The organism is Ruegeria sp. BG6, assembly GCF_056538465.1.
On sequence record NZ_JBQFTB010000001.1, the window covers coordinates 561,546 to 619,216 of the forward strand.

The window sequence follows — 57,671 nt, forward strand, 5'->3', positions numbered from 1 at the left end:
AGCGAAGTCATCCCCAGCGTGGTACGAAGACCGCGTCAGCGGAGTGGCCGAAACCATCAGGAACCCTTTGCCATAAGCCGCCTTTTCGTATGAAGCGAACTCTTCGGGCGTGACAAACCGATCCACACCGTGGTGCTTGGGCGTGGGTTGCAGGTATTGACCGATGGTCAGAAAGTCGATGTCGGCAGCACGCATGTCATCCATGACCTGCCGTACCTGCTGCTCGTCTTCTCCCAACCCGACCATGATGCCCGATTTGGTGAAGATCGAGGGATCCAGTTCCTTGACCCGTTGCAGCAGACGCAATGAATGGAAGTACCGGGCACCAGGACGCACTTCGGGATAAAGACCCGGGACCGTTTCCAGATTGTGGTTGAATACATCTGGCTTGGCCTCGACAACAACTTCCAGAACTCCCGGATCACACTTCAGAAAATCCGGTGTCAGAATCTCGATCGTCGTTTTGGGCGAACGATGGCGCACGGCTCGAATGGTCTGGGCGAAGTGATCCGCCCCGCCATCTTCAAGATCATCACGATCGACCGAGGTGATGACAACGTGGTTCAGTCCCAACTTCTCGACTGCATGTGCAACGCGCCCCGGTTCGAACACATCCAGAGTGTCCGGCCGTCCGGTTGCGATGTTGCAGAAGGTGCATCCGCGCGTGCAGATGTCACCCATGATCATCATGGTGGCGTGGCCCTGGCTCCAGCATTCGCCGACATTGGGACAACCGGCTTCTTCACACACCGTAACAAGGTTGTTGTCCCGCATGATCCGCCTGGTGTCGGCGTATCCTTTGCCACCCGGCGCCTTCACCCGAATCCAGCTTGGCTTTTTCGGCTGAGCGTTGTCGGGGCGATGCGCTTTTTCAGGGTGGCGTTGTTCGGGAATCTTCAGATCACGCACGGCTCGGTATCCTGACTTTGGGTCAATTTTCTTTCCCTAACATAGTCCGCATGGCCGATCTACACCACAGGTGCATAGCCGCCATGCTGCCGATTGATGCAGGCGCAGCATCCTCTAATCGGATTTATGTTAAAACTTTCAATTCCAGTGGCTTCCGATGGCATCCGCCAACCGTGCAAATGCAGAATAACGGTCATTGATTGCGATTTAGAACTGTTTTAGATCACCCCTCAATCAGACTTGAATCACAGGAATACGACTATGAAAACCGGTGCAAAACTCCCTGACGTGACCTTCCACACCCGCATTCGCGACGAAGCCGTCGAGGGGCCAAACCCGTTCCGCTGGGAAGACAAAACCACGGCTGACTATTTTGCCGGCAAGCGCGTCATCCTGTTTTCGCTTCCGGGCGCATTTACGCCCACATGCTCGACCTACCAATTGCCTGGATTCGAAAACGGCCATGCCGACTTCGCCGCCCAAGGTATCGACGAGATTTACTGCATGTCTGTCAATGACAGCTTTGTCATGAATAAATGGGCACAGGATCAGGGCCTGAAAAACGTCAAGGTCATCCCAGACGGTTCGGGTGAGTTCACCCGCAAAATGGGAATGCTGGTCGACAAGGACAATCTGGGCTTTGGCATGCGTTCGTGGCGCTATGCAGCCATTGTCAATAACGGTGTGGTCGAAGCGTGGTTCGAAGAGCCCGGCCTGATGGATAACTGCCCCGAGGACCCCTATGGCGTTTCGTCGCCCGAGACCCTGATGGCGCATCTGAGCGAAGCGAAAGAGCCAGCACTGGCCTAAGTCCGAAAGTTGAGAAGGCCCGCCCAAGTCGGGCCTTTTTCTTATTCGCGGGTCGCGGTCACGATCTCTTCGCCGACCTGTCTGATTACACCGGCCAGTTTGTCGAACCAGTCCTCTCCGGTTGTGGACTTTCGACGAACCAGTCCCACGGTCCGGGCCGGTTGCGGTGCCCCGAACCGCATGAGTTGTAGCCCCGGCACGGCCTCGGTTTCAGAACGGGCGGCCAGTTCGGGCATCAAAGTCAGGCCAAATCCCTCGGCCACCAGTCGCGACAGGGTCGCCAGAGAAGACGCGCCCATATTGATCAAACCGCTGCTTCTGTCCTGCCCACACACGTCCAGCGCCTGATCCGTCAGACAATGGCCGTCTTCCAAAAGCATCAGTTGCGCAGTCTGCAGATCGACAGGTCGCAGGGTTTCCGGATTATCCGCCAGTCTCTGTACGCGGGCCGCGCTGCCTGCCAGCAGAAACCTGTCCTCGAACAAGGGCAGTTCAAACAATTCGCTACCGCCCGACGGAAGCGCCATCAGCCCAGCGTCAATTTCACCGCCCCGCAACATGTTCAGCAAGCGTTCGGTTCGGGCTTCGCGAATCTGAACGCGCAACGACACGTCTGCTGATCTCAGACCAGCCAGAACTCCGGGCAACAGATACGGTGCAATAGTCGGAATGATGCCGATCGACAGGGACCGGTGCCCGCCCGAGTGATCCCTTGCAAACTGATCCAGCCTGTCCGCAGCGCCAAGCACCTGGCGGGCGTGTTCAAGAACGTCCCGACCCAGCGGGGTCAGCAGGATGTCCCGGGCCTGACGTTCGAACAATGTACCGCCCAGTGTTTCCTCGAGCGTTTTGATCTGCACGGACAAAGCCGGCTGCGACACATGACAAATTTGTGCCGCACGCCCAAAGTTCCGCTGTTCTGCAACAGCCCTGAAATACTGCAACTGCCGGAGGGTGAAGTTCATAATCATTGACTATCACTTACCCCAACCAACGCAAGACTCTCATATCGCCAAGGGGGCCGCTCATCCGATCATGCGATTGAACCCGGTCTGCGTTTCATAGTGGCGTTTGAGACGTTGCAGCGCGATGCGCAGAACGATCTTTCCTGACCGGGCAGACCATCCCATACGTTTTTCGGCCAATTCCAACCCTTCAAGGTAACAACAGCACCGCAACGCCACATCGCTCAAGCCCGGCCCTAGGTCCGACAGCGCCCGCGCGACGCGATCTCGTGCATCCGACGATCCGTTTCCAACATGGGGGCTGTTGCCGAAAGAACCACGTCCACCGCCTGTCAGATACAGGTCCCAGTTCTGCGCCACTTTTGGTCCGATCTGGGCAAGTTCGAAGTCCTCGCGCAGACGCTCACCTGCGGCGACCAGTGTTTCGTCCAGGAAAAGCTTGCCGTCCCGATCGCGCCTGCGAGCCAGCGCGATTAACGGGCTTTCAGTGGCGCTATACCGGATTCGCCGGGCGCGCTCGGGCTGGGATGCAGTCGTGTTGCCCGAAGCCGAGTGCGCCTGAAACGACGCCTGCGCTTCGGCCATGCCAAGATCATTCCCGGCGCGGGCCTTGTTTTCCGCTTGGGCAATCAGACGGGTCAGAGCCGCCCGTCCCTGTGCCGTAATTCGGTACCGTAAAATCCGACCCGGGTTGTCGCAGTTGATCCAGTCCTTCAGCGCAAGCGCCTGGGCGATCCGGCAATCAACTACTGCGGTCCGGGTGGCAGCGCTGTTGCCGGTATCGCGGACAACGACGGCCTTGTCCATTTCTTCGGCGACCGCCAGTACCGCTCCGGTTTCGCAAAGCCTGCGCAAAACCCTGAGAGCTTCGCGGGTGAACTCCTCATCCCGGGCGGCGGCCAACCCCTCGGGCGTCCCGTCTGAAACATCGGAACTGAAACTGCCGCTGACTTTGGATTCAGAGAAATGTGTCTCGGCCAGAGACTGGAGCGCTGCGTCCACAAGGGGGTCATCCCGGCGCGTCTCGATCCGTCTGATCTGCCTTAGAATCGTCGAAGCATGGCACCCTGCTGTTCGCGCAATTTCTCGGATCGACCGGCCGGTTTCCGTGTGATCCAGACAACGTTGAGCGCCTTCCGGCACCCATGCCGGAACAGTGAAAGCCATGTTGTTTTCCATAGTCATTTGTCCTCGCCGACAAGAAATTCTGTCTAAAATCGCCCTCGGAATATGAGTTAACCAATTCTAACTAGGGTTTCTTTCGTTACTCGTTCGTTAACCCCTGAAGGCGAAAACCAGATTTGATTCAAATTGATTAACACTCATGAAAGCAGCGTTTAGCGCGAATATCAACAAGGCAACACGCCCTTAGGTTGTGCAACAACTGGCCTCGCAAAATCAAAAGTTACGGAGCCCGAGAATGCAGGACCTGATGACAATGATCACGACGCTACGCCGCCCGCGCCTGTTGACTCGCGCGGCCAAGTTCGGGGCGCAGGAGTACAACCGGGACCGGCATTTGCAACGTATTCTGGGATACGGATCACTACCCGGAACCGGTTCGGCCCTTGTGCGATTGATGGAAATGGAGAAGGAAGTAGAGGCGCAACGACAGAGCGAAGACGCCGCCTATTCACTGGTGCGGCATCTGGATCTGCTGATTGCGATTTCAGGCGAGGCGCAGCTGTATCAGGCCAGCCGCGCCGCTCAGTTTCAGTGATCTATCAGGTGAAGGCGTCCGACATCGAGGCTTTCTTTTCCGCCACATACGCATTCAGCGCTTCGTTGATTGCGGGATCGAGTTGCGGCTGCTGGTAATTGGCCAGCAGGTGTTCGACCCGAGCCGAGGCCAGTTGCCTCGTGTCGCGGCCGCCTTCGTCTTCCCAGGTCTCGTAGGGCTTGTAATCCAGCAGGTCTGACTTCCAGAACGCTTCTTTGAAGTTCGCCTGTGTGTGGGCACAGCCCAGATAGTGACCGCCGGGTCCAACCTCGCGGATGGCTTCCATGGCTTGCGCGTTTTCGTCATAGGCCACGCCTTTGGCCAGGTGGTGAAGAACACCCAGCTGGTCAGCGTCCATGACGAATTTTTCAAAGTCGGCAACCAGACCCCCTTCGAGCCAGCCACAGGAATGCAGCATGAAGTTTACGCCGGCCATCAGTCCCATGTTCAGCGAATTCGACGTCTCATAAGCCGCCTGCGCATCCGGCAGTTTCGAGCCGCAGAATGAGCCGGCCGAGCGGTAGGGCAAGTTAAGCCGCCGCGCCAGCTGACCGGCACCATAGGTGATATGTGCGGCCTCCGGCGTACCAAAGGTTGGTGCACCCGAGTTCATGTCGATTGAAGTAACGAACGCGCCGAAGATCGCAGGTGCACCCGGGCGGATGATCTGGCTGTAGGCAACACCCGCCAGAACCTCGGCCAGAACCTGAGTCAGTGTACCGGCTACCGAAACCGGCGCCATCGCGCCGCCTACGATGAAGGGCGAGATGATGCAGGCCTGGTTGTTCTTCGCATAAACCTCAAGCGACCCCATCATCACATCGTCAAAGGTCATCGGCGAGTTGATGTTGGTCAGCGAGGTCATGACCGTGTTTTCCTGAACGAACTCTTTGCCGAACAGGATTTCACACATTTCTACCGAATCCTGCGCGCGGCTGGGATCAGTGACCGATCCCATGAACGGCTTGTCCGACAGGGTCATGTGCGCCATCAGCATATCCAGATGGCGTTTGTTGACCGGAATGTCGGTCGGCTCGCACACGGTGCCGCCCGAATGGTGCAGCCACTTGGACATATACGCCAGCTTCACGAACTTGTTGAAGTCATCCATGGTCGCGTAGCGGCGGCCGCCCTGTGCGTCACGCACAAACGGCGGGCCATAGACCGGGGCAAGAACCATATTTCGGCCGCCGATGACAACCGATTTTCCCGGATCGCGCGCGTGTTGCGTGAACTGGCTGGGCGCTGTCTTGATCAGTTGGCGGGCCAGTCCGCGCGGGATGCGCACACGCTCTCCATCGACATCCGCACCGGCCTCTTTCCAGCGTTCCAGAGCGGCGGGATTGTCGACGAAGTTAACGCCGACCTCTTCCAGAATGGTCTCGGCGTTGGTCTCGATGATTTCCAACGCTTCTTCGTTGAGAATCTCGAAGTTGGGAATATTGCGCTCAATGTACTTGGCGGTTTCGATCCGAACCGCAGTGCGCTCTGCCCGGCGGGCGGCTCCGCCCCCACCGCGACTCCGGCGACGTGCTGATGCTTCAGCCATTTGCTTTCCCCATACTCAGGTAATTTCAGATTGTGTTCCTATTTATCGTGACAACTGTTCGGAACATTGGAAGATAACGGCCATTGGAACATAAAAGCGACATAGTTTGTGCCCCGGATCAACGTCAGCTTTCGGTAAATCGAACCGCTCGAAAGGAATTATGAGATAGAGATGAAGAGGCCAAAGTGCGCGTTTCACCCCCGCGATTTTAGAATCCCTGCCTCGCACGCCTGCCAAAGCTGATAGACCAGCAGCGTCAGCCCAAGGTGGCAAGCATCCCCCGTCATCATCGCAACCTGCACTTCCGACCTGATCTGCACGACGACGATGACCTTACACTTGCGAAATTCCCGTGCTTGGCCTATGGCGCGGACATGAGTGATACATCCCATGACCGCCTTCTGATCATCGACTTTGGCAGCCAGGTTACGCAGCTGATCGCTCGTCGCCTGCGCGAACTGAATGTCTATTGCGAAATTCACCCCTATCAGAATGTCACGATGGAGTTTGTTCGGGAAATGGCCCCCCGGGCCGTGATCTTCTCGGGCGGTCCTGACAGTGTGACGCGGGAAGGTTCTCCGCGCGCGCCGCAAGAGATCTTTGACTACGGTGTTCCGATCCTCGGCATTTGTTACGGCCAGCAGGTGATGATGCACCAACTGGGCGGCAAAGTCGAAAGCGGGCACGGCACAGCGGAATTCGGACGCGCCTTTGTCACCCCCAAAGGGCAGTTGGATATCCTGAATGGATGGTTTGCCGACGGTGACGAGCAGGTCTGGATGAGCCATGGAGACCATGTCAGCGAAATTGCCCCTGGCTTTGAGGTGTTCGGCACCTCGCCCAACGCGCCATTTGCGATTACTGCCGACACCGATCGCCATTTCTATGCTGTGCAGTTCCACCCCGAGGTGCACCACACACCCAAGGGCGCGAAGCTGTACGAGAATTTCGTGAAACTGGCAGGTTTCAGTGGTGACTGGACCATGGGCGCCTACCGCGAGCAAATGATCGAAAAGATTCGCGAGCAGGTCGGCGACAAAAAAGTCATCTGCGGCCTGTCCGGCGGTGTAGACAGCTCTGTAGCCGCAATCCTGATTCACGAAGCGATCGGCGATCAGCTGACCTGCGTCTTTGTCGATCACGGTCTGCTGCGCAAGAACGAGGCTGAAGAAGTCGTCGGCATGTTCCGAGACAACTACAACATCCAGCTGATTCATGCAGATGAGAGCGAGTTGTTCTTGGGCGAGCTCGAAGGCCAGAGCGATCCGGAAACCAAACGCAAGATCATCGGTAAGCTGTTCATCGATGTGTTCCAGAAACACGCCGACACCATTGATGGGGCCGAGTTTCTGGCTCAGGGGACGCTGTATCCCGACGTAATTGAATCGGTGTCTTTCTCGGGCGGCCCATCGGTGACCATCAAATCGCACCACAATGTCGGCGGGTTGCCAGAAAAGATGGGCCTGAAGCTGGTCGAACCCCTGCGCGAACTGTTCAAGGACGAGGTCCGCGCGCTGGGCCGGGAACTGGGCCTGCCGCAGAGTTTCATCGGTCGCCACCCCTTCCCCGGCCCCGGTCTTGCGATTCGGTGCCCCGGCGAAATCACCCGCGAAAAGCTGGCGATTCTGCGCGAAGCCGACGCAGTTTATATCGACCAGATTCGCAAACACGGGCTGTATGACGACATCTGGCAGGCATTTGTCGCGATTCTTCCCGTTCGCACGGTCGGTGTGATGGGCGACGGGCGCACCTACGACTATGCCTGTGCGCTTCGTGCCGTAACGTCAGTGGATGGAATGACAGCGGATTATTATCCGTTCAGCCATGAATTCCTTGGCGAAACGGCCACTCGGATCATAAACGAAGTCAAAGGCATCAACCGCTGCACTTATGACATTACATCCAAACCGCCGGGTACAATCGAATGGGAATGACAAAAAGCCGGGTCCACCCCGGCTTTTCTGTTTATTTCCCTTGGAATTTATTGTTCATTTTCAAGCGCATGATCCACTAACATCATGGACTTGACGTGAACGGGACCAAAACTCAGACGGGCAAAGCTGCCCTATGGATGACGGGTGCGATTGCATCCTTTTCGTCAATGGCCGTCGCCGGGCGCGAACTGAGCCTGTTTCACGACACCTTCGAAATCATGATGTATCGCAGCATCGTGGGCTTTGCGATCGTTGCAACCGTACTGACCCTGACAGCCAATTGGCATCAGGTTACAGCCCAACGACTTGGGCTTCACGCCCTGCGAAATACGCTGCATTTCACGGGTCAGAATCTGTGGTTCTACGCGGTTGGTGTTATTCCGCTGGCGCAGGTCTTTGCACTGGAATTCACCCAGCCGATCTGGGTTATCCTGCTTTCCCCACTGCTGCTGCGCGAGCGTCTGACCGCGTTGAAAATGCTGTCCGCTTTGATAGGATTTGCCGGAATCCTGCTTGTCACGCGTCCCGGTGCCGCCCCGCTTAGCCCGGGTCTTATTATGGCCGCCGCGTCTGCTGTTTTCTTCGCGTTTACAACGATTACCACCAAGAAACTCACACAGACCGCGCAGATTGGCTGCATCGTTTTCTGGCTCACCGCGATGCAGGCCGTGCTGGGCTTTGCCGCCGCTGGTCTTGATGGCGAGATCGGGCTGCCAAGCGTACAGACCGCGCCATATTTGGTACTGGTCGGCATAGCCGGATTGCTGGCGCATTTTTGTATCACCAATGCGCTGGCGATTGCACCTGCCACCGTGGTCATCCCGTTTGACTTTGCCAGGCTTCCAACAATCGCCATCGTCGGCATGGTGCTCTACTCCGAACCGTTGGATCATTGGACGCTTGTGGGGGCGGCTGTGATTTTTTCTGGGATATTTCTGAATGTCTGGTCCGAGAATCGTAACAGTTTGGCAACAGTCAGTCAGGATAGTCGCAGCCAGTAACGCTCCGTCACCGATTGACGTTAAAACAAACGAAAAGCGAGTATCCGCAAATCTTACTACCGGGGCTCGCTCTGCCATTCACTCAACCCAAGCAGAGCGACCGTTATGAGGCAAACAGGGAGGAATACATGAAGAGAGCGCTACTACAGGCGTGCATGATATGTGCCGGTGCATCAGCCGCGCAGGCTGGGGGGCTGGACCGAAGCGGACAGGGTATCAACCTTATTTTCGAAAAAGGTACGGTTGCCCAGTTCCGTTTGGGGTATACCGACCCAAGCGTCAGCGGCACCATGCCCAGTTTGAATCCTGCCAACCTGGGCCAGCCCGTTGATTCAGGCGATGTGGCCAACAGTTTCTTCACACCCCACCTCGGCTTCAAAACGTCACTGACCGACAAGCTTGATTTTGCGGTCATGTACGATCAGCCGTTCGGGGCGGACATTTCATACGCAAACAATTACCCGTTGTCATTGAACCCAATTCCGGGCGGTCGTTCCGGTGTTCTGGAAGCAACGGCTGATACCGACGCAATCACGGCACTGCTGCGCTACAAGTTCGACGGTGGCTTCAGCGCCATCGGTGGTTTTCGCGCTCAACGTGTTGAGGCATCCGTTACCGTTCCGCTCGCCGCCGGATATGAAGTCGACACCGATGCCGATATCGCGTTTGGCTACGTGGTTGGTGTCGCCTGGGAGAAACCCGAGATCGCGGCACGCGTAGCACTGACCTACAACTCGAAGATCAGCCACGACTGGTCACAGACGGAATCGCTGAACCCGCCGCCAGTTCCGCCGATCACATCAGGAACTGTGGCAACATTCGACACGTCGAGCGAGATTGAAACGCCGCAGTCGGTTAACCTGGACTTCCAGACCGGTGTGGCGCCAAAGACCCTTCTGTTTGGCTCGATTCGCTGGGTCGACTGGCCTCAACTGGTATATAATCCACCAAACTATCCGCCGACCTCGAACTTGGTTGATTACGACGAAGCCACGTTCACCTACTCCCTTGGTCTGGGATATCAGTTCTCGGAAGAATTCTCGGGAGCTGTGACACTGGGCTACGAATCCTCGTCGGGCAATCCGGTTTCTAACTTGGGGCCGACCGACGGCTTCTGGAGCATTGGCCTGGGCGGAACGTACTCGCTTGAAAAGGCAAAAATCTCAGGTGGCGTTCGCTACACCGATATCGGCGATGCGACGGCAGACGGCGCGGGACCAACGGCACGAGCAGACTTCTCGGGCAACAGCGCGTGGAGTGTGGGCTTCCAGATCACATACGCTCTGGACTGATCACCAAGACACGGAATTGACCCCGCATGACGTGCGGGGTCTTTTTTTCGCAGGATCCGGGTCGTCGTGCACGTCCGAACGTGCGAACACAAACCATGACTTCTCAAAAACACTTCTCCGCCCGCGCCTGGTCCGAACTTTGTCTGTTGGGCCTGATTTGGGGCGCATCCTTCGTTGCCATTCGTGTCGCGCTGGACTCGGTGCCTTTCGTGACTTCGGTTCTGCATCGGGTGTTCTGGGCAATGCTGGTGCTTTGGGCTGTGGTTTGGTTTCAACGGCTTCCTGTTCCCCGTAACCCACGCGTCTGGGGGGCGTTTCTGATCATGGGTTTGCTGAACAATGCCATTCCGTTTTCGCTGATGGCATGGGGGCAGCTTTATGTGACTTCCGGTTTGACGTCGATATTGAATGCCGCAACCGCCATTTTCGGCGTTATCGTGGCGGCACTGTGCTTCAACGACGAACGTTTGACGCCAGCTCGTATCGTTGGTGTTGCGCTTGGCTTTGCAGGCGTCACTATCGCCATTGGACTACAAAATTTCACAAGCTTCTCACTGCAAAGCACGGCCCAGATCGCAATTGTCGCGGGAACAGTTTCCTACGCTCTGGCCGGTGCATGGGCCAGGGCAACCCTGTCCGACCTGCCGCCACAAGTCGCCGCGGCTGGAATGCTGACGGCATCGACGATTTTGATACTGCCGTTCGCTCTGTATCTGGATGGTGTCCCGACGCTTGCCCTGCCCGTTTCCGCATGGGTGGCAATCGGGTATTACGCATTGATTGCTACTGCCGGGGCCTACCTGCTGTATTACCGGATCCTGGCGATGGCAGGCAGTGGAAACCTGATGCTGGTGACATTGATAATTCCACCCGTCGCCATCGTGCTGGGGGCAGTTATTCGCGGCGAAACGCTACAGCCCAATGCGTTTGTGGGATTTGCTGTGCTGGCACTGGGCCTGCTGATCCTCAACCGCTCGGGTCCGCGAGATTGACGCCGCTCGCTGCCCGATTTAGCTAGGTTCCAAAAGGAACGGCGGGTCATGATCTACAAATCAGCGAAAGACTGGCGCGAGGCTGCGCGGAAAAAGGTTTTGTTCTTCGGCATGTCGGGCTTGGGCAAGACTTACGTATCGAACGTTCTGCGTGACTCGGGTGATTGGTTTCACTACTCGATCGATTACCGGATCGGGACCCGTTACATGGGTGAGTACATTACCGACAACGCCAAGGCGCAGGCAATGAAGGTGCCTTTTCTGCGCGACCTGCTGCTGTCGGACTCGATCTATATCGGTTCGAACATCTCATTCGAGAACCTCAAGCCCGTCGCGACATACCTGGGCAAACCGGGCGACCCGGAATTGGGTGGAATGGAACTGCAGGAATATCGCCGCAGGCAGGAACAGTTCCGGCTGGCAGAAATCCACGCCTTGCTGGATACCGAGTATTTTGTCGACCGGGCTCAGCGGCTTTACAAATACCCGCACTTCATCTGTGACACGGGCGGATCGATCTGCGAGTGGGTCGACCCAAGCGATCCCAGAGATCAGGTCCTGTCAGAACTGTCCGGCCAGACACTGATGATCTGGATCAAGGGCGACGAAAACCACACCTCCGAACTGATCCGCCGCTTTGACAAAGCCCCAAAGCCAATGTCCTATCAGCCGGAGTTTCTGACCCGCGTATGGGACGAATACCTGACCCTGAATGACTGCGCCCCGACCGAGGTCGACCCCGATGCCTTCATCAGGTGGACCTATGCGCAGGCTCTGGCGCACCGCCAGCCGCGTTACCAGGCAATGGCCGACAATTGGGGCGTCACTATTCCCGCGCGTGAGATTGCGTCGGTCCGGGACGCCGGAGATTTTGACGAGTTGATCGAACGCACTCTTGAGACCCACCGCAACCGAACATAGTTTTCAAACTTACCTTGTTCCCGCAAAGGCTTGACCAGTATGCCAATCAAGATCCCATCTGACCTTCCCGCATTTGACGTCCTCAGCAACGAGGGCGTCATGGTCATGGCCGAGGATCAGGCAATGCGGCAGGACATCCGGCCATTACGCATCGGGTTGCTGAACCTGATGCCGAAGAAGATTCAGACCGAAAACCAGTTCGCCCGCCTGATCGGCGCAACGCCTTTGCAGATCGATCTGTCGCTGATTCGCATGACCGAGCACCAGACCAAGAACACCGCCGCCGAGCATATGCAGGAGTTCTATCGCCCTTTTCAGGAGGTGAAGGACGAGAAATTCGACGGTCTGATCATAACCGGCGCGCCGATTGAACATCTGGATTTCAACGACGTCACCTATTGGGACGAGATCAGTGAAGTCTTCCATTGGACACAAAACAACGTGCATTCCACTTTCGGAGTGTGCTGGGGCGGAATGGCCATGATCAACCATTTTCATGGCGTCAGGAAACACATGCTGGGCGCGAAGGCATTTGGCTGCTTCCGTCATCGCAATCTGCAACCATCCTCGCCCTTTCTGCGCGGGTTTTCAGACGATTGCGTGATCCCTGTCAGCCGTTGGACCGAGATGAAACAGGCTGAGATAGACGCAGCACCCGGATTGATCACCTTGCTGGGCAGCGATGAAGTCGGGCCTTGTCTGGTCGAGGACAAGGCCCACCGCGCAATCTATATCTTCAACCATTTCGAATATGACAGCGACACGTTGAAACAGGAATACGATCGCGACGTCGCCAACGGCACGCCGATCAATGTCCCGCTGAACTACTATCCCGATGACGATCCAACAAGGACACCGCAGAACCGTTGGCGAAGCCATGCGCATCTGCTTTATGGTAACTGGATCAGCGAAATCTACGAAACCACCCCCTATGATATCACTCGGATCGGTATGGAAATGACCGACCTGAGGGCCTGACGCGGGTCGATGCGTGTTGCCGTCATCCTCCTGACTGCCCTCGCCCTGTTCTGGGCCTTCACCCTGTGGCGAGCCGCGCGATATCAGGAAAGCGCAGAGGCCGCTTTTCCGCCCGAAGGGGAAATCCTGACCGTTGACGGCATTGCGGTTCACGCGGTGGTCATGGGCCAAGGACCGGATGTGGTGTTGATCCACGGCTCCAGCGGAAACACGCGGGACATGACGGTTGCGCTGGCTCCGATCCTGGCACAAAGCTTTCGTGTCATCGTGTTTGACCGGCCCGGCCTCGGATACAGCCAAAGCTTTAACCCGAACGGCGAAACCATCACGGAGCAAGCCGAAATCCTGCAACGTGCGGCCGCCCAGCTTGGGGCCGAGAAACCCATTGTCGCCGGGCAAAGCTATGGTGGTTCCGTTGCATTGGCATGGGCAGTGACCCGGCCCGAGAACATTTCGGCGCTGGTTTTGATCGCGCCGGCAGCCATCCCTTGGGAAACGCCACTGGATGGTTTCAATCGGCTCGCCTCGACCACGACGGGGCGCCTTGCGGCATTACCGTTCGTGTCCGCATACACACCGGACTGGTTTGTCGAACGCGCATTGGATGAAGTTTTCGCGCCGCAGAAAGCCCCGGAAGGCTACGCCGCGCATTTCGGCCCAGGGCTGACGATGCGACCCGATTCGATGCATGCCAATGCACGGCAACGTGCCAACCTTCTGGACGAGATCACTGAGCTGCAACCACGGTACGGAGAGATTTCCGTGCCAACCGAGATCGTACATGGCACGGCGGATACCACGGTTGAAACCGACTGGCACGCGGAACCGCTGACCCAACAGATCCCTGGTGCGGAATTGATCCTGCTTGATGGGATCGGCCACATGCCGCAAGTGGTCGCCGCGCCCGAGGTTGCCTCGGCCATCGACCGGGCCGCACAACGCGCCGGTTTGCGTTAGGCTTCCGGCTAATCCATAGTCAGGTATGGATTTTATCGCGAGGTAAGGCATGGCCCGTTCGGACAAAGGCTTGATCGAACACTACTACCGGAATGAAGCGCCCAAAGACGTTCGCTCCGCGATCAAGGATGCCGGGAAACGCGAAATTCTGAACCCCTCTTTTCCCTACTCGGAAAAGATGAAGGGCAAGGAATATGATCGGCAGATGGAGGCTTTGCAGATCGAGTTGGTCAAGATGCAAGCCTGGCTGAAAGACTCGGATCATCGCGTGGCGCTGATCTTTGAAGGCCGCGATGCGGCGGGAAAAGGCGGCACGATCAAACGCTTTCGCGAAAACCTGAACCCGCGTGGCGCGCGGGTTGTCGCGCTCAGCAAACCATCGGATACCGAGCGCAGCCAGTGGTATTTCCAACGTTATATCCAGCATCTGCCCTCGGCAGGTGAAATCGTGTTCTTTGATCGCAGCTGGTACAACCGGGGTGTGGTGGAAAACGTTTTTGGCTTTTGCACCTCTGAAGAACGGGAACGCTTTTTCCGTCAGGTCGCTCCGTTGGAAACCGGGTTGGTGAATGACGGCATTCATTTCTTCAAGTTCTGGCTGAATGTCGGGCGCGCGGAACAGCTCAATCGCTTTCTGGATCGCGAAAATGACCCGCTCAAGCAATGGAAACTTAGCCCGATCGATGTTGCCGGTCTTGGAAAATGGGATGAGTACAGCCAATCCATCGCAGAAACGCTGAGCCGCACCCACTCGGATCACTGTCCCTGGACTATCATCCGCTCGGATGACAAGAAACGTGCGCGACTGGCCGCCATTCGTACGGTGTTGCACGCGCTGGACTATGACGAAAAGGACAAGAGCACGATCGGAGAGATCGATCCCCTGATTTGCGGCGGGCCGGACATCTGGGAGTCGTAGGCGCAAGATTGACTGGCAAACATGGTGCAGTTGTTGGACGGGCCAGCCTGCTTACTTTACAAGTTATGACAACAAAAGACGCCTGAGGCCTGGATGACAAAACGCGGGTATCACCACGGAAACCTGAAACAAGCGCTGATCGAGGCGGCATTGTCCTTGATCGAAGAAAAGGGTCCCACTGGGTTCACCCTGTCCGAGGCTGCCAAGACGGCGGGCGTGACCCCTGCCGCAGTGTACCGGCATTTTCACGGTCGCGAAGACCTGATCGCCGAAGCTGCGCGTCAGGGGTTCGAGATGTTTGCGGACCTGATGCAGTACGCATACGACAAAGGCCAGCCCTCGGCCCTGGCCGCGTTCGAGGCGACCGGGCGGGCATATCTGGCCTTTGCCCGCAAGCATCCCGGTCACTACATTTCGATGTTTGAAAGCGGTATTTCCCTGAACCGGACCCCTGAGCTGGCGATGGCCGCCAACAGGGCCAAGGCCGTTCTGGAAAAAGCCGCCAGTGAGCTGTCCAAGCACATTCCACCGGAAAAACGCCCGCCCGCATCGATGTTCAGCGCCCATATTTGGGCAATGAGTCACGGTGTCGTGGAACTGTTCGCCCGAAATACCGGCGCAAGCTCTCCCTTTCCGCCCGAAGACCTTCTGGAGACCGGCATCGGCATCTACTTGAGGGGGCTTGGTTTGGTCCCGCAGGACGACTGAACCCGATCAGAAAACCTTTCTGGGTTGCGGCACGCTCAGGCCGGACGTCACATTGATCAGGTCCATTTCGCCCATGCCCTTGATTTCCACGCGCCCAAGATCCGAGACCTGAAATTCGTCAATCAACGCATACTTCATTTCTTCGGGAGCAACGATTTTCATTGGGTTTGCAAAGACTTGCAATCGGGACGCAATGTTCACGGCCGGGCCAAAAACGTCATAGACGTATTTCTGGATACCGACGACCGACCCCACCGCGGCGCCCATGCCCAACCCGATACGGGCCTGCCATTTGTGCGGGTGTGTCTCGTTGCGCCGCTCGAGATACCTTAGGAACCTTACTGCGCAATGGGCGACGGCCGTTGCATGGTCCGGCGTCGCATCTGGCATACCGGACACAGCAAGGTAGGCATCTCCGATCGTTTTGATCCTTTCACATCCATATTGTTCCACGATGCGGTCAAATGCCGTGAAAATATCATTCAGCTCGCTCAGCGTGACTGTCGGGTCCGTTTTCGCAGCAAAATCGGTGAAGCCGACGAAGTCCAGCATAACCACCGACACTTGTTCATAAAGCTGCGGTGTCACAACGCCGAACGTCTTGAACTCCTCGTAAACCGCACGAGGCATCAGGTTCAGCAGCAACCTTTCGACCCGTTCCTTTTCCCGCTCAAGTTCGCGCGTATTGCGTTCCACCATGGTCGAATAGCTGTCGATCATGCTTTCCAATTCACGAATGCGGGTGATGTTCTGGCACTCGACAACCAGGACCTGCTCGGAAAGGCCATTGGCAAGGGAAACGGCAGTGGCAAATATCAGGGTCCTGCGTTTCGGCTTGATCTGCAACTCCACTGAATAACGCAGACCGGATTGTTTCACATCCTCCAGTTCGCGCATATCCAGGTCCGGAAGGAAGTCCATCAGGGTTTGTCCTTCGGCTGGTGTGCCGAACCATTCGCTGAAGGGTCCATTATAGAATACAAAACTTAAATCCGAGGCACGGACAACAGCCACTCCTACCCCGATTGCACGCAGCAGTTGTTCATTGATTGCAAGAATACTCATGCAGCGTCCCGCGCCACGATGATAGCGCGCTTCCCTTCGATTGCAGCCAGCGCCGTTTTCACATCACCATCCGACATTCCGTGCATCGACAATGCCTGCCCGAACAATTCGGCCATCTCGTCAAAGTCCGAGTGGCTGATGTTCAGGTTCCGATGCACCGCCTCGATCCGTTCATCACTGAACGATGCCGGTCCGCCGACCAGTGACGAAACGAACTTGGTTTGGTGATCGATCAGACGCGGCATGTCGATGTCTTCGAAGAACCCTCCGATTTCATCGGAGTCCAGCGCCATTTCGTAGAATGTCATCACGATACGGCTGATGGTTTTGAACCCGCCGTATTTTTCATAAATAGTCTGACCCACACCAATTACCTGCGCGTTAATTCTTCATAACACTGCAAGGTTATATCAAATTGACAGTTTTGTTAACGATTATGACCGGAACACTGATTTCAACGACCGGAATGGCTGGGTCGCCGAGTGTCTCAGACCTTCAAATCATCCGCAGTGGAAATGAACCCTGCATAGCCGCCCTGGCGCAGCAGACGCTTTTGTCGCCCCATTCGCCAACGCAGTTTTCGGCCCGCAGCCTGCAGTTCGCGCCGGACCCGAAACCAAAGCGGCCCCTTGTCCAGACCGCTATTCGTTGTCTTGTCCTGTGACCGTTCGCTGACTTTGACAGTTTCCACCGTCTGACCCTGTTGCTTCGACCAGATCATCTGCACCCCGACAGCAGGGAACACCTGAAACATGCGCCAGTCGGTGCGCGGAATAGATACGAAATCGTCCAAATGATCCGAGTAGGTTTCCGACCACGACAAGAGCTTTCGGCACCCGTCCTGCGACAGAATGTACGCAGCCGCACTGGGAGCCATTTCCAGCATCGGTCTCGCCATGACACCACCAATGGTCTCCTGTGGCCCGAAACGCAATGGTTTGGGTGAATAGTCAAGCTTCACAAAATCAAAGGCTTGGCCATTGGAAAGAATTGTCTCAATCACGCCTCCGGCGCTGGCAGACATTTCCACATCGTCCTCAAAAACCGCGGCGGCTTGCAGTCCCTGATCCGCGATCTGTTTCCAGACGGCCCGGTGGCTTTCAAAACAGGCAATCTCGCTTTGCTTCAGGCCCCAACGATTACCGGTTCCCGGGACGTATCCGTTCCCTTCAAGCGCCCCTTCTGCCTTCGCGTCCGTCGCACTGAATCGAATTGCGTTGCTCAACCCGGCTTTGGCGAACTCGGCCTCCATGAACTCCCGCCGCTCGGGAACGCGGTCCAGGTTGATATAAAACACACCGGTCAACTGATCCTGCCTCTGACGCTCCACTACCGTTCCTTTCGTTCAATTAGCGCAGGCCGGTCCTGCCTGATCCGGAAATCAACCCTGTACGCGGGCCACGATATGGCAGGCCGAGGATTCGCGGATCAAAATTCGCCAAAGCTGCCTGACATGCGCTTGCGTCTCCGCAAGATGGAATGCTGATACGCACGTTTGCTAAACAGCGTCAAAGGCAGAAGAACCCTTTCACCCAGCCCGTCAATCACGACCAGACGCCCGCCCCTCTGTTCAGCGCGAACAACGTTTTCCAACCCCATGTCGCCCATCAGAATGTTGCCGCGTTCCAAGTCATCCAGAAGATCCATGAATTCATCATGCAGCGCACGGATTTTGTCTTTGTCGCCGTCGTACGAGACAAATTCCTGATACACCGTCGGTGCCAGATCGCCGCCCGGGCCGGTCATCTTTTCCACGACCAGTGCCGGTCCCGCTGATGTCGACGCGTATCCCATAAACCGGGCCAGACGCTCGATTTCGGGGCATCCTCGGCTCAGGGCGGCCAGGTACTCATTGGCCTCGCGGTTCCACTGCCGCAGATTGCCATAACGCCATTCGGCGTATCGCGGTACAAAATGACTGCGAACCGGTTTATCCGTTCTGACCTTGAGCAGCGCGTTGTCTTGTTCAGGGTGCTGGAAAATCAGGTAATTGCGGCTTTTTCGCAGTGGTTCAAAAGAACTCAGATCGATCATGAAGCGTTATTCCAGTAGGTCAAATTCACCGCAACTGTCTTGCAAAGCCACAGCATGTGCCAGCCAGATATAAAAGCGCCGCTGTCTTGATACAATGCAGCATCCAGTCAATTCACCACTGATCGCCCCATCAATCCACGCGCGACCAACCGACATGACGAACAGTGATCCAGGGTGGTAGGAATGGGGCTGGCGCCATACGTTCTCTGACGAATAGTTCGGCCTGAAAAAAGCAGACGCATTGTCCTACATCACGCTGTAACCGCCATCCACCGGTATCGTCACGCCTGTCACAAATCCGGCCAGATTTGATGATGCAAGGTAAAGAACTGTCCCGGTCATTTCCTTTGGCTCACCCCAGCGCGCCAAAGGTGTTCGCTGGACGATGGAAGCACTGAACGTGTCGTTTGCCTGCGATCCTGCGGTCAGGTTGGTCCGGATCCATCCTGGCGCAATGGCGTTTACCCGTACGCCGTCACGCGCATAAGCGACCGCAAGCGATTTGGTCAGGCCAACGATCCCGGTTTTGCTTGCAGCATAGGCTGGACCCGATCCGCTTCCGAAGTAGCTGTACATCGAGGCGATATTGATGATGCATCCCGGCCGTTTGGCCAATTTCGGGTACAGCCCGTGGCTGAGGCGGTAAACCGAGTTGAGGTTGATAATCATGTTTCGATCAAACCCCTCGGGTGAGAGGCCTTCAGGAGGATCAACAAAGGTTCCCGCATTGTTGACAAGAACATCAACCTGACCAGTCGCGGCGACCAGGGAAGCTACCGAGGCTTCGTCTTCCATGTTCACCTGATGGTATCGGAAGGCGGAAAGGTCCGCCTGATACTCCCCGACCGATCCCCTTCTGCCGGTCACAGTCACCTTCGCTCCAGCGTCTACGAACGCTTCCGCGACGGCGAGCCCGATGCCGTTTGAGCCGCCTGTCACCATGACGTTCTGCTCTGAAAAATCCAGAATGCGCGCCATTACTCTCCTCCTGTCCAAAGTAAGCCGCCGTCGGGATCCTGTGGGCCAGCATTCAGGGGAAACTCGACAGCAAGTCCTTTCAATCTGCACGCGCCCATTCCAGCACGGCCGTTCCACGTTTCCCTCCAAATGTCGCGTTCTTGCCACGAAGCGTAAGCCGATCTTTTGCGACCTCAATTTCTCGCTGCAAGGTCAGGCCTACAAAATCCTGCAAAACCGAGACTAATACTTCATGATTGACCGTTTGGTCAGAGACTTGAAACGTACCGCAATAGGAGATGTGGCTGCCGAGTGCCGCTTGGGCGGCCTCGCTTGTTGCGGTCGAACTGTCCGAACCAAGAGGTTGTCTATCAGCCGCCATCATGTGCACGAATACATGCCCGTCCTCAGAATAGTGAAGCATTCCAATCGGATCGGGCCCGTATGGTTCCTCGTGCGTGCCATCGTCGTAGTCAAAGCGATAAGCGACAAGTTTCCATGTTCCGAGAACAGACTTTTCCGAGAGCCTTTCCGAGCCGTTCATCCAAAAACTCCAGCTTCAATGCGTGGATCGGCATCAAACGCCGTGCGCCTGACACAGTCGACAAAAGCGGCCTTTTCGAATGGGTAATTTGTTATTGAAAGAAAGACCGCTGGTCAGTCAGCTGCAAGGATATGACTCGACCAAAATAGGTCAAACGAAAAAAGTCTGAATCAGCGGCTCTCAGAAGACGGCTGGATCTCGGCTTCGTTCGGTTTATGGCGGAGAGACAGGGATTCGAACCCTGGAGACGGTTTCCCGCCTACACACTTTCCAGGCGTGCGCCTTCGACCACTCGGCCACCTCTCCGTGAGCGGGATATTTGGACTATCGCCGGGGGATTTGCAAGGCCCGATTAGGGTGAAAATTCACCGGAAAACAACAGCACGGTTAAGAAGGTCAAACCTCGTCCCCATCGGCATCAGGCATGTCGGCTTCGGTCATCTCGACCGGCGCGGTTGATGGTGTTGCGGAGGGGATTTCCGCTGATTTCTGGTTGGTTTGGGCTTCCCCTGCCTTCAATACTTCGGGATTGCGCAACCAGACATCGCGCTGTGCGAACGGAATCTCGATCCCCTCTTCGACAAACCGCCGGTTGATTTCATGGTTCATGTCAGACTTCACCGATAGAACCCAGTTCACATCCCGAAGAATGCCGCGGATTTCAAAATCCAGCGAATCCGCGCCGAACCCCTGAAACACGACGCTGGGCGCTGGATTTGCCAGAACCATGGGGTGCGCATTAGCAATCTCGCCCAGAATTTTTTCGACCAGCCGGGTATCGGTGCCATAAGCCACACCAACAGGCACGATCACCCGCCCGATCGTGTTGCCGCGGGTGTAGTTCGTGACCACGCCACTGATCAGGTCCGAGTTGGGAACGATCACATCCGTCCGGTCAAACGTCTCGATCCGTGTAGATCGAACCGAGATGTCGCGGACGTAGCCCATCATTCCGTTCACATCGATCCAGTCCCCCTTGGAGATGGGACGCTCGACCAGCAGGATTATGCCCGAGACGAAATTCGATACGATGGTTTGCAGACCAAAGCCAATGCCGACCGAAAGTGCACCAGCAACAATCGCCAGCGACGAAAGGTTGAAGCCTGCAATCGTGATCGCAATCAAAGCGGCTAGGAAAATACCGACGTAACCGGTGCCGGAAACAATCGCGTTTTGCCCGCCCGGATCAATACTGGTCTTGGGCAGAAGCGAGTTCCTCAACCCGCTTTGCAACATGCGCGTCAGGCCATACCCGATGGCGAAGACCACAACAAAGGTAAAAAAGTTGCTGGGGGAGATTGTCACTCCACCGATATAGAACCCTTGCAATAGCTGGGACCAGATCTCTTGCAGATCCGTCCTGCGCGCGCCCCAATAAAGCGCGAGAATAGGCATCGCCAGAATGGCCATGGCAAATCCGACGAGAACGGAAAAAAGCGAATCCTTGGCGGCCTCACCTTTGCCGCTGAACCATCCGTAGACCGAAGCCAGGAAACGCTGAAAAATCAGCAATGCGGCAATGAGGACCAGTGTTTTTACAGCCGGGAAAACAATCGCTTCAGCCGCGTTCGTGTATCCCAGAACAGCGAGTATGGGACTGCCGATCCCCAGCAGGAACAAGGCTCTGCGAATGAACTCGACCAGCTGACTGAACCCGGCAGCCCGGGCCGTCGCGGCCGGTTCATCCGGGTCAGGTGTGGTATCCACGGTTCGGACCAGGCGAACACGCAGCAACAGCAGGGCCGTCCCGAAAATTACCGGGAACGCGACCACGGCACGCGTCGCGTCAGAGATATTCTCAATCTGCTCAAACAGCTTTACCAGTTCGTGCAGGATCAGGAACCCCGCCAACAGATCTAGATGAACTCGTAACTCTCTTACCCGTTGCCTCGACAGTTTCTTGAAACCCTGCGCTTCCTGCAGAACATGGAACTGTCGGCCAATCCAGTCGTAGAAAAGTATGATCCCTGCCCAATAAGGCACGTTTTCCATCAGCAGAGCGCCGCGCAGCCCCAAAATACCCGTCAGCGACACTGCCGTTACCAGTAGCACAACGCCAAACCACGGCAGAATGATCCGCAGCAGAGAGGTCAGGAAAGCCCAGACACCACTGCCCTGCCCGCCCAGACGCCGCAGATATTCACCGGCGGATTCAGACCATCGCTTTCCATAGAAAAGCAGGACACCTGCAATCACGACAAGGGCAAGAATGCCCAACCCGCGGTCGCGAAACCGTTCATGAACCACGTCTGTTTGAAAGTTTCTGCGTACCTCATTAAACAGACTGCGCGCTGCTTCGTTAACATCGGTCCAGGCGGGACCCCAATGGGCAGGATTCAAAGGAGACGGACCGCGCTCTAGCAGTTCTTTTGCCTGACGGTCCCGCAGCAATTGATCAATTTCGAAGATAAGACCATTCGCCCGGCTGAACGCCTCTTCCGAGATTATCCTAGGGACCCGCAGACTGTTTAGCTGCTCCTCAAGGTGATTTCGAAGGTTGGCGATGTCTTCCGGTTCGGTTGCATCACCTTCCGGTTCCGGACCAAGCGCCTTCAGTTGGCCTTCCAGCGTTTTGATACGTTCTGTATTCGCGCTCCGTGCATTGTTGAAATCTTCGCGATAGTCGCTGATTTCACTCCGCAAATTTTCAAGAGCCGCGTTTGAGGCCTTGTTGGCCTCGATTACCGTTTCAGCCCGATCCGCCGTTTTGACCCAGCCCTGATAGTACTCGCTCTGTCGATCAGACAACTGGGCGAACGCAGAGCCGCCCAGTACGGCAAAACACACCGCAACAAGGGCCAGGAACAGGCGGATCTGCTGCCGCATCATACGTCCTCGAACACGCCCGGGATACTGCGTGGCGCATCGGTCATCCAATCAGGAACCGGCAGCTCTTTTTCACGCAGAAAATCGGGGTTGAACAGTTTGGACTGATAGCGAGTGCCGTAGTCGCACAGGATGGTTACGATGGTATGACCTGGTCCCATTTCTCTGGCTAACCGGACCGCACCAGCCATGTTGATCGCGGTTGATCCGCCCATTACCAAACCTTCCTCACGGAGCAGGTCGAAGATATAGGGCAACGCTTCGTTGTCTGTGATCTGGTAGGAAAAATCAGGCGTGAACCCTTCAAGGTTCTTGGTGATCCGAACCTGCCCGATACCCTCGGCAATCGATCCGCCTTCCATCGCGATCTCACCCGTTGTGTAATAGGAAAACAGCCCGGCGCCCATTGGATCGGCCAATGCCACTTTCACCCCTTTTGGCTGCAGCACTTCGGCCACACCGGCAAGCGTACCACCCGAACCTACGGCGCTGACAAATCCGTCGACTTTGCCGTCGGTCTGCTCCCAGATCTCGGGGCCGGTCGTTTCCACATGCGCCCGTCGGTTGGCGACATTATCGAACTGATTGGCCCAGATCGCGCCATTGGGCTCAGATTGCGCAAGTTCTTCGGCCAGGCGCCGTGAATAGTGCACAAAATTGTTCGGGTTGCGGTAAGGCGCCGCAGGAACCTGAACCAACTGGGCACCTGCCAGGCGCAGCATGTCCTTTTTCTCTTCCGACTGGGTTTCGGGAATCACGATGACAGTCTTGAACCCCATCGATGCGCCCACCAGCGCCAGACCGATACCGGTGTTACCTGCGGTACCCTCGACAATTGTCCCGCCTGGCTCCAGATCTCCCCGGGCAATTGCGTCACGGATGATGAACAGAGCGGCACGGTCCTTGACGGATTGCCCCGGGTTCATGAACTCGGCCTTGCCGAGGATCTCGCAACCGGTCTCTTCACTGATGCGGCGCAACCGGATCAATGGTGTTTTCCCTACTGCGTCGGCAAGATCTCGTGCAATGCGCATGGCGCCCTCATTTCAATTTGGTATCGTCAGAGATTTACAGGCGCGCCGCAGCAACCACAAGCAACGAAACTTAACCGCGCAACCGGTCGCGATGTCGTGCCAGCCAATGGGCCAAGGTCAGCAGTGGCATGTCCTTGAAGGCATGACTGTCAACCATTCCAATGAATTCGGCATACGAGAAAATCCGGCTACGGATGTTCTCGCCCTCGGAAGACAGGCCACCATTGTCGGTCGTTTCGGTCAGGTCAGCCAATCCCAAATACAGATGGACGAACTCGGTCGACGAACCGCTGGAAGAATACACCCCTCCGGCGTACTCCAGCGCACTGGGGGTCACGTGCGCTTCTTCCTGAGTTTCGCGAATTGCCGCCTGTGCGGGCGTTTCGCGAGGATCGATCATGCCCGCGACCGGCTCCCACATCCAAGGTTCCGGGTCGTCGATCAAAAAGACCGGCACGCGAAACTGTTCGACCAGCAAGACCGTGTCCCGTAACGGATCGTAGGGCAGAACAACGACGGCGCTTCCCTGCATCAACCCATTGTAGTTCAGAACCGGACCCATTGATCCGTCGTAATGGCGGTGTTGAAACCTGATTTCATCAATCCCAAAATAGTTGATGTAGGCGGACTTGCGATCATGGACGATCACGTCCTGCGCCGTGTCGCGCGCATCACCGGTCTGACGCCGGCGCGCAGCCAATCTGGCCCAGGCCCGGGTCCGGATGGCTGGAAAACTTCGAGCAATCTCAGCGGCTTCGACCTTGCCGTAATGGGCCATCACCTCATCTGCGGCAAGTAGCGTCAGTTCTCCCCAATCTCCAAACCAGTCCTTCAGGGACCAGGGTTGGTCCGGCGTCCAAAGGTTGGGTTCTGGAAAGAATACGCTTGCCGTCGCCTTCGTTCCGTCAGGCAGCTCAAGGTCACGGGGGCTGAGGTTGTAATCGAAACCACCTTCGTAGTAAGTCAGCCGTTTCAAATCCTCGGGACCGAATCCCTGCACCAGCAAACCTTCAGCCTTGCTGCCATTCTCGCTGACAATCATCGGAAAGCTTTGCCCCTTCACACCATAGACGGCGTGGTCGGGCAATCTGGCCTCAGATATTTTCAACTCAGACAGCGGGCGGCCAAGCACACGTTCCAGCAACGGCTGGCACCTGAGCGTGCCGTAAAAAAATAGATCAGACACGGGGATAGAGCTTTCTTGTTCAGTCGCTTAACGCCAGCGGCGACTCGCTTCTTCGGTCGCCAACCCGGTTATGACAGCGCCCACCGCAAGCGTCACCAGAATGTTCGGAACAATCAGCTGCTCGCCAAACTCGACACCAAGCTTGAAAATCGCAAGGACCGCCTCGAACGGGCCGTCATACCTGTGACGCATCGCCAGGCGGAACATCTCATAGGTGCCCTGCACGAAAAGTCCCCAGAACACCAAAGATGCGACACCGGTCAGTCCGTTGTTGACACCTGCCGTCCATCCGCGACCAGCCCGCTTGCCCATGATTTTCCATCCGCAAACGAACCCAAGCGTAATGTTGACCAGAGTGAAATAGCCGTAATCCTTACCCTCGTCCCCGTTTTCGATGATCATCGTGGAGACAATAAAGGCAACCACCACCAGACATACAGCGGCAACTAGACGTGAGGCACTGGGCATACGAGGGGTCCGTTCGTTAACTCGGTTTTGCTATGGTGATCTGTGTCACATCGCAATTGCCGGTGTCAAAGGCCGCGCCGCATGCAGTCAAATAATAATTCCACATGCGGCGAAAACGCTCATCAAAGCCCATTTGGGAAATCTCTTCCCACTTGGCATTGAACGTCTCGTACCAGCGTCGAAGAGTCAGGTCGTAGCTTTTACCGAATTCGCGTGACTTCATCACACTCAGCCCGGCGCGTTCAATCTCTTGCCGGAGGATGGTTGGAGACGGCAACATTCCACCGGGAAATATGTATTTCTGAATGAAATCAACACCGTTTTTGTAATAGTCCCAGCGGTGATCACCCACCGTAATGATCTGAAGCGTGGCCTGACCGCCGGGTTTCAGCCGGTCGCGTACTGTCTCGAAGTAGACAGGCCAGTACTTCTGCCCAACCGCCTCGAACATCTCGATCGAGGCGATCCCGTCGTAATGCCCCTGTTCGTCGCGGTAATCCTGAAGCTTGAACTCAACCTGATTCAATAGCCCAAGATTTTCAATACGTTGCCGCGCAAAGTTCAACTGTTCCTGACTGAGCGTAAGGCCGGTGACGCGCAGCCCACGTTCCTTTGCGGCATATTCGGCAAAACCGCCCCAACCGCAACCGATTTCCAGTATGTGATCCCCCGGCTTGGCACCCATTTCGTCCACAAGGCTTGCGTATTTTGCGATCTGCGCATTTTCCAGACTTTCCTGCCCGGTCTCGAACAATGCGCTGGAATAGGTCATCGTATCGTCCAGCCACAGGGAATAGAAATCATTACCCAAATCGTAGTGGTACGAGATATTTTTTCGGGCCTGCTTGCGGTTGTTTCGATGCAACCAAAACCGAAGCCTTTCATAGGCCTGAACCAGAAACCGACCGGTGAAATCGTCATAAACGGCCTCTGATTCCAGATGAACCAGATCCATGAACGACCGCAGGTCAGGCGTGCTCCAACCGCCCTCCAGATAGGCGTCGGAAAAACCAAGCTCACCCTCGCGAACCAGTCTGGAAAAAACATCCGGATCATGAATATCGACCTGCGCCACCGGCCCGGGCTTTGCGCCTTCGGTTCGAAACACCCGACCATCAGGCAAGACAATATCCAGCCGTCCATTTTCCATCCCGCCAAGCATTTTCAGCACTTGTGAAAAATATCTGGGCAGGTTCTTCTGCCCTTCAGTTGTGGTCAGGATCATCCGCTCTCCCCTGTGCGGTCGTAGAAATAAGCTAGGCCGAGTTTCTGTTTCTGGCAAGTTTTCAGTTCGTTACCGACTTTTCGCCTGTTCATAAGCTGTCAGAGCTCGTTTTCGACCGTCCGCCAATTCCACAATCGGCGAAGGGTAACGCGCGTCCGGCGCCAGCCCCCATGAATTGGGCGCAGCATCAAAGTATGCCAGCGCGGTCTTCGGTGGATTATCCTGGATTTCCGCGATCCATCGTTGCCTGTAAACCGCATCCGGGTCGAATTTCTGTGCCTGCGTCTGCGGATTGAATATCCGAAAGAACGGCGCCGCATCCGGCCCCGAACCTGCGACCCATTGCCAACCCATCGCGTTGCAGGCCGGATCCCAGTCGATCAGGCAATCCTCAAACCAGTTCATCCCGACTTTCCAGTGTGTCATGAGGTGTTTGGTCAGGTAGCTTACCACAACCATCCTCGCGCGGTTGTGCATCCGGCCTGTCACATACATCTGCCGAAGTCCGGCATCCACGATTGGAACGCCGGTTCTGGCCTGCTTCCACGCCATAACCGACGGGGCTTGGCCATCCTCAAGCCAAGGAAATCCATCCCATTCGGGCCGCCAGTTGTTCGTCAGTAACCGAGGCGAGTGATACATCAGATGATACGCGAATTCCCGCCAGATCAATTGCCGCAGAAAGGCGTCGGTTCCGGGAATGCCCATCATCGAGGCGTTCTGAACGGCGTGCCACACCGTTCGCGGCCCAATCTCGCCCAGTGACAGATATTCGGACAGGTTCGAGGTGCCGTCTACATCCAAACAATCGCGTCGTTCCTGATACCGTTCGATCCGATCCAGAAACTCTAGCAGGCAATCATTGGCGGACCTTTCACCAGGTTGCACATACGGCCGAACGACCCGGCTTCCTCTGTTCATCGCAGCCCCAAGGGACCAGTCGACCATATCCTCGGATTTCGGCCAATTATCAGGATTTTTCAGCCTTGATGGAGCATCCTGCGGAACAGGTATCTCCTTCTCCCGCACCGCGCGCCACATCGGTGTGAAAACCTTAAAGGGTTGTCCGGATTTGGTTGCGACCTGCCACGGTTCAAACAGCAAATGTCCGTCGAACGACCTTGCATCAATACCGCCATCTGTCAGGGTTGCCTTGATACGAGTGTCACGGGCGATGGCATCCGGATCATAAGCGCGGGTCCAAAAAACCGATGCGGCCCCGGTCTCGGCTATCAGTTCTTTCAAAACGTTCAGCGCATTGCCGCGTCGAAGGATCAGGCGGCTACCGACGTCCCGAAGCCTGCTGGCGAACGCCTCGAGCCCCAGACCCAGGCGCCATTTGGGGGCTGCACCCAGACCGCGCACAAGGTCGTCAAATACGAAAACCGGAATGACGGGGCGGCCTGTCGCTGCGGCAGCGCAAACCGCGGGATGGTCGGACAGGCGCAAATCCCTGCGAAACCATAATAGTATTGGCGCTTTGTCTTTCTGCATATCCGCCCCAAGTGTTTATTGGTATTACGAAATCAGGCGGATATTGGATCACAAAACCTTATCCAATGCGTCCAGAAGCTGATCGACTTCCTGTTTCGAAGTGTAGTGCGTGAAACTGACACGCAATACGCCGTGTTCCGGCGCGACCCCCATCGCCTGAAGCGGGCGGACAGCGTAAAAGTCACCGCCACCCGCCATAACACCATGATCGGAAAGGTCACGGGCAACGGATTCCGCTTCACGGTTCAGCGATATCGCAACCGTAGGTGCCCGCATCGAAGCGTTTGCCGGGCCAATCAGGCGAACCGTGTTGCGGTCCTTTACCGCATCCAGCAACGGCTGAAGTAGGTCCATTTCATGTGCGCGCATCAGGTCGTGAACAAATTCACCGCGCGCGCTTGCATCGGTGTCAGGCCCGCCGTGGTGATCGCACAGAAGGTCGACATAGTCGGCCATGCCCGCGCTTGCAGCGATCTGCGCATGATCCGGCCCTGCCGGGGTAAAGCGTTTGTACAAAACATCACCGTTGAAGAAATGCGCCTGGTTCGGAAGCATTTCCCCAAGCGTGCGGCGAATGACCATGCATCCCTGATGAGGACCATAAGTCTTATATGCTGAGAACAGGTAGATATCCGGCCCCAGTTCTCCAACATTCGGAAAACCATGCGGCGCGTAAGAGACGCCATCGACGCAAACAAATGCACCTGCGGCATGGGCAATAGCGGTGATTTCCGTGACAGGGTTGATCTCGCCCACAACGTTCGAGCAATGCGGGAAACAGATCAGCCGCACCTTTTCATCCAGAAGGTCTTCCAGATCCTGTGGGTTCAAGGAACCAGTATCCGGATCAATTTTCCATTCGCGGATTTCGATGCCGTCGTCGGCAAGGCGCCTCCAAGGTCCGGAGTTCGCTTCGTGGTCCTGATTGGTAACAACAATCGCCTCACCCGGCTTCATCCACTGCCGAAACGCCTGCGCCAGGACATATGTATTCTGCGTGGTGGACGGACCAAAACTCAGCTCATCTGTGTCAACGCCCAGAATGGCGGCCATGCGCGCGCGCGCCTCGTCCATTTCCTCGCCCGCCAGGCGGCTGGCCTCGAAAGGTGCATAGGGCTGAACCTTGCGCTGCCTGTAGAACCGCGTCAGCCTGTCGATGACCGGTTTGCATGTATAAGACCCGCCAGCGTTTTCAAAAAACGCCTGCCCCTGAAGGCCGGGTTCAGAAAAGGCCGGGAATTGTGCCCGAACAAAATCGATATCCAGTTTGGTCATGGCTCGCTACTTTCTCGTCATGCTGCGCATCAGGGGCAAGGTGCCCGGGCATGATCCCGGATCCCTCAGAAATCATGGCAGGTCTTCCAGCCCAGCCGCAGACCTCATCATGAAAACAAGGAAGTGCAGGCAAATCTTCAGTCGGGACGTTCCCAAACGAAGATCCCGGATAATTAGCCAGCCGCTTTCGCGTTGGTCAACCGGAACGTGAGGGGAAAAGACACCCGTCTAACTTCGCTGCCTCGGTCAGGACTTCATCGGATCTCAAGCTCATCAGAGATTTGCTTTCGATATTCTTGATTATGCAAGCAAGGCGAGCGTTCAGCAAAAGCAGCGATTTCATTTCAATGAACAGAACCGCAAATCGGACACAAAAGGCAAACAGGCCGGGGATTTGAACCGGCCCGCTTTTTGACATACAGCAGATTGTTAGCCCTGAACCTTGGTATAGGTCCCCTCACCCGCAAGAATGCCGCGGAAACCGCCGGGTTCGTCCAATCCAAACACGATCAAAGGAAGGTTGTTGTCGCGCGCCAGTGCAATGGCCGAGGCATCCATGACCCGCAGGCGTTTTGCCAGAACATCGTCATAGCTGACGGTGTCATAGCGCTGTGCGTCGGCGTGAACCTTGGGATCCTTGTCATAAACACCGTCGACACCGTTTTTGCCCATGAAGATGGCTTCGCACGCCATTTCGTTGGCCCGCAGCGTGGCCGCCGTATCCGTTGTAAAATAAGGGTTTCCGGTTCCGGCCGCAAAAATGCAGACCCGTTTCTTTTCGAGATGTCGCACAGCGCGGCGGCGAATATAGGGTTCACATACCTCGTCCATCCGGATGGCGGAAATAACCCGCGTAAATACACCCACCTCCTCAAGCGCGGATTGCATGCCCAATGCGTTCATGACGGTGGCAAGCATTCCCATGTAATCCGCCGTCGTACGCTCCATCCCTTGCGCCGAACCGCTGAGGCCCCGAAAAATGTTGCCGCCACCGATGACCATACAGATCTCGACGCCCAGATCGTGCACAGATTTCACCTCCTGTGCGATACGCTGAACGGTGGGCGGATGCAGGCCGAACCCCTGATCCCCCATCAGCGCTTCGCCCGATATTTTCAGCATCACGCGCTTGTATTTTGTCTTGGGGGTTTCGGTTGTCTCGGTCGAAGGGGATTGGCTCATGTTGCGCTCCGGGCTGGCACAGGTTTAATTCCGGCGCAAAATGAAGCAAAAGCACCGCAGGTTCAATGCGGAACGTTAGGAATAAGGCAGTCCAGATGGCCAACGCAATCTCATCGCGGTTTTGGGACATGTTGCCCCCCGTTCCGGATGACAAGCCTGTTCTGATCGCCGGGCCCACTGCGTCAGGAAAATCGGCGCTTGCGCTGCAGATTGCCGAAAAGTTCGGTGGTGTCATCGTCAATGCCGATGCAAGCCAGGTTTACGATTGCTGGCGGGTGATTTCAGCGCGCCCGTCGGTCGAGGAAGAAGCCCGTGCGCCACACCGTCTCTATGGACACATTCCATTTGACCAGATCTATTCGGCAGGACACTGGCTGCGCGAGGTCAAACCCCTTTTGAACTCAGCTGAGCGTCCCATAATTGTGGGCGGCACCGGGCTGTACTTTTCAGCACTGACTGAAGGAATGGCAGAAATTCCCGCGACGCCACCTGAAGTGCGGGCGCAAGCGGATAAGTTGGAACTGCCCGCTCTGATCGCAGGTGTCGATCCCGACACTTTAGACAAGCTGGACATCAACAACCGCGCCCGCGTTCAGCGCGCATGGGAAGTAAAGACCGCGACCGGACGCAGTTTGTCGGACTGGCAGGTAGATACCCCACCCCCGGTTCTTGCCTTGTCTGATACCGTTCCCATTGTTCTTGACGTCGACAAAAACTGGCTGCTGGACCGTATCATTCGTCGCTTTGATCTCATGCTGGAAACAGGGGCCTTGGACGAGGTTGAAGCGATGCTGGATCGGTATGATCCGACCCTGCCGGCCTGCAAGGCCATCGGCGTCCCGGAACTGGTTGCTTACCTCGATGGCCGAATGACTATGGATCAGGCCCAGGAACGCGCCACGATCTCCACTCGGCAGTTTGCCAAGCGTCAGCGCACGTGGTTCAGGGCCAGGATGGGAAAGTGGAATCCCGTAGACTTCTCAAAATGATACTAAACATTCCTAACTGAGTGCCGGATACTCTGGCGCATCTTGAATATGTTGCTTCACGGCCTGCCAAACCTCGCCAGTCGCGAACGACTTTGTGTACGAATGTATTCATTTCCAAAAGCTCCATCACGCCGCGACTCGCCAGGATGAACGGGGCGCATATGTCGTTTTTGTACTCTGTATGCCGATTTCGAACATTGACGTAATCCGAATTCTGGTGCGGAATACGTTCATGGGGAATGTGAGAATCCAAAAAAGAAGACCCAAATGCTCGTTGAATGCGACCGGCCGGTCTGCCTGATTCCGAGCACACTAAATCGACAAATGTACCACAGGGAGACATCTTGATGAAAAATCGTACCATGACCGGGGCACCAGTTCACTGGGCGGCAGAGATGCACGCGCAGGAATACCGTGACGGCAAGCTAAGCCGCCGCGAGTTCCTGACCCGCGCCACGGGGCTGGGTGTTACGGCTGCTGCGGCATACGGCATGATCGGCCTAGCAGCTCCGGCGCGCGCCGCTGGTGAAGATGCCAAACAGGAAGGCGGAACTATTCGTGTTCAGACCGAGGTTCGCGCACTGAAAGACCCGCGCACCTATGACTGGTCGCAAATCGGCAACTACAGCCGCGGTACTCTTGAATATCTGGTCGAGTACAACTCGGACGGTACATTCCGGGGCATGCTGCTGGAAGGCTGGGAAATCAACGACGACGCGACAGAATATACCCTCAAGGTTCGTCCGGGTGTGAAGTGGAACAATGGCGACGACTTCACGGCCGACGATGTGGCGTTCAACATTGCGCGTTGGTGCGACAAGTCCTCGGAAACCAACTCGATGGCGGGTCGCTTTGCAACGCTGGTCGATGAAGGGACGGGTCAGGCGATCGAAGGTGGCATCGAGGTCGTGGACCCGACGACCGTAAAGCTAAACCTGCCCAAATCCGACATTTCGCTGATTGCGGGCATGTCTGACTATCCGGCAGCGATCGTTCACCAGTCCTTCAGCGAAAATGACCTGCTGAACAACGTGGGCACCGGTCCGTATCTGATGAGCGAACTGGAAGTCGGCGTCAAAGGTGTTCTTGTCCGCAACGAGGAACATACCTGGTGGGGCGAGGAAGTTTTCGGCCGTCCGGCGCTCGACCGTATCGAATACATTGACTACGGCACCGACCCGTCTGCGTGGCTGGCGGCTCTGGAATCTGATGAAGTCGACATGCTGTACGAGTCGGTTGGTGAATTCATCGACGTCATGGACGGCCTCGGCTACGTGAAATCCGAAGTTATCACCATGGCTTCGATTGTAATCCGTCCGAACCAGCTGGCCGAAGTTGACGGCAAGCAACCCTATGCGGACAAGCGTGTGCGCCAGGCTCTTCAGATGGCCGTGGATAACTCGGTCTGTCTGGAACTGGGCTATGGCGGCCGTGGCACAACTGCCGAAAACCATCACGTCGGTCCGATCCACCCGGAATACCCTGAACTGCCGCCGCAGAAGGTCGACCCGGAAGGTGCGCGCAAGCTGATGGAAGAGGCCGGTATGGCCGATTTCGAGCACGAGCTGATCTCGATCGACGACGATTGGCGCCGCAACACGACAGACGCCGTGGCGGCGCAGCTTCGCGATGCGGGCATCAACGTCAAACGGACCGTTCTGCCGGGCAACACGTTCTGGAACGACTGGGTGAAGTATCCCTACAGCTCGACCAACTGGAACCACCGTCCACTGGGTGTTCAGATCTGGGCGCTGGCCTACAAATCGGGCGAAGCCTGGAACGAATTCGGCTGGTCCAATCCTGACTTCGACGCGATCCTCGACGAAGCGCTTGCCATCGCGGATGCGGACAAACGCCGCGAGGTCGCTGCACGTGGCGCCGCGCTGATCCAGGAAGAAGGTGTGACGATCCAGCCATACTGGCGCGCACTCTACCGTCACATGAAGGACGGGTTGGTGGGCACCGACATGCACGTGTCGTTCGAACACCACCACTACAAGTGGGGTTGGGCAGCCTAAACACTGCCGACTGCAAACCGGGGGCGCCTGATCGGGGCGCCCCTTTCCAGCCGCAGACTAGCCGACACGGGGTCGGATGTCCGAGGCCAGATAATGGTCCAATGATCTGCGGAACACCTGAACAAAGGGGCCATCATGGGACTTTTCATCCTCCGTCGGTCAGGCGTGATGCTGCTTACAGCTTTGTGTCTGACATTCGTGGTCTTCTTTCTGACCAATCTTTACCCGAATCTTGAAAAACTGGCCAAGACACAGGGCAACCAGCGGATGTCGGACGAGCAGGTGGAAGCCTGGCTTGAAAACCGCGGCTACAGAGAGCCGATGCTGATCAAATACGGCCAATGGCTGGGTGTGGCCCCCGGGTTCACCAACACGCTGGCAGACGGCCAGTTTGTCGGCACCTGTGTGCGCCCTGGCACGACCCCGGAAACGACGCCCAGCTATTGCGGCGTTCTGCAGGGTGAATGGGGCTATTCGACCGTATTCAAGGACGACGTCGGCAGCATTGTTGCAAAGCGTCTGGGGAATACCGGGTATCTGATGTTCTGGGTTCTGGTCCTGATGGTTCCTTCGGCGCTATTGGTCGGTGTATTGGCGGGAATGCGGGAAGGATCGGCGCTGGACCGTTCCCTGTCGACATTTTCGATCATCACGACAGCGACACCTGAATATGTGTCCGGCGTTATCTTCATCGCGATCTTCACCTCGTCCACGGTCGGCCTGAAATGGTTCAAGGGCACGGCCACACAGGCGATGGACAACCCGACATTCGAGAACTTCTTCCTGCCGGTTCTGACTATTGCCCTCTACGGGATGGGATATATCGCCCGAATGACCCGCGCCTCGATGACCGAGGTGATGACCGCTCAATACATCCGGACCGCCCGTCTGAAAGGGGTATCGTTCGGCAATATCGTTATGAAACACGCATTGCGCAACGCACTGATCGCGCCGTTCACCGTCATCATGCTGCAGTTCCCATGGCTGCTGAATGGTGTCGTGATCGTCGAGACCCTGTTCAACTACAAGGGTTTCGGTTGGGCGCTGGTGCAAGCCGCGGGCAACAACGACATTCAGCTGTTGCTGGCAATCTCGGTCGTGTCGGTCTTCGTGGTGCTGATCACGCAGCTGATCTCGGACATCGGCTATGTGTACCTCAACCCGCGCATCCGCATTTCGTAAGGGAGATAGAACATGGAACCTCTAAGCTGGACCGGCTCTATCGCCTTTCTGAATCCCCTGCTGATGATCGCGATTGCGGTACTGGTATTGTCGATCCTGGTCTGGATCCTGGCCAGTATCGTCCTGCCCGAAGCCCAGGTGAGCGTCAATCCGGATGGCACGCTCAGCTCGGCCGGCGGGGTGCGTGGGCTGATACAGTCGTCATTGCGCCTTAGTTTTCTGGCCTCAGTCGGCCTGGTGCTTGCCTATATCGTGCTGGGCATCCTGTTCGGAACCGGTGCCGGTATCATCGGTGCCATCTCGCAACAATTCCTGCCTGTCTGGGTGTCACTGATCATACTTTATGCCATGTCGATCGCCTTCAAGCGGCGGCTGGGGCTGTACGGCAAACTTTACGACAGCCCAATCGGCATGATCGGTTTTGGCCTTGTCATGTTCTGGGTCTTTACCGGGATATTCGGAGCGATGGACCTGATCGTGACGCACGACCCGCTGGCGCAAGTCTCGGGTATGAAGAACAAGGTCCCTGGCACTCCGCTGCCAAATCTGGAGGAAGGCGAATTCGCCTGGTATCTGCTGGGAGGAGACAATCTGGCGCGCGATGTGTTCAGCCGGATGGTCAAGGGCGCCTGGATCGTTGTGCAGATCGCACCACTGGCCACCATGTTTGCATTCATGGTGGGGATCACGTTGGGTCTGCCAGCCGGTTACTATGGCGGACGGCTGGATACGTTTCTGTCTTTCCTTGCCAACCTGATCCTGGCCTTCCCCGTGATCCTGCTGTTCTATCTGCTGGTCACCCCGGAGATCGTCGCGACAGGTGTGCCGAACTACATGGCGGCCGTCCTGTTCCTGTTCCCGATCCTGTTTCTTGGGGTGCTGCTGAACTCACGCTATTACACGCGGCCAAAATTCCGCACGCCACTTCTGATCGGGGTGTTGGGCGTTGCGATCTGGCTGTACCTGTCGCTGATTTCGACAGGCGGTTACGTGATCAACACCGATGACTATCGCATCTGGGGTCTGCCGACCTATCTGGATCTGTTCGATATTCCGGGCGGTATTCTGGTTGTGTTCGTTTCCGTGGTCTTTGTGAACTCACCAACCGTGTTCCGTATCGTCCGTGGCCTCGCGCTGGACATCAAGACACGCGATTATGTGGCGGCGGCGCAAACCCGTGGTGAAGGTCCCTGGTACATCATGCTATGGGAAATCCTGCCAAACGCGCGCGGCCCGCTGATCGTCGATTTCTGTCTGCGTATCGGCTATACCACCATCCTTCTGGGAACGTTGGGTTTCTTCGGACTGGGTTTGCCGCCTGAAAGCCCGGACTGGGGTTCGACGATCAACGAGGGGCGCAAGCTGTTGTCGATCTATCTGCACCCGGCCCTTCCGCCCGCGCTTGCGCTCTTGTCGTTGGTTCTTGGTTTGAACCTGCTGGCAGATGGTTTGCGCGAAGAAAGTCTGAAGGACTGATGTGATCGAGGCCGGAGGCCCTGCCCCCGGACCCCCGGAGTATTTTCGAAAAGATGAAGTTGGTCGCTTGAACAGCTTCATCAGGGAGTAGGAAACGATGAACAAACTGGCGGAATATGACGGCCCGATCCTGGAGATTGACAAGCTGTCGATTTCATTCTTCACCCGCCTGCGGGAAATACCTGCCGTAATGGATTTCTCGGTCAGTGTGCAGCCGGGCGAGGCTGTGGGACTGGTCGGTGAGTCCGGTTGCGGGAAATCGACCGTTGCGCTGGGTGTCATGCAGGACCTGGGGAAGAACGGGCGTGTCGTGGGTGGTACGATCAAGTTCAAGGGCCGCGATCTGTCCGAGATGACCACTGAGGATTTGCGCGACATTCGCGGCAACGAGATCGCGATGATCTATCAGGAGCCGATGGCCTCGCTGAACCCGGCAATGAAGATCGGCAAGCAGCTGATGGAAGTGCCGATGATTCACGAGGGTGTGGGCGCTGAAGAGGCGTATGCCCGTGCGCTGGAGGTGGTCACCGATGTGCGCCTGCCCGACCCCGAGCGGATGTTGAACTCATTCCCGCACCAGTTGTCGGGCGGTCAGCAACAGCGGATCGTGATCGCCATGGCGCTGATGTCGAAACCAGCACTGCTGATCCTTGACGAGCCGACGACCGCACTGGACGTGACGGTCGAGGCGGCGGTTGTCGAACTGGTCAAGGATCTGGGCAAGAAATACGGCACCTCGATGTTGTTTATCTCGCACAACCTCGGTCTGGTTCTGGAAACCTGCGACCGGCTGTGCGTGATGTATTCTGGTGAGGCTGTCGAGCGCGGGTCGATCAAGGATGTGTTCGACGAGATGCAGCACCCCTACACGCAGGCGTTGTTCCGTTCGATACCACTGCCGGGGGCGGACAAGAATTCGCGCCCGCTGGTCGCCATTCCCGGGAATTTCCCCTTGCCCCATGAGCGGCCTCCGGGATGCAACTTTGGCCCGCGCTGCGATTATTTCGAAGAAGGGCGCTGTGATGCGCAGGACATCCTGATGCAGGCGGTGCCCGGCAATGACCGGCACCACACGCGCTGTCTGAAGTTCCAGGAGATCGACTGGAACGCCCCGATCACTGTGGGCGAACAGAAGGAGAAGGCCGAGATCGGCCGAACCGTTCTCAAGATGGACAACCTCAAGAAGTACTACGAGGTTGCGGCGAACGCCTTGTTCGGTGGCGGCGAGAAGAAGGTGGTGAAAGCCAACGAAACACTGAGTTTCGAGGCGCATGAATCCGAGACGCTGGCCATTGTGGGTGAATCCGGTTGCGGCAAATCCACCTTTGCCAAGGTCCTGATGGGGCTTGAAACGGCTACCGACGGTCAAATTCTTCTGGACAACCGCAATATCGAACAGGTCCCGATCGAGGAACGTGATGCCAAGACCGTTGGTGAAGTTCAGATGGTGTTCCAGAACCCGTTTGATACGCTGAACCCATCGATGACCGTGGGGCGTCAGATCATTCGCGCATTGGAGATCTTTGGCGTCGGCAACTCCGAGGCAGAGCGCAAGAAGCGGATGCTGGAACTGCTGGATCTGGTGAAACTGCCCCGCGCCTTCGCCGACCGCATGCCGCGTCAGTTGTCGGGTGGCCAGAAGCAACGGGTCGGTATAGCCCGGGCCTTTGCCGGTGACGCCCGCATCGTTGTGGCGGACGAGCCCGTTTCCGCGCTTGATGTGTCGGTGCAGGCTGCCGTGACCGATCTGTTGATGGAAATTCAGCGCAAACAGAAAACGACTCTGCTGTTCATCAGTCACGATCTGTCGATCGTGCGCTATCTCAGCGACCGTGTGATGGTGATGTATCTGGGCCATGTGGTCGAACTTGGGACCACAGATCAGGTCTTTGCGCCACCATATCATCCATATACCGAAGCCCTGCTGAGCGCGGTGCCCATCGCGGATACGTCGATCCAGAAAGAGCACATTGTTCTGGAAGGCGATATTCCGTCGGCCATGAACCCGCCGCCGGGATGCCCGTTCCAGACCCGCTGTCGGTGGAAGTCACAGGTGCCGGATGGACTGTGCGAGCAACGCGTCCCGCCTGTTCAGACACTGGCGGACGGTCATCAGGTCAAATGTCATTTGGCCGAGGATATCCTTGCCCGAATGGAGCCGGTCATCAAGATTGCCGCAGAATAGGCAACGTGAATCTATTGACAAAGGCCGGTCGTCAGACCGGCCTTTGCTTTTTCGCGCCGCATATTTTTGGACGGCGCCCGGGATATGTTGTGAGTGGTAGCCCCGGTCAGAATTGTGCTCACCCGGTCAGGACGTTGTTTCCGAAATGCATGAATTCCTGATCCATGCCTGCGACCTCGCCGGCCTCCAGTTTCAGACCGGCACTGTCGAGCATCGTATGGCTCTTTTGCGCCTTCACCCATTCATCTGCGGACTGCAACGTTGTCAGCGTGTATGACGTCACTTCGTTCAGGTAATGGGTCGGGATGATTACCTTGGGTTTCAGCCCGGCCACGATATCATTGCCCTGATCATAACTGAGGATGTGCTGGGATCCGTCCACCGGCAGGGTGAGAACATCCACCTGCCCGATGGCATCCCAGAATTCCTGCGGCGGATTGTGGCGGTTGTCGCCCCAGATCAGGGTGCGGATCCCGCCGGTTTCGACGCGGTAGACGACCATGTCCATGTGGCCGACATTGTTCGGCGGGCAGGCCTCGGCTCCGAATTCCGCCAGCGCATTGGTCCAGTCATACCAGCCCGGCGCAACACAGGCATGCTTGTCCGCAAACCCGGTAATCTTGAGATCGGCAAATTCAAAGTTTCCGACCATCCTGTCCAGCACCATGGTCGAACTCGGCCGTTCGATCGCATCATGATCGAAATGCGCGTGGGTTGACATGGTTATGTCCACGGATATCTGCGGAAACTCATTGCGGAACCAAAGCCCCCACGCACCGGACGGATCGTCACGCCACGGGTCGAACAGAACCGTCGCCCCGTTTGGCGATGTGATCTTGATTGCGCAGTGACCGTAATAATCAATCCCCACAGCGCCGGTCGAAGCCTGCCCGGTCGAGCCCTGCAGGTCGATGACGTGGTTATTGTTCCCGGGCTGAAGCCAGGCTTGCGATTGCGCCTGTACCGGCGATCCGGCAACCAGAGACGCCCCTGCCCCCACACCTGCCGCACCAGCAGCCAGAAAGAATGATCGGCGCGACAGGCCGGGTGCCAGTGTGTCCCGTGATCCATTCATGATTGTTGGCTTCAGATCCTTGCGATCCATGTGTCGACCTCCGTGTTGGTTAGGTGCGGTACGATCCGCACCTTCACAGGCAGGCTAACAAGCAAAGGTATCCATTCTCAGACGAGAAATATCGGGGGGTAATATGGGGGCGTTCCCCATACTGAGCCTTCACGAAATCGTGAGCAGATGGCTGCGCAGGTTCTGATCGCGGCCTTCCAGTCCGAGTTTCTTGCGAATGTTGTTGCGGTGAAAATCAATGGTCGAAGTTTCGCGGCACAGAACCTTGGCTATGTCCTTGGTGGTCTTTCCCGTCATAACAAGCTGGGCGATTTCAATTTCTGTCGGTGTCATGATCGAAAACGCGTACGACAACTTGTCAGAGATATCCGAGGTGATCTGTTTCAGATTATCCTCGGCAAGATCCAGATACGCGTGAGAGGCGTCTTCCGCGTTCAGATGATCACGCAGTTTGTGCAGATACGGAAGAACCATGGCCCGAACCTGCTCGACAATCTTCTGGTCCCGATTTTTCCGGTCGTCGTCGAGGCTGGACAACAAAACGCGCAGGGCTGTGTTGGTCTCTCGCAGTTCTTTCGTGCGGGATTGAACCCTGTCTTCCAGTTGCGCCAGCGTCTCATTCAGTTTCGCCTCAAGCGCGCGGCGCAGATAAACCTCCTGCAACAAAGCCAAATCAGCTTCGACCATGCGGGCGAACTGGATCAATCCCTCGCGGAAAAGCAGCGCGCGGCGGTTGCGGTGGCGGTCCAGCACGCAGATCGTTCCGAATATCTCGCCGTCCGGCCACTTCAGCGGCAACCCGATATAAAAGGACATGCCGTGTTCAAGGTCTTCATTTTCGTTCCAGACCGGGTCACATGTCGCGTCCTCGACAACCAGTTCGCCGTCGCGTTCGAAGACGCCCTGACAATACAATTTGGGGTGCAATTGAAAGTTCATGCCGACGGGATACGGATTTTTTGGGTGATCGGATGTGACCAGAACCCTGTGATCGGGCGCATCCGTCTTCATGATCAGGCTGGCCGGAACATCGGCAAGCTGCGCCACAAGATCCACCAACCGCTGCCAATTGGCCATTGTACCTTGCGGGATGTCCGGGCGATTGTGTGGCATCGGATGCCTCGTTGGTGGTGGAGCTTTCCCTCTCAGGTTAGGCCGACCGTAACCCGGCGATCAAGAATCCGCCCCTCCGCAGTGCAGCGAGGCCATTTCAGCCGCCCCAAATCACCTTCACGTAGTTCTGGGTCTCCGCATAAGGCGGTATTCCACCGTGCTTTTCCACGGCCAGGGGACCGGCGTTATACGCCGCCAGAGCCAGCGGCCAGGATTTGAACTTGCGATATTGCCACGACAGGTACCGCGCGCCACCTTCCAGATTTTGCTTTGGATCAAGCGGATCAACCCCCAGCAGATTGGCGGTCTGCGGCATGAGTTGCGCCAGCCCAAGCGCCCCCTTGTGGGATTTCGCAGTAGGGTTCCAGCCACTTTCCTGCTGCACCAGCCGCAGGAAAAGATCTTCGGGGATACTGTGCTTGCGCGCAGCGTCACGGGCCAGCGCCAGATATTGCCCCCGGTATTTGCCGGTATAACGTTTGTTGAATTTCCCCTGGGCGGATTTCGGCTTGAGCCGCTCGGACCCGCGGTACTGGGTCGCGGATCTGCTATCCAGGACTTTGGCCTGCTTTAGGAATATGTCCTTGCGGCTTTTGCTGGACAACGTCTGCGCACTGGCTGGAACCGACGCCAGCAACAGGCCCAGAACAAAGAAGCCACCAATCATAGACCGCATTTATGCTTATCCTGCTCACTCAAAACTCTGCCGGAGTATAGGTATTCCAGCCAATAATGAAAGCTTGGTAAACAAATCCTGAGAGTTTTCCCGCCGGGTGTTGTAACCATCAACTCGGTTTCAACCGGATCGCAGTCCGTATAGGGTCGCTTAGGAACACAGGCGCCAGATTCGGGCGCGATCAAGTCAGAACAGTACGGGGAAATACATGGCGGGTTCAGTCAACAAGGTCATTCTGGTCGGCAATCTAGGCCGCGATCCTGAAGTGCGAACATTCCAGAATGGCGGCAAGGTCTGCAACCTTCGCATCGCCACGTCCGAGACATGGAAGGACCGCAATACAGGTGAGCGGCGCGAACGGACCGAATGGCACACGGTTGCAATCTTCAACGAAGGTCTGGTTCGCGTGGCCGAGCAGTATTTACGCAAAGGCTCGAAGGTCTATCTTGAAGGTCAGTTGCAGACCCGCAAATGGCAGGACCAATCTGGCCAGGACCGCTATTCGACCGAAGTTGTTCTGCAGGGGTTTGGCTCTACCCTTGTGATGTTGGATGCCCGCGGTGAAGGCGGCGGTGGTGGATATGGCGGAAGCCAGTCTGGGAGCTATGGCGGTGGTCAGGCCGGCGGAGGCTATGGCGACTCCTACGGCGGCCAGTCCAGCACACCGGCCCCTGCATCAGGCGGAATCGACGACGACGAGATTCCGTTCTAAGCATAGCGGAGACATATCATGACATGGTCCTTCTCTCTCGGCCGGCTGCTCGGGTCCGAACTGAGGGTCCATGTCACCTTTTTCCTGTTGCTCGCCTGGATCGGGTTCGCGGCCTATACGCAGGGTGGATGGAACGCAGCCCTGCAAAACATCATCTTTGTCCTGCTGCTGTTTGCCTGTGTGGTGGCGCACGAGTTCGGGCACGCGCTTATGGCGCGTCGGTTCGGCATCAATACCCCCGACATAACCCTTTTGCCCATCGGTGGCCTTGCCCGGCTTGAACGCATGCCGGAAAAGCCTATGCAAGAGGTCTGGGTGGCGCTGGCCGGGCCGGCGGTCAATATTGTGATCTGGTTTGTGCTGGTCACTTTTGGGGCCAGCATGCCCATTGAAACGATGGCCCAGATCGACTCGGTCCATATCGGACTTTTGAACCGGTTGGCCTATATCAATCTCCTGCTTGCTGCATTCAACATGATCCCGGCATTTCCGATGGATGGCGGACGCGTTTTCCGGGCCCTGCTATGCCTCAAGATGGACCGGGTCAAAGCCACCCGCGTCGCAGCAATGGGCGGGCAAGTTGTGGCGATTGGTTTGGGCTTTCTGGGCCTGAATACAGGCAACCCCATTCTGGTGCTCATTGCTGTCTTTGTTTTCATCGCGGCCAACGCGGAAAGTCAGGATGTCGCAATGCGGTCTGTGGCCCGGCGGGTATTGGCGCGCGACGCCATGATCACCGAATTTCATCCGCTTTCGCCCGACGATACGCTCGACACCGCGGCGCAGGCCGTCATTCATACCACGCAGCACGAGTTTCCGGTGATTGAAGCCGACGGAACGCTATTGGGATTCGTGACCCGCAACCGCCTATTTGCCGCTCTTGAGGGAGATCGTCCCAGATCGGACCCTGCCACTTCGATTATGGAGACGGATATTCCGTCGGTTCAATTGACAAGCGGCCTGGAAACCGTTCTGGACGGTCTGCACAAAGGCGCACCCGCAATTGCCGTTCGAACTGCCGGTGGGCGCATGATTGGGTATATCACACGCGAAAATATTGGTGAGCTGATGGTTCTGCGCGGCCGCTGAAAGCGCCTTACAATCAGCTGATTGAAAGAGCATCCTCAAGTACGGACAGGACCGCATCGCGCGGAACATCAGAGGTCACAAAAGCCTGACCTATCCCGCGCGCCAGAATAAATCGCAATTGTCCATCAATGACCTTCTTGTCCTGCGCCATCAGATCCACCAACGCCTCGGCCCGCGGCAATTCACCGGGAATGTCAGCCAGATCCGTTTTCATCCCCATCGCCTGAAGATGCGCCCGCACCCTGCTGGGATCTTCCTGCGAGCATAGCCCCAGCCGTGAGGACAGTTCAAAAGCCAGGGCGCACCCAATAGCGACACCTTCCCCATGCAAAAGCCTGTCCGAGTATCCTGTTGCTGCCTCTAGCGCGTGACAGAACGTATGACCAAGATTCAGCAAGGCTCGATCACCCTGCTCAGTCTCGTCGCGCGCAACGATGTCGGCTTTCATCTGGACGGACCGGGTAACGGCATGCACGCGGGCCTGCATATCGCCCGACGACACCGAAGGCCCGTTCGTTTCAAGCCACTCAAAGAACGCGGCATCGCCCAACAGGCCGTATTTTACCACTTCCCCGTAGCCCGAAAGAAAGTCCCGCTGTGTCATGGTGCCCAAGACCGAGGTATCCGCAAGCACCAGTGAGGGCTGGTGAAACGCGCCAATCAGGTTTTTGCCTTGGGGTGCGTTGATGCCCGTTTTTCCACCGACCGAGCTGTCGACCTGCGCCAGAAGCGAGGTCGGGATCTGCACGAACCGCACACCGCGCCGCAACACCGCAGCGGCAAATCCGGCCAGATCGCCAATGACGCCGCCGCCGAGGGCGACAACGACATCGCGCCGTTCGATCTTTTCCGCCAGCAGCCATTCGACCGCACGTTCAAAATGAGGCCAGCTTTTTGTCGCCTCGCCGGCGGGCAGTGCCAGCGCGCTCATGCTGATGCCTGCAGATTGCAACCCATCGCGCAAACCATCCAGATGCAATGCGGCGACATTCTCGTCCGTCAGAACCGCCACTTTTGGCCGATGCAGCAAGGGCGCGATAAACTCACCGGACTTCGCCAACAGATCAGGTCCAATCTCAACGTCGTAAGACCGATCTCCAAGTTCCACATTTACGGTTTGATGCATTTATTTTTGTTCCAGAACGTCCGGGCGCGTCATCAAAGACTCGATTACCCGGTTCACCATATTGTCGATCGAAATTTCGCCGTCCGAAACAACGGTCAGATCAGCCTGCGCATAGACCGGCACGCGATCTTCATACAGGGCACGCAAGGTCGCGTGGGGATCAGCCGTGCGCAGCAAGGGGCGCGTGTCTTTGTGCCGGACACGGTTCCACAACACATTCAAATCGGCGCGCAGCCAGACCGACACCCCACGTTCGCTGATCATCCGTCGGTTATCCCCCGACAAAAATGCGCCACCGCCGGTCGAGAGGATGCCTTTTTCCTCATCCAGAAGACGCCCGATGACCTGGCTTTCCTTGGTCCGGAAAAAGGATTCACCATCGCGCTCAAAGATTTCCGGGATCGTCATATTCGCCGCCGATTCGATTTCGGCATCGCTGTCTAGAAAGGGCACGCCAAGCCGCGCAGCAAGGGCGCGACCCACGGCCGTCTTTCCTGCACCCATCATTCCCACCAAAACAACCGTTTTGTGCAGTGCAAAGCCTGCTGACGGGTCAACCGTGCGGGTGTTATGCTTAATTTCGCTCATTTCACCGTGAATGACGTGATCTTGTGAAAATTGCCAGTTATAACTTGGTCAAAATCAAAAATTGAGGCAGCGTTGAGCCATGGGCCGCTTGATCAAGTTCGTTATATATATCATTTGCCTGAGTTTCATCGGGCTGGTGGCCTATACCTATGTTGGCCCCTACTTCGGCGCGGACTTCTCTGCCCCGCAAAGTGAAATACGCGAACCGGTTGATTTGGATGCAAATTAAAGCAGCGGCGGTGTTGCTGGTTCTGGCTGGTACGGCGCAAGCGCAACAGGAACCTCTCTCGGCCATTGACTGGTTGACCGATCCGCCCGAAAACCTGCCAGGTACAGTTCTGCTGGAACCCCCGGTTACCCAGACCGGCATTCAGCCCGACGTCCAGGTCACACCGCTCGAGGCTTTATCGCAACCGCTGGGTCTCGTGTCATCATCGGTCACCGGGCTGCCCGTCGATCTGTGGCAGAACAGCGATCCAGATCGTCTGGCCGAGCTGATTGCGGATGTTCCGGTCAAATACAATGCAGCGATGCAAAGGTTGCTATTCACCCTGCTGTTATCTGAAGCGCGGGCGCCCTCGGGACCAGAAGCGGAAGAAACGCTGTTATTGGCCCGCCTGGACCGGCTGATGCAATTGGGGGCCGCTGATCCCGCCCAGTCTCTGGTTCAACTTGCCGGACCAACCGACAGCCAGGCGCGATTTCAGCGCTGGTTTGACGCCACACTTCTGACTGGCGACGAGGACCGCAGCTGCACCGCATTGATTGCACAGCCTTATCTGTCGGCCGACTACGCTGCTCAAATCTTCTGTAAGGCGCGCCGCGGAGACTGGGTCTCGGCCGCGCTGACACTGGAAGCCGCGCATGCGTTGCAAATTCTGCCCGACGAAGATCTGGCGGTTCTTGATCGCTTCCTTAGCCCTGAACTTTTTGAAGGGGCCGCATATCTGCCGCAGCCTGAAAACCCCGATCCGCTGAGTTTCCGGCTGTTCGAGGCCATTGGCGAACGCTTGCCCTCGGCCCCTTTGCCCCGAGCATTTGCAAACGCGGACCTGCGCGATGTTGCAGGCTGGAAAGCCCAGATTGAGGCAGCCGAACGTTTGACGAGAATCGGCGCTTTGACCCCCAATCAGTTGCTTGGCCTGTATACCGAACGCAAACCTGCGGCCTCGGGCGCGGTCTGGGATCGGGTTGCGGCTGTTCAACGGTTTGAAAGCGCGCTTGAAACCGGGAACCCCAACTCCATTGCCGAAGCCCTGCTGACGGTCTGGAAACAGATGCGCGACATCGGGCTGGAAGTTCCTTTTGCCGAACTGTTTGCCGAGCGGCTGTCGCGGGTTACGCTTCCAGATGACGCATCCGAAGCCTTGCGTTGGCGCATTCTGCTTTTGTCTGAATTGTACGAAACCGCTGCAATTGACATACCTGAAACGGAACAAGGAACACAGTTTCTGGCAGCACTGGCGCAAGGTGATCCCGGTCGTGCCAAATCACCATCTCCACTTGCAGATGCCGTTGCCGAGGGGTTTGTCTGGGCCGCACCGATCCCATCCGACATCGAAACCTTGCTGGCCAATGATCAGCTGGGCGAGGCCATTCTGGAGGCCATGACCCTCTTTGCCCATGGTGCACGCGGAAATCTTGTGGACCTGACCGCTGCCATCGCCACTTTGCGCCGCGTCGGACTTGAAGATACAGCCCGTCGCGCGGCGCTTCAGTTACTGATCCTTCAAGGAGTTTGAGAATGGCATCCCCGGCCACTCAGGACTTGTGGATTTCCACCTTTTTACAGGCTCAGGCGGCCGAGCTTGGCGCGGCAACCAACACCCTGCTGGCCTATGGGCGTGATCTGAAAGATATTGCGGCCTGGCTGGAGCGGCGGTCTTCGAGTTTCGCTGACGCCGACAGGGACCGGATCGAAGCCTATCTGATCGATTGCGACGCGCAGGGGTTGTCCCGCTCGACCCGCGCGCGGCGATTATCGGCCATCAAGCAATTGTACCGGTTCGCCTTCGAGGAAGGTTGGCGCGACACCAACCCGGCCATTCAGATCAAGGGTCCCGGGCGGCCCAAACGATTGCCCAAAACGCTGGATGTACCCGAGGTCGACAGGCTGCTGGACGCTGCACGCCAAACCGGGCGCAGTGTCGCGGATCGGGTTCGCAATACCTGCCTGATGGAGCTTCTTTACGCCACTGGGATGCGCGTGACCGAGCTGGTCTCGCTGCCGGTTTCATCGGCGCGGGGCGATCCGCGCATGCTTCTGGTTCTGGGCAAAGGCGGGAAAGAGCGGATGGTGCCCCTGTCCCCGCCTGCCCGCGATGCGTTGGCGGCATGGCTGCCCCTGCGGGACGAGGCCGAAGACCAAACGGTCGCGAAAGGTGGGCAAAGATCCCGGTTTCTGTTCCCGTCCCGGGGCAAGTCCGGCCATTTGACACGGCACAGGTTCTTTTTGCTGGTCAAGGAGCTGGCGGTTCAGGGCGGTGTTTCGCCCGAAAAGGTCACACCGCACACTCTGCGCCATGCTTTTGCCACCCACCTCTTGGCCAATGGCGCAGATCTTCGGTCGATCCAGACCTTGCTGGGTCATGCGGATGTGGCGACCACGGAAATCTACACTCATGTTCTGGACGAACGCCTGTCAGAACTGGTGTTGGAGCATCACCCGCTGGCGAAAGACCCGGACAACAAGGGCTAAACCCTTGATCCGGAGGGGTGGCACCCCCATAACAATCGCAACCGCATCAACAACAAAGAACAATGGAACCCACTTCTTCACTGATCGACGGCGCTTTTTGGTTCACCACCGGCGCAATCCTATTTTTGCTTGTTCTGTCAGGCTTCTTTTCGGGATCCGAAACGGCATTGACCGCGTCATCCCGCGGCAAGCTGCGGGTACAAGCCGACAAGGGATCACGCGGTGCGCAAAAAGCGTTGGACATTACCGACGACAATGAACGCCTGATCGGTTCGGTTCTGCTGGGCAACAATCTGGTCAATATTCTTGCCGCCTCGCTGGCAACGGCACTTTTTACGCGACTGTTCGGCGAAAGCGGTGTGGCGCTGGCAACGCTGGTGATGACCTTGTTGGTTTTGATCTTTGCCGAGGTTCTGCCAAAGACCTATGCCATCACGAACGCGGAAAAAGCAGCCGCCGCGGTGGCTCCTATCATCGGAATCGTGGTGACGGTGTTTTCCCCTGTCGTCGCGGCGGTGCGTCTGCTGGTGCGCGGCGTGTTGCGCCTGTTTGGCGTTCAGATTGACCCCAACAGCAACATCCTTGCCGTGCGCGAAGAAATCGCGGGCGCCCTGCATCTGGGACATTCCGAAGGCGTGGTCGAAAAAGAAGACCGGGACCGTATTCTGGGCGCGCTTGATCTGGGCGATCGCGCGGTGGAAGAGATCATGCTGCATCGATCCAATATCGAAATGATCGATGCGGACGACGCGCCCGAAAAAATTCTGAAACAATGTCTGGAAAGCCCGCACACCCGCTTGCCCGTCTTCCGCGACGAGCCCGAGAACATTGTCGGCGTCGTGCACGCCAAGGACCTGTTTCGCGCCATGTATGCCCAGGTGGGCGGACACGATGGCAACACAGACCGGCTGAAGTCCTTCGACATCTCCAAGGTAGCCACCGATCCGTATTTCGTTCCCGAAACCACTACTTTGGACGATCAGATGCGGGAATTCCTGCGCATGCACAGTCATTTTGCGCTGGTTGTCGATGAATACGGCTCGCTCCGCGGCCTGATCACGCTTGAGGACATTCTTGAAGAGATCGTGGGCGAAATCGCCGATGAGTTCGATCTGGACGAAGAAATAGCGATTACGCGGACCGATGACGGGCAGTTTCTGGTCGAAGGCGCGATGACGATCCGAGACGTCAACCGCGCGATGGAATGGACCCTGCCCGACGAAGAGGCCAACACCGTCGCCGGCCTGGTCATTCACGAGGCGCAGATGATCCCGACTGTCGGACAGGTCTTTTCCTTCCACGGGTTCCGCTTTGAAGTCACCGCGCGGGAAGGCAACCGGATCACCGGGCTGAAGATTCGCCCACTCTGAAGCAGGATGCTATAGCAGCCAGCCGCAGGAGTCCGGCCTCCCAACGCAATCGATTGTTTGCGTGCCCAAGCGACACCCAATGTCGTATTTGGCGTTGCATCCCCTGCCCGCCGATACAGACTGGCATAAAACCTTGTGGAGCAAATCATGAATCTCACAACCCGGGTTGCCGTGATCGGCGGCGGTGTCGTCGGATGCTCGGTCCTGTACCACCTGACCAAACTTGGGTGGTCAGATGTTATGCTGCTGGAACGGTCAGAGTTGACCAGCGGATCCACCTGGCACGCGGCCGGGGGGTTTCACACACTGAACGGCGACACCAATATGGCTGCCCTTCAGGGCTACACCATCCGCCTGTACAAAGAGCTGGAAGAGATCACAGGCATGTCCTGTGGGCTGCATCACGTGGGTGGAGTCACGCTTGCCGATAATCAGGACCGGTTTGACATGCTTCTGGCTGAACGGGCCAAACATCGGTTCATGGGACTGGACACTGAAATCGTCGGGCCCGAAGAAATCCGCAAGATTGCGCCGATCACCAACACCGAAGGCATCATCGGCGCGCTGTATGATCCGCTCGACGGGCATCTGGACCCGTCCGGTACGACCCATGCCTATGCCAAGGCGGCCCGGATGGGCGGGGCCACGATCGAAACCCATTGCATGGTCCGGGAAACCCGGCAACGATCTGACGGCACATGGGATGTCGTCACCGACAAGGGTACGATCCACGCCGAACATATTGTCAACGCTGGCGGCTTGTGGGCCCGCGAGGTCGGGGCGATGGCGGGTATCTATTTCCCGCTGCATCCGATGGAGCACCAGTATCTCGTTACCGACTCGATCCCGCAGATCGAAGCAATCATTGACGCAGGCGGCGAACACCCGCATGTGATGGACCCCGCTGGCGAAAGCTATCTGCGGCAGGAAGGACGCGGTCTTTGCATCGGTTTCTATGAACAGCCCTGCAAGCCTTGGGCCGTGGACGGAACCCCGTGGGAGTTCGGCCACGAATTGCTGCCCGATGATTATGACAAAATCACTGACAGTATCGAATTTGCCTATAAACGCTTCCCCGTTCTGGCCGAAGCGGGCGTGAAATCCGTGATCCACGGCCCGTTCACCTTTGCACCTGACGGGAACCCTCTGGTCGGGCCGGTGCCGGGCATGCGCAACTACTGGTCAGCTTGCGGCGTGATGGCCGGATTCAGCCAGGGCGGTGGCGTTGGCCTGACGCTGGCGCAGTGGATGATCGAAGGCGAACCCGAACGGGACGTCTTTGCCATGGACGTTGCCCGCTTTGGCGATTGGATAAGCCCCGGCTACACCCGCCCGAAGGTGATCGAAAACTATCAAAAAAGGTTCAGCGTCGCCTACCCGAACGAGGAACTGCCCGCTGCGCGTCCAAACCGAACCACACCGATGTATGACATTTTCAGCAACATGGGCGCGGTCTGGGGGCAGCAATTCGGGCTGGAAGTTCCCAACTACTTTGCCCAGGGCGATGAACCTGACCACGAAACCCCGTCTTTCCGTCGTTCTGACGCATTCGAGGCCACCGGCCGCGAGGTGCGCGCGGTTCGTGAAGCGGTGGGTATCAACGAGGTTCACAACTTCGGCAAATACCGCGTCACAGGACCAGATGCCCGGGCCTGGCTGGACCGGATCATGGCGGGACGGATTCCGCAGACCGGGCGGCTGTCCCTGTCTCCGATGCTTTCTCCCAAAGGAAAACTGATCGGTGACTTCACCATTTCCTGTCTGGGTGAAACAGAATTTCAACTGACCGCCTCTTACGGCAGCCAGGCGTTTCACATGCGTTGGTTCCGGCAGAACCAAACCGGAAATGTCGAGATTGAAAACATCAGCGATCGCCTGAACGGATTTCAGGTCGCGGGCCCCCTGGCCCGCGATGTTCTGGCAGCCTGTACGCGGGACGACGTATCAGGCCTGAAGTTCATGGATGTACGCCGCATGACGGTGGGCATGACCGACTGCATTGTTCAGAGGGTCAGCTATACCGGCGATCTGGGGTACGAGGTATTTTGCTATCCGATGGCCCAGCGGCAGTTGTGGCAGACCTTGTGGCAAGCTGGGCAATCTTTTGGAATGGTGCCGTTTGGTATGCGCGCGATGATGAGCCTGCGTCTGGACAAGTTTTTCGGCTCGTGGATGCGTGAGTTTTCACCGGATTACACTGCTGCGGAAACCGGACTGGATCGGTTCATCTCCTTTGCAAAAAACAATGATTTCATTGGCCGCACGGCAGCCGAGCGCGAAAAGGAAGCCGGTGTCACACGCCAACTTGTAGCCTTTGAAGTCGATGCGGATGACACGGATGTAAACGCATACGAGCCGATCTGGCTGGACAACGGAGTTGTCGGGTTCTGCACATCCGGCGGGTATTCACATTACGCCGGTAAATCTATCGCCCTGGGGTTTCTGCCCGCCGACCGCGCCCATGACGGACTTGAAGTTGAAATCGAAATACTTGGCCAGATGCGCAAGGCGCACGTGATCTCAAAACCGCTGTTCGATGCGGATGGCGCGCGGATGCGGGGATGACTCGGGGCTGCAGCCCCAGCATGATGGCGGAATGATTCAGATACCCGTCATTCTTCTGGCCGCAGGGCAATCCAGCCGCATGGGCGGTGCAGACAAGCTGATGCAGGATGTCGATGGCATCCCTTTGTTGCGCCGCTCGGCCCGGGCTGCGTTGGCAGTCGGGCCGGTCTTCGTTGCGCTGCCTCCCGCCCCGCATCCGCGTTACGGTGTCTTGAAGGGACTCGATATTCATGCGGTGGAAATCCCGGATGCCGATGAAGGCATGAACGCCAGCCTGCGCGGTGCCATGGCCGCAATCCCAGCCGAAGCCAAAGCCGTCATGGTTCTGCTGGCGGACCTTCCGGAATTAACAGGCAATGATCTGGAGGCGGTCGCGGCCTGTGTCACAGCTCATCCGGACAAACTGATCTGGCGTGGTGCAACGGAAAACGGAAAGCCGGGGCACCCTGTCATTTTCGACCACAAGCTTTTTTCGTTACTGAGCCAGCTCAAGGGCGATGAAGGCGCGCAATCCGTTGTGCGTGCACATTCCGACAGGGTTCATCTGCACCGCTTGCCCGGACACAACGCGCTGCTGGATCTGGATACGCCCGAAGACTGGGACGAATGGCGCAAAACACAGCCCTAGAAATAGACGCGGCCCGGTCGTTGTCGACCGGGCCGGTTGCCCAAAAGCAAGACTACCACTTTTCACCAATTCCAAAAGCGCGACCCAACCACCTTACAAGGCTATCGGGTATTACGCTGCCGAACCTAAACAAGACCCCCTCGTTAACATGCCGCTCAGCGCTTCTGGTACTGAGTAAGCCTTCAGCACCCCCTAGTGCTTCTGGCTCCCCCTCGCTTGGACAATTTCATCGTCGCTTATCCAACCCTTTCAAACAATCTAAAATTGGAAGAAGCGGTTAATTTCGAAGAAGTCAGGTAGTTTTTGCGCAACATCTCGCTTATTGAAACTCAACTTTAACGCGATCACGCTCTTATGGCCAAGTTACAAATCGGTGTTTTATGATTGCTTGGAGTGATCAATAACAGCTAAAAGAAAATGCGTTACACTCAGGTCTAGTCAGTAGATAATATCTCTTCACAACCTGAAAGCGATTTACTGATCCGCACAACTTTGCGCGACCCCTTTGTTTACCAAACAGATTCAATTCACCAGTTTTCATCCATTGACAGCGATTTTGGCAACAATACACCGATTCGTGAGCTGCGATCCCTTTTCACGACCGGTATCGGTTGACCTGATTGGTAACAAAGGAAGGCCCGAATGTGGCTGAATTAAGATTTCTTAATCTCGCGATCATGAAAGCCCAAACCTGAAGCGGCATCTTCTGTCTCAACGCGCGGGTGTAACCGCGTGATGTTAACAGGAGAACTAAATGAGCATCCGAAAATCCTCGCTTCTTTTGCCACGAACGTCTGGCTGGATCGGGGCCAGCGCCCTGGGCGCAACCATGCTGGCCTCGACCGCCCTGCCGTCGTTGGCCGATGAAGCCCTGGCAGACCTGGTCGAATCCGTTTCGCCATCGGTCGTGACCATTATCGCCAAACAACAGGCCGCCCCTACCCCGGTTCAGGGAAAAGAGTTTGATTTCGAAGGCCACCCGTTCGGTGAGTTCTTCAAGCGCTTCGGCATGCCTGAAGGTTTCGACGCCCCCCAACGCGGCCCGACCCAGGGGCTGGGTTCGGGATTTGTGCTGGATGAGGACGGCTACATCGTCACCAACCACCATGTCGTAGACAATGCCGCCACGGTTACGGTCCGTCTGAGCGATGACCGAACCTTCGAAGCCGAGATCGTGGGGACAGACCCCCTGACCGATATCGCCGTTCTGAAAATCGACGCGGGCGAGGACCTGCAGGCCGTCAAGATGGGCGATAGTGAAGTAATCCGCGTCGGTGAAGACGTGGTCGCTATCGGCAATCCGTTCGGTCTGCATTCGACCGTGACCACCGGTATCGTTTCGGCCAAAGGCCGCAACATCTCGCAAGGGCCATATGCTGAATTCATCCAGACGGACGCGGCCATCAACAAAGGCAACTCGGGCGGCCCGCTGTTCAACATGGAAGGCGAAGTCATCGGCGTGAACTCGGCCATCTACTCACCCAGCGGCGGCTCGGTCGGTCTGGGCTTTGCCGTAACCTCGAATATCGTCGAACACATCACCGCCGACCTTTTGGATGATGGTCAGGTAAGCCGCGGCTGGTTGGGTGTCTCGATCCAGAACGTAAGCCCCGAACTCGCGGCCGCATTGGGGATCGATTCGTCAGCAGGCGCACTTGTGTCGGATGTCGTACCCGGCAGCCCCGCGGAAGGCGCCCTGCAGCAAGGCGACGTGATCCTCAGCTTCAATGACCAGAGCGTCGATTCCAGCAGCGAGCTTCCGCTTCTTGTCGGCACGACCAAGGTCGGCACGGACAGCACGCTGACCGTGTTGCGCGACGGCAAGGAAGAACAGGTCAAACTGACCATCGGACAGCATCAGTCCGCATCGGCGGAACCCGACAAGGCGGTTGACGAGACCCTGTCCGGTACATCCCTTGGTGTGACAGTTGCCCCGCTGACAGATGCCGCGCGGGCCGAAATGGGCGTTGACCAATCCGTCGAAGGTGTCGTTGTGACCGACATGTCGCCGGACAGCCCGGCTGAAAAAGCAGGGCTTCGGCGCGGTGACGTCATCGTCAAACTGGGCAGTCAGGACACCATCACTCCGGAGGCCCTGAAGGCGGCGCTGGACAGCGAAAAGACTGATCCCGCGCTGGTTCTGATCAATCGCGGCGGCAACCAGATCTTCGTCGCGGTCGAAATCGCCTGATCTGAGACATGCGCGTGCCACGTGATGGGGAAATTTGGCGCGCGCCTCGCCGGCGGGTCTGAATTGTCCGCAGCCTGCCGGCACTGCCGGGTGTGCCTGGTCGCACCCGGCATGTGCTTTATCTGAAATTTGTGTTTAAATCCCGGCAGAAAGGAACCTCGATCATGAGCAGACGCCTTCTGATCGTCGAAGATGACGAAGAGACACGGGACTTTATCGCCAAGGGGTTTGGCGAAGAAGGATATGTTGTCGAAACTGCGGCGGATGGCCGTGAGGGGCTGTACCACGCAACCGACGGAGGATTTGACGCTGTCGTCCTTGACCGAATGTTGCCGGGTCTTGATGGGCTGTCACTGATCAAATCCATGCGCGCCGCCGGGTTGAAGACGCCCGTTCTGATGCTGACCGCCATGAGCGCCGTTGACGAGCGCGTCAAAGGCTTGCGCGCCGGTGCCGACGATTATCTGGTCAAGCCATTCTCGTTTCAGGAACTGCATGCAAGGATTGAGGCATTGTTGCGCCGCCCTCAGGAAGCCGAAGAAAACCCGACCCTGAACTGCCGGGACCTTGAAATGGACCTGTTGACCCGCAAGGTCACGCGCGACGGTCGTGAAATTTCCCTGACCCCGCGCGAGTTCCAGATCCTGGAATTCTTCCTGCGCCGCAAGAACCGCGTGGTGTCCCGCACCATGCTGCTGGAAGGCGTGTGGGATTATCACTTTGATCCCAATACCAATGTCGTCGATGTCCATATCTCGAAACTCCGCCGTCAGTTGGATGAAGGCGACGCCCAGCCCCTGATTGAAACTGTCCGGGGGGCCGGTTACATGATCTCTGATGGCTAACCTGCGACTGTCCCTGCGAAATTCGCGTACGCGGCTTGTTTTGGCCAGCATGATCCTCAGCACATTGCTGACTGCGACCGTTCTGGGACTGGTCTATTTGACGGCAAACAGAACGATCGAAGGCGAAACCCGGTCGGTCGTAACCGCCGAGCTGACCGGGCTGGCGGATGAATACGACAGACGCGGCATGATCGGATTGATTTCAGCCATCGATCGCCGTCTTGCGAACGCCGCCGAACGCGACGCTTTGTATTTGTTGACAGACAGGTTTGGGACACCTCTTGCCGGTAATCTCGCACAATGGCCCGACGATGTGACTGCAGGAAGCGGCTGGGTCGATCTTCAGGTGCGGCAAACCGAATCCAATCAGTTTGTTCCGATTTCGGCGGCATCGGTCCGTCTGCCCGGCGGTGAAAGGCTTCTGGTTGGACGGGACGCGTCCGCCAGACAGCAATTCGACCGCGTTCTGTTTCAATCAGTGGCGCTGGCCCTGGCCATTGCACTGGTCCTGAGCCTGCTGACCGGATGGTTGTTAACCCGGCTGGTGTTTTCCCGTCTCAAGGATGTTGCGGACACCGCGGACAACATCGTGTCCGGCGACCTGAGCCGCCGCATTCCTATTCGCGGCACGGGGGATGAATTCGATCAGGTCGCAGGCACCCTGAACAACATGCTGGACCGGATCGAAGAACTGATCAGCAACTTGCGCACGACATCAAACTCGATTGCCCATGATTTGCGGTCGCCCCTTTCGCGGCTTCGGCAAAGGATCGAAGCCTTGACCGATCCCGGCAAGAGTGATCTGGACCGAGAAGTCGACATCGCCCGCGCGACCGGTGAAATCGACCACGTTTTGCGGGTTTTGGGTCAGTTGACCGAAATTTCACGCGCCGAGGCCGGTCTGGGCCGGGAACAGTTCGAACCAGTTGACCTGCAACAGTTGGTGAGCGACGTGGTGGACCTGTACGAGCCTGTCGCGGCGGACCAGGGTATCCGACTTGTAGTATCCGGCGAAGCAAAGCCTATTCAGGGGCATCGCCCATTACTGTCCCAGGCTTTGTCAAACTTACTCGAAAATGCGATGAGATACGCGCCAGAAGTGTCTGAAATTACGATAAACTTGTCCGGAATAAAGGATTACGTTCTTCTTAGCGTCAGAGACCAGGGTCCCGGTGTTCCGCCCGAGGACCTGCCCCGTTTGCAACTGCCATTCGTCACGCTTGATCCCGCGCGCACCGAGCGCAATTCCGGGCTGGGTCTGGCGCTGGTCGCGGCAATTTCGCACATGCATGGGGGCAAATTCTCGGCACGTAATTGCAATCCGGGGCTTGAAGCAACACTGACGCTGGCGCGAAAGGGTTAATCGGGAATCCCGCCAATCGCCATCATCTTGTTTTTATAACGCTTATCCCCGGTCACATCTGTACCGAACCAGCTTGGCGGCCTGAACCCTTCTGCTTCAGCCTCCGATTTGAACTCGACCTCGACCAGAGACAAGGGCGCAAGATCGCCCAGAAACACGTCCAGCTCAAACACCCGACCATCCGGCAACTCCCCGGTATAGCGCTCTTTTTCGACCCTGCGGCCCTCGGTCTCAGGCCAGAAGGTGTCGAATTGTTCGGGTGTGATTTCAGCCTCTCTTTCCACACGCACCATTGCACCCTTTCCCTTCAGTGTCAGGTAATGAACGTCGTTCTTCTGACGCAACCGCAGTTCGGTGGAATCGTCTGGCGCAGTCAGATAGCCCTGCCGCACCAAGGCCTTGCGCGTTTCTGTCAGATCAGGCCGTTCAGCCACCAGAAACTTACGTTCGATTTCCGTGCTCATGTCAGGGCCTCCAACTCGTCAAACAGCGCCTTGTAGGCCCGACTTGCCACGCTCGAGCCTGCATAAACGCTGACAGGCGCGCGGTGCTTACCCATGCGTTCAATATCGGCTGCGAAGGGTATGACCGTTTTCATGAACCTCTTGCGATACAGCTTTCGCATTCCATCCATCGTTTCCAGATGAAGGGTCTTGCGCCGTTGCACCATGGAAAAGAAGGCCTTGAGCTTCTTTTTGGGCAGTTTTTGCTGTTCAAAAAAACCGATCAGCTGATCGAATGTCCGTTCCGACAAGGTCGTCGGAATGACTGGAACCACAATCTGATCGGCAGCCTTGAATACGTTCTCGGACAATGTCGAAAAGTTTG

Annotated in this window: 53 protein-coding genes and 1 tRNA gene (2 of these 54 cut by a window edge); 27 read left to right on the forward strand and 27 right to left on the reverse strand. The window is 56.9% G+C overall.

Annotated elements, in window-relative coordinates:
* A protein-coding gene (gene lipA / locus ACR0JW_RS02840; RefSeq protein WP_170676848.1) for a lipoyl synthase crosses the window boundary here: on the reverse strand, nt 1-909 show its 5' portion. Its footprint begins 42 nt before the window's first position; only the first 909 of its 951 coding nucleotides appear in the window; the start codon lies at nt 907-909; its stop codon lies off the left edge, out of view.
* Between the two features lie 261 nt (nt 910-1,170).
* On the opposite strand from lipA, the gene ACR0JW_RS02845 reads away from it, so the two are divergent.
* Entirely contained in the window at nt 1,171-1,719 is a 549-nt protein-coding gene (locus ACR0JW_RS02845; protein ID WP_170806244.1) for a peroxiredoxin, read from the forward strand.
* Between the two features lie 41 nt (nt 1,720-1,760).
* Here ACR0JW_RS02845 and ACR0JW_RS02850 read toward each other — a convergent pair whose 3' ends face one another.
* Together ACR0JW_RS02850 and ACR0JW_RS02855 are read right to left on the reverse strand one after the other, a co-directional pair.
* Nucleotides 1,761-2,684, reverse strand: coding sequence for a hydrogen peroxide-inducible genes activator (locus ACR0JW_RS02850; RefSeq protein WP_170616737.1), 924 nt, complete (start codon nt 2,682-2,684; stop codon nt 1,761-1,763).
* Nucleotides 2,685-2,744: 60 nt separating this feature from the next.
* A complete protein-coding gene (locus tag ACR0JW_RS02855; RefSeq protein WP_170677694.1) occupies nt 2,745-3,863 on the reverse strand; it encodes a DUF6456 domain-containing protein in 1,119 nt (372 codons plus the stop codon).
* Between the two features lie 241 nt (nt 3,864-4,104).
* Between ACR0JW_RS02855 and ACR0JW_RS02860 the strand changes: the two genes are divergently transcribed.
* Nucleotides 4,105-4,404: a DUF6477 family protein gene (locus ACR0JW_RS02860; RefSeq protein ID WP_170676844.1), complete on the forward strand. Its 300-nt coding sequence runs from the start codon at nt 4,105-4,107 to the stop codon at nt 4,402-4,404.
* A gap of 4 nt (nt 4,405-4,408) precedes the next feature.
* On the opposite strand, the gene ACR0JW_RS02865 is transcribed toward ACR0JW_RS02860, so the two are convergent.
* Entirely contained in the window at nt 4,409-5,953 is a 1,545-nt protein-coding gene (locus tag ACR0JW_RS02865; protein ID WP_480713561.1) for a trimethylamine methyltransferase family protein, read from the reverse strand.
* A gap of 194 nt (nt 5,954-6,147) precedes the next feature.
* Nucleotides 6,148-6,345, reverse strand: coding sequence for a hypothetical protein (locus ACR0JW_RS02870; protein ID WP_170676842.1), 198 nt, complete (start codon nt 6,343-6,345; stop codon nt 6,148-6,150).
* Here ACR0JW_RS02870 and guaA point away from each other — a divergent pair.
* The 9 genes from guaA (at nt 6,328) to ACR0JW_RS02915 (ending at nt 15,655) form a co-directional block, all read left to right on the forward strand.
* On the forward strand, nt 6,328-7,887 hold the full coding sequence (gene guaA / locus ACR0JW_RS02875; RefSeq protein WP_170676841.1) for a glutamine-hydrolyzing GMP synthase: 1,560 nt from the start codon (nt 6,328-6,330) through the stop codon (nt 7,885-7,887). The two genes, ACR0JW_RS02870 and guaA, sit on opposite strands and share 18 nt — an antisense overlap.
* 95 nt (nt 7,888-7,982) lie before the next feature.
* A complete protein-coding gene (locus ACR0JW_RS02880; RefSeq protein ID WP_480713562.1) occupies nt 7,983-8,888 on the forward strand; it encodes a DMT family transporter in 906 nt (301 codons plus the stop codon).
* Nucleotides 8,889-9,016: 128 nt separating this feature from the next.
* Nucleotides 9,017-10,180, forward strand: a complete 1,164-nt coding sequence (locus ACR0JW_RS02885; protein ID WP_170676838.1) for an outer membrane protein transport protein — start codon at nt 9,017-9,019, stop codon at nt 10,178-10,180.
* Nucleotides 10,181-10,275: 95 nt separating this feature from the next.
* Nucleotides 10,276-11,172 (forward strand): DMT family transporter, encoded by an 897-nt coding sequence (locus ACR0JW_RS02890; RefSeq protein ID WP_170676836.1) that lies wholly within the window; start codon nt 10,276-10,278, stop codon nt 11,170-11,172.
* 48 nt (nt 11,173-11,220) lie between these two features.
* Nucleotides 11,221-12,093: an ATPase gene (locus ACR0JW_RS02895; protein ID WP_170676834.1), complete on the forward strand. Its 873-nt coding sequence runs from the start codon at nt 11,221-11,223 to the stop codon at nt 12,091-12,093.
* Nucleotides 12,094-12,132: 39 nt separating this feature from the next.
* Nucleotides 12,133-13,071, forward strand: a complete 939-nt coding sequence (metA, locus tag ACR0JW_RS02900; protein WP_480713563.1) for a homoserine O-acetyltransferase MetA — start codon at nt 12,133-12,135, stop codon at nt 13,069-13,071.
* Between the two features lie 9 nt (nt 13,072-13,080).
* The gene (locus tag ACR0JW_RS02905) at nt 13,081-14,028 is read left to right on the forward strand and encodes an alpha/beta fold hydrolase (RefSeq protein ID WP_170676830.1); all 948 of its coding nucleotides are present in this window, start codon (nt 13,081-13,083) and stop codon (nt 14,026-14,028) included.
* Between the two features lie 49 nt (nt 14,029-14,077).
* Nucleotides 14,078-14,947, forward strand: coding sequence for a polyphosphate kinase 2 (gene ppk2, locus ACR0JW_RS02910; protein ID WP_170676828.1), 870 nt, complete (start codon nt 14,078-14,080; stop codon nt 14,945-14,947).
* Between the two features lie 93 nt (nt 14,948-15,040).
* Complete coding sequence (locus ACR0JW_RS02915; RefSeq protein ID WP_170616716.1) at nt 15,041-15,655, forward strand: TetR/AcrR family transcriptional regulator; 615 nt, start codon at nt 15,041-15,043, stop codon at nt 15,653-15,655.
* Nucleotides 15,656-15,661: 6 nt separating this feature from the next.
* Here the strand turns inward: ACR0JW_RS02915 and ACR0JW_RS02920 are convergent, their stop codons facing one another.
* The 15 genes from ACR0JW_RS02920 to pyrH form a co-directional block, all read right to left on the reverse strand.
* Nucleotides 15,662-16,720 carry an adenylate/guanylate cyclase domain-containing protein gene (locus ACR0JW_RS02920; RefSeq protein ID WP_170616714.1) on the reverse strand — a complete coding sequence of 353 codons (1,059 nt, stop codon included), beginning with the start codon at nt 16,718-16,720 and terminating at the stop codon, nt 15,662-15,664.
* Nucleotides 16,717-17,085, reverse strand: a complete 369-nt coding sequence (locus tag ACR0JW_RS02925; protein ID WP_170616712.1) for a group I truncated hemoglobin — start codon at nt 17,083-17,085, stop codon at nt 16,717-16,719. The genes ACR0JW_RS02920 and ACR0JW_RS02925 overlap by 4 nt, the downstream gene beginning before the upstream one ends.
* A gap of 122 nt (nt 17,086-17,207) precedes the next feature.
* Nucleotides 17,208-18,050, reverse strand: coding sequence for a glycosyltransferase family 25 protein (locus tag ACR0JW_RS02930; RefSeq protein ID WP_170676825.1), 843 nt, complete (start codon nt 18,048-18,050; stop codon nt 17,208-17,210).
* A 98-nt stretch (nt 18,051-18,148) separates the two neighbouring features.
* A complete protein-coding gene (locus tag ACR0JW_RS02935; protein ID WP_170676823.1) occupies nt 18,149-18,754 on the reverse strand; it encodes a YrbL family protein in 606 nt (201 codons plus the stop codon).
* A 246-nt stretch (nt 18,755-19,000) separates the two neighbouring features.
* The gene (locus ACR0JW_RS02940; RefSeq protein ID WP_170676821.1) at nt 19,001-19,732 is read right to left on the reverse strand and encodes an SDR family oxidoreductase; all 732 of its coding nucleotides are present in this window, start codon (nt 19,730-19,732) and stop codon (nt 19,001-19,003) included.
* 79 nt (nt 19,733-19,811) lie between these two features.
* Nucleotides 19,812-20,255 (reverse strand): lipocalin-like domain-containing protein, encoded by a 444-nt coding sequence (locus ACR0JW_RS02945; RefSeq protein ID WP_170676819.1) that lies wholly within the window; start codon nt 20,253-20,255, stop codon nt 19,812-19,814.
* A 216-nt stretch (nt 20,256-20,471) separates the two neighbouring features.
* Nucleotides 20,472-20,561 (reverse strand) — tRNA-Ser (locus tag ACR0JW_RS02950).
* A gap of 90 nt (nt 20,562-20,651) precedes the next feature.
* Nucleotides 20,652-23,081 carry a DUF3772 domain-containing protein gene (locus tag ACR0JW_RS02955; RefSeq protein ID WP_480713564.1) on the reverse strand — a complete coding sequence of 810 codons (2,430 nt, stop codon included), beginning with the start codon at nt 23,079-23,081 and terminating at the stop codon, nt 20,652-20,654.
* Entirely contained in the window at nt 23,081-24,115 is a 1,035-nt protein-coding gene (locus ACR0JW_RS02960; protein ID WP_170676814.1) for a cysteine synthase A, read from the reverse strand. The genes ACR0JW_RS02955 and ACR0JW_RS02960 overlap by 1 nt, the downstream gene beginning before the upstream one ends.
* 70 nt (nt 24,116-24,185) lie before the next feature.
* Nucleotides 24,186-25,301: an NUDIX domain-containing protein gene (locus ACR0JW_RS02965; RefSeq protein WP_170676812.1), complete on the reverse strand. Its 1,116-nt coding sequence runs from the start codon at nt 25,299-25,301 to the stop codon at nt 24,186-24,188.
* Between the two features lie 27 nt (nt 25,302-25,328).
* Nucleotides 25,329-25,769, reverse strand: coding sequence for a TrgA family protein (locus ACR0JW_RS02970; RefSeq protein WP_480713565.1), 441 nt, complete (start codon nt 25,767-25,769; stop codon nt 25,329-25,331).
* Between the two features lie 16 nt (nt 25,770-25,785).
* A complete protein-coding gene (locus ACR0JW_RS02975) occupies nt 25,786-26,994 on the reverse strand; it encodes a class I SAM-dependent methyltransferase (protein WP_480713566.1) in 1,209 nt (402 codons plus the stop codon).
* A 69-nt stretch (nt 26,995-27,063) separates the two neighbouring features.
* The gene (locus ACR0JW_RS02980) at nt 27,064-28,488 is read right to left on the reverse strand and encodes a cryptochrome/photolyase family protein (RefSeq protein WP_480713567.1); all 1,425 of its coding nucleotides are present in this window, start codon (nt 28,486-28,488) and stop codon (nt 27,064-27,066) included.
* Nucleotides 28,489-28,536: 48 nt separating this feature from the next.
* Entirely contained in the window at nt 28,537-29,763 is a 1,227-nt protein-coding gene (locus tag ACR0JW_RS02985; protein WP_170676808.1) for an aminotransferase class V-fold PLP-dependent enzyme, read from the reverse strand.
* Between the two features lie 429 nt (nt 29,764-30,192).
* Nucleotides 30,193-30,945 carry a UMP kinase gene (gene pyrH / locus ACR0JW_RS02990; protein ID WP_170616353.1) on the reverse strand — a complete coding sequence of 251 codons (753 nt, stop codon included), beginning with the start codon at nt 30,943-30,945 and terminating at the stop codon, nt 30,193-30,195.
* Nucleotides 30,946-31,040: 95 nt separating this feature from the next.
* On the opposite strand from pyrH, the gene miaA reads away from it, so the two are divergent.
* From miaA to ACR0JW_RS03015, 5 genes are all read left to right on the forward strand, one after another.
* Nucleotides 31,041-31,934 (forward strand): tRNA (adenosine(37)-N6)-dimethylallyltransferase MiaA, encoded by an 894-nt coding sequence (gene miaA / locus ACR0JW_RS02995; RefSeq protein ID WP_170676804.1) that lies wholly within the window; start codon nt 31,041-31,043, stop codon nt 31,932-31,934.
* A 347-nt stretch (nt 31,935-32,281) separates the two neighbouring features.
* A complete protein-coding gene (locus ACR0JW_RS03000; protein WP_170806228.1) occupies nt 32,282-33,952 on the forward strand; it encodes an ABC transporter substrate-binding protein in 1,671 nt (556 codons plus the stop codon).
* Between the two features lie 135 nt (nt 33,953-34,087).
* A complete protein-coding gene (locus ACR0JW_RS03005) occupies nt 34,088-35,134 on the forward strand; it encodes an ABC transporter permease (protein ID WP_170676800.1) in 1,047 nt (348 codons plus the stop codon).
* A gap of 12 nt (nt 35,135-35,146) precedes the next feature.
* Nucleotides 35,147-36,610 (forward strand): ABC transporter permease, encoded by a 1,464-nt coding sequence (locus ACR0JW_RS03010; protein WP_170676798.1) that lies wholly within the window; start codon nt 35,147-35,149, stop codon nt 36,608-36,610.
* A gap of 97 nt (nt 36,611-36,707) precedes the next feature.
* On the forward strand, nt 36,708-38,795 hold the full coding sequence (locus ACR0JW_RS03015; RefSeq protein ID WP_480713568.1) for a dipeptide ABC transporter ATP-binding protein: 2,088 nt from the start codon (nt 36,708-36,710) through the stop codon (nt 38,793-38,795).
* Between the two features lie 118 nt (nt 38,796-38,913).
* Here the strand turns inward: ACR0JW_RS03015 and ACR0JW_RS03020 are convergent, their stop codons facing one another.
* From ACR0JW_RS03020 to ACR0JW_RS03030, 3 genes are all read right to left on the reverse strand, one after another.
* Nucleotides 38,914-39,900 carry an MBL fold metallo-hydrolase gene (locus ACR0JW_RS03020; RefSeq protein ID WP_480713569.1) on the reverse strand — a complete coding sequence of 329 codons (987 nt, stop codon included), beginning with the start codon at nt 39,898-39,900 and terminating at the stop codon, nt 38,914-38,916.
* A 129-nt stretch (nt 39,901-40,029) separates the two neighbouring features.
* Nucleotides 40,030-40,992: a LuxR C-terminal-related transcriptional regulator gene (locus tag ACR0JW_RS03025; RefSeq protein WP_170676794.1), complete on the reverse strand. Its 963-nt coding sequence runs from the start codon at nt 40,990-40,992 to the stop codon at nt 40,030-40,032.
* Between the two features lie 97 nt (nt 40,993-41,089).
* The gene (locus ACR0JW_RS03030; RefSeq protein WP_170616321.1) at nt 41,090-41,668 is read right to left on the reverse strand and encodes a lytic transglycosylase domain-containing protein; all 579 of its coding nucleotides are present in this window, start codon (nt 41,666-41,668) and stop codon (nt 41,090-41,092) included.
* Between the two features lie 208 nt (nt 41,669-41,876).
* On the opposite strand from ACR0JW_RS03030, the gene ssb reads away from it, so the two are divergent.
* Both ssb and ACR0JW_RS03040 read left to right on the forward strand, forming a co-directional pair.
* Nucleotides 41,877-42,380 carry a single-stranded DNA-binding protein gene (gene ssb, locus ACR0JW_RS03035; protein WP_170676792.1) on the forward strand — a complete coding sequence of 168 codons (504 nt, stop codon included), beginning with the start codon at nt 41,877-41,879 and terminating at the stop codon, nt 42,378-42,380.
* Nucleotides 42,381-42,398: 18 nt separating this feature from the next.
* Nucleotides 42,399-43,469: a site-2 protease family protein gene (locus ACR0JW_RS03040; RefSeq protein ID WP_480713570.1), complete on the forward strand. Its 1,071-nt coding sequence runs from the start codon at nt 42,399-42,401 to the stop codon at nt 43,467-43,469.
* Between the two features lie 13 nt (nt 43,470-43,482).
* Here the strand turns inward: ACR0JW_RS03040 and aroB are convergent, their stop codons facing one another.
* A complete protein-coding gene (aroB, locus tag ACR0JW_RS03045) occupies nt 43,483-44,595 on the reverse strand; it encodes a 3-dehydroquinate synthase (protein ID WP_170676788.1) in 1,113 nt (370 codons plus the stop codon).
* The gene (locus tag ACR0JW_RS03050) at nt 44,596-45,183 is read right to left on the reverse strand and encodes a shikimate kinase (protein WP_170676786.1); all 588 of its coding nucleotides are present in this window, start codon (nt 45,181-45,183) and stop codon (nt 44,596-44,598) included.
* Between the two features lie 79 nt (nt 45,184-45,262).
* Here ACR0JW_RS03050 and ACR0JW_RS03055 point away from each other — a divergent pair, with 79 nt between their 5' ends.
* The 9 genes from ACR0JW_RS03055 to ACR0JW_RS03095 all read left to right on the forward strand — a co-directional run bounded on the left by ACR0JW_RS03055 (nt 45,263) and on the right by ACR0JW_RS03095 (nt 56,843).
* Nucleotides 45,263-45,412, forward strand: coding sequence for a hypothetical protein (locus tag ACR0JW_RS03055; protein WP_170619029.1), 150 nt, complete (start codon nt 45,263-45,265; stop codon nt 45,410-45,412).
* Nucleotides 45,402-46,925, forward strand: coding sequence for a hypothetical protein (locus tag ACR0JW_RS03060; RefSeq protein ID WP_170676783.1), 1,524 nt, complete (start codon nt 45,402-45,404; stop codon nt 46,923-46,925). The genes ACR0JW_RS03055 and ACR0JW_RS03060 overlap by 11 nt, the downstream gene beginning before the upstream one ends.
* A gap of 2 nt (nt 46,926-46,927) precedes the next feature.
* On the forward strand, nt 46,928-47,881 hold the full coding sequence (locus ACR0JW_RS03065) for a tyrosine recombinase (RefSeq protein ID WP_170616310.1): 954 nt from the start codon (nt 46,928-46,930) through the stop codon (nt 47,879-47,881).
* 62 nt (nt 47,882-47,943) lie between these two features.
* Nucleotides 47,944-49,251, forward strand: coding sequence for an HlyC/CorC family transporter (locus ACR0JW_RS03070; RefSeq protein ID WP_170676781.1), 1,308 nt, complete (start codon nt 47,944-47,946; stop codon nt 49,249-49,251).
* Between the two features lie 147 nt (nt 49,252-49,398).
* Nucleotides 49,399-51,816, forward strand: coding sequence for a GcvT family protein (locus tag ACR0JW_RS03075; protein ID WP_170676779.1), 2,418 nt, complete (start codon nt 49,399-49,401; stop codon nt 51,814-51,816).
* Between the two features lie 31 nt (nt 51,817-51,847).
* Nucleotides 51,848-52,444 (forward strand): nucleotidyltransferase family protein, encoded by a 597-nt coding sequence (locus tag ACR0JW_RS03080; RefSeq protein WP_170676776.1) that lies wholly within the window; start codon nt 51,848-51,850, stop codon nt 52,442-52,444.
* Nucleotides 52,445-53,198: 754 nt separating this feature from the next.
* A complete protein-coding gene (locus tag ACR0JW_RS03085) occupies nt 53,199-54,635 on the forward strand; it encodes a DegQ family serine endoprotease (RefSeq protein ID WP_170676774.1) in 1,437 nt (478 codons plus the stop codon).
* A gap of 164 nt (nt 54,636-54,799) precedes the next feature.
* The gene (locus tag ACR0JW_RS03090; protein ID WP_170616300.1) at nt 54,800-55,480 is read left to right on the forward strand and encodes a response regulator transcription factor; all 681 of its coding nucleotides are present in this window, start codon (nt 54,800-54,802) and stop codon (nt 55,478-55,480) included.
* Nucleotides 55,473-56,843 (forward strand): sensor histidine kinase, encoded by a 1,371-nt coding sequence (locus ACR0JW_RS03095; RefSeq protein WP_170676772.1) that lies wholly within the window; start codon nt 55,473-55,475, stop codon nt 56,841-56,843. Before ACR0JW_RS03090 ends, ACR0JW_RS03095 begins: the two co-directional genes overlap by 8 nt.
* On the opposite strand, the gene ACR0JW_RS03100 is transcribed toward ACR0JW_RS03095, so the two are convergent.
* Together ACR0JW_RS03100 and ACR0JW_RS03105 are read right to left on the reverse strand one after the other, a co-directional pair.
* On the reverse strand, nt 56,840-57,307 hold the full coding sequence (locus ACR0JW_RS03100) for a CYTH domain-containing protein (RefSeq protein WP_170676770.1): 468 nt from the start codon (nt 57,305-57,307) through the stop codon (nt 56,840-56,842). The two genes, ACR0JW_RS03095 and ACR0JW_RS03100, sit on opposite strands and share 4 nt — an antisense overlap.
* Nucleotides 57,304-57,671 carry the 3' end of an AAA family ATPase gene (locus tag ACR0JW_RS03105; RefSeq protein ID WP_170676768.1) on the reverse strand. 376 nt of this gene lie beyond the right edge of the window, so 368 of the gene's 744 nt are visible here — the last part of the coding sequence; the start codon falls outside the window, past its right edge; its stop codon occupies nt 57,304-57,306. The genes ACR0JW_RS03100 and ACR0JW_RS03105 overlap by 4 nt, the downstream gene beginning before the upstream one ends.

Bases quoted from the DNA above. Each gene is read 5' to 3' on its own strand.
- ACR0JW_RS02845 (WP_170806244.1), top strand. From the start codon at position 1,171: ATGAAAACCGGTGCAAAACTCCCTGACGTGACCTTCCACACCCGCATT.
- ACR0JW_RS02850 (WP_170616737.1), bottom strand. From the start codon at position 2,684: ATGAACTTCACCCTCCGGCAGTTGCAGTATTTCAGGGCTGTTGCAGAA.
- ACR0JW_RS02855 (WP_170677694.1), bottom strand. From the start codon at position 3,863: ATGGAAAACAACATGGCTTTCACTGTTCCGGCATGGGTGCCGGAAGGC.
- ACR0JW_RS02860 (WP_170676844.1), top strand. From the start codon at position 4,105: ATGCAGGACCTGATGACAATGATCACGACGCTACGCCGCCCGCGCCTG.
- ACR0JW_RS02865 (WP_480713561.1), bottom strand. From the start codon at position 5,953: ATGGCTGAAGCATCAGCACGTCGCCGGAGTCGCGGTGGGGGCGGAGCC.
- guaA (WP_170676841.1), top strand. From the start codon at position 6,328: ATGAGTGATACATCCCATGACCGCCTTCTGATCATCGACTTTGGCAGC.
- ACR0JW_RS02870 (WP_170676842.1), bottom strand. From the start codon at position 6,345: ATGGGATGTATCACTCATGTCCGCGCCATAGGCCAAGCACGGGAATTT.
- ACR0JW_RS02885 (WP_170676838.1), top strand. From the start codon at position 9,017: ATGAAGAGAGCGCTACTACAGGCGTGCATGATATGTGCCGGTGCATCA.
- ACR0JW_RS02890 (WP_170676836.1), top strand. From the start codon at position 10,276: ATGACTTCTCAAAAACACTTCTCCGCCCGCGCCTGGTCCGAACTTTGT.
- ACR0JW_RS02895 (WP_170676834.1), top strand. From the start codon at position 11,221: ATGATCTACAAATCAGCGAAAGACTGGCGCGAGGCTGCGCGGAAAAAG.
- metA (WP_480713563.1), top strand. From the start codon at position 12,133: ATGCCAATCAAGATCCCATCTGACCTTCCCGCATTTGACGTCCTCAGC.
- ACR0JW_RS02905 (WP_170676830.1), top strand. From the start codon at position 13,081: ATGCGTGTTGCCGTCATCCTCCTGACTGCCCTCGCCCTGTTCTGGGCC.
- ppk2 (WP_170676828.1), top strand. From the start codon at position 14,078: ATGGCCCGTTCGGACAAAGGCTTGATCGAACACTACTACCGGAATGAA.
- ACR0JW_RS02915 (WP_170616716.1), top strand. From the start codon at position 15,041: ATGACAAAACGCGGGTATCACCACGGAAACCTGAAACAAGCGCTGATC.
- ACR0JW_RS02920 (WP_170616714.1), bottom strand. From the start codon at position 16,720: ATGAGTATTCTTGCAATCAATGAACAACTGCTGCGTGCAATCGGGGTA.
- ACR0JW_RS02935 (WP_170676823.1), bottom strand. From the start codon at position 18,754: ATGATCGATCTGAGTTCTTTTGAACCACTGCGAAAAAGCCGCAATTAC.
- ACR0JW_RS02940 (WP_170676821.1), bottom strand. From the start codon at position 19,732: ATGGCGCGCATTCTGGATTTTTCAGAGCAGAACGTCATGGTGACAGGC.
- ACR0JW_RS02945 (WP_170676819.1), bottom strand. From the start codon at position 20,255: ATGAACGGCTCGGAAAGGCTCTCGGAAAAGTCTGTTCTCGGAACATGG.
- ACR0JW_RS02955 (WP_480713564.1), bottom strand. From the start codon at position 23,081: ATGCGGCAGCAGATCCGCCTGTTCCTGGCCCTTGTTGCGGTGTGTTTT.
- ACR0JW_RS02960 (WP_170676814.1), bottom strand. From the start codon at position 24,115: ATGCGCATTGCACGAGATCTTGCCGACGCAGTAGGGAAAACACCATTG.
- ACR0JW_RS02970 (WP_480713565.1), bottom strand. From the start codon at position 25,769: ATGCCCAGTGCCTCACGTCTAGTTGCCGCTGTATGTCTGGTGGTGGTT.
- ACR0JW_RS02975 (WP_480713566.1), bottom strand. From the start codon at position 26,994: ATGATCCTGACCACAACTGAAGGGCAGAAGAACCTGCCCAGATATTTT.
- ACR0JW_RS02980 (WP_480713567.1), bottom strand. From the start codon at position 28,488: ATGCAGAAAGACAAAGCGCCAATACTATTATGGTTTCGCAGGGATTTG.
- ACR0JW_RS02985 (WP_170676808.1), bottom strand. From the start codon at position 29,763: ATGACCAAACTGGATATCGATTTTGTTCGGGCACAATTCCCGGCCTTT.
- pyrH (WP_170616353.1), bottom strand. From the start codon at position 30,945: ATGAGCCAATCCCCTTCGACCGAGACAACCGAAACCCCCAAGACAAAA.
- miaA (WP_170676804.1), top strand. From the start codon at position 31,041: ATGGCCAACGCAATCTCATCGCGGTTTTGGGACATGTTGCCCCCCGTT.
- ACR0JW_RS03000 (WP_170806228.1), top strand. From the start codon at position 32,282: ATGAAAAATCGTACCATGACCGGGGCACCAGTTCACTGGGCGGCAGAG.
- ACR0JW_RS03005 (WP_170676800.1), top strand. From the start codon at position 34,088: ATGGGACTTTTCATCCTCCGTCGGTCAGGCGTGATGCTGCTTACAGCT.
- ACR0JW_RS03010 (WP_170676798.1), top strand. From the start codon at position 35,147: ATGGAACCTCTAAGCTGGACCGGCTCTATCGCCTTTCTGAATCCCCTG.
- ACR0JW_RS03015 (WP_480713568.1), top strand. From the start codon at position 36,708: ATGAACAAACTGGCGGAATATGACGGCCCGATCCTGGAGATTGACAAG.
- ACR0JW_RS03020 (WP_480713569.1), bottom strand. From the start codon at position 39,900: ATGGATCGCAAGGATCTGAAGCCAACAATCATGAATGGATCACGGGAC.
- ACR0JW_RS03025 (WP_170676794.1), bottom strand. From the start codon at position 40,992: ATGCCACACAATCGCCCGGACATCCCGCAAGGTACAATGGCCAATTGG.
- ACR0JW_RS03030 (WP_170616321.1), bottom strand. From the start codon at position 41,668: ATGCGGTCTATGATTGGTGGCTTCTTTGTTCTGGGCCTGTTGCTGGCG.
- ssb (WP_170676792.1), top strand. From the start codon at position 41,877: ATGGCGGGTTCAGTCAACAAGGTCATTCTGGTCGGCAATCTAGGCCGC.
- ACR0JW_RS03040 (WP_480713570.1), top strand. From the start codon at position 42,399: ATGACATGGTCCTTCTCTCTCGGCCGGCTGCTCGGGTCCGAACTGAGG.
- aroB (WP_170676788.1), bottom strand. From the start codon at position 44,595: ATGCATCAAACCGTAAATGTGGAACTTGGAGATCGGTCTTACGACGTT.
- ACR0JW_RS03050 (WP_170676786.1), bottom strand. From the start codon at position 45,183: ATGAGCGAAATTAAGCATAACACCCGCACGGTTGACCCGTCAGCAGGC.
- ACR0JW_RS03055 (WP_170619029.1), top strand. From the start codon at position 45,263: ATGGGCCGCTTGATCAAGTTCGTTATATATATCATTTGCCTGAGTTTC.
- ACR0JW_RS03060 (WP_170676783.1), top strand. From the start codon at position 45,402: ATGCAAATTAAAGCAGCGGCGGTGTTGCTGGTTCTGGCTGGTACGGCG.
- ACR0JW_RS03065 (WP_170616310.1), top strand. From the start codon at position 46,928: ATGGCATCCCCGGCCACTCAGGACTTGTGGATTTCCACCTTTTTACAG.
- ACR0JW_RS03070 (WP_170676781.1), top strand. From the start codon at position 47,944: ATGGAACCCACTTCTTCACTGATCGACGGCGCTTTTTGGTTCACCACC.
- ACR0JW_RS03075 (WP_170676779.1), top strand. From the start codon at position 49,399: ATGAATCTCACAACCCGGGTTGCCGTGATCGGCGGCGGTGTCGTCGGA.
- ACR0JW_RS03080 (WP_170676776.1), top strand. From the start codon at position 51,848: ATGATTCAGATACCCGTCATTCTTCTGGCCGCAGGGCAATCCAGCCGC.
- ACR0JW_RS03085 (WP_170676774.1), top strand. From the start codon at position 53,199: ATGAGCATCCGAAAATCCTCGCTTCTTTTGCCACGAACGTCTGGCTGG.
- ACR0JW_RS03090 (WP_170616300.1), top strand. From the start codon at position 54,800: ATGAGCAGACGCCTTCTGATCGTCGAAGATGACGAAGAGACACGGGAC.
- ACR0JW_RS03095 (WP_170676772.1), top strand. From the start codon at position 55,473: ATGGCTAACCTGCGACTGTCCCTGCGAAATTCGCGTACGCGGCTTGTT.
- ACR0JW_RS03100 (WP_170676770.1), bottom strand. From the start codon at position 57,307: ATGAGCACGGAAATCGAACGTAAGTTTCTGGTGGCTGAACGGCCTGAT.